Here is a 56,107-nt window from a genome sequence, read left to right on the forward strand (position 1 = left end):
TGAATAACCGTTCGGGTAAAAAAGAGCGTATTTCTCGTATTTATCAAATGCACTCTAATAAGCAAAATGCAATTGAGTACATCGAAGCAGGAGATATTGGAGCAGCAGTAGGATTTAAAGATATCAAGACTGGTGATACTATGTCTGATGAAAAGAATCCTATCGTTTTAGAATCTATGGATTTCCCTGATCCGGTAATCGGTATTGCGGTTGAGCCTAAGACTAAAGCAGATGTTGATAAATTAGGTATGTCTTTGGCTAAATTAGCAGAAGAAGATCCAACATTTACAGTTAGAACAGATGAAGCTTCAGGACAGACAATTATTTCTGGAATGGGTGAGCTTCACTTAGATATTATTGTTGACCGTTTAAGACGTGAATTCAAAGTTGAAGTAAATCAAGGTCAGCCACAAGTAGAGTACAAAGAGGCTATTACTCAGGCAGCTGACCATAGAGAGGTTTATAAGAAGCAATCTGGAGGTCGAGGTAAATTCGCAGATATTGTATTTACGATTGAGCCAGCAGACGAAGGACAAGTAGGGCTTCAGTTTGAGTCTACGATTAAAGGAGGTAATGTTCCTAAGGAATTTATCCCTTCTATTGAAAAAGGATTCAAAATGGCTATGGTAAATGGTCCATTAGCTGGATATGAGGTTGATGCTATGAAAGTAACATTGAAAGATGGTTCTTATCACGATGTGGATTCTGATCAATTATCTTTCGAATTAGCTGCTAAATTAGGTTTTAAAAATTCAGCGAAAGCTGCTAAAGCCGTAATTATGGAGCCGATTATGAAATTGGAAGTTATTACGCCAGAAGAAAATATGGGTGATATCGTAGGAGATCTTAATCGTCGTAGAGGACAAGTAAGTGATATGGGTGATCGTGCTGGTGCAAAAACTGTAAAAGCAACTGTTCCACTTTCTGAAATGTTTGGATATGTAACTACATTAAGAACATTGTCATCTGGTAGAGCAACATCAACAATGGAATTTTCTCACTATGCTGAAACTCCTTCTAATATCTCGGAAGAAGTAATTGCAGCTGCAAAAGGAGTTAACGCTTAATTATTACAGAAATGAGTCAAAAAATCAGAATAAAACTAAAATCTTACGATCATAACTTAGTAGATAAATCTGCTGAGAAAATCGTAAAGACGGTAAAGAGTACGGGAGCTGTAGTAACTGGGCCAATTCCTTTGCCAACACATAAGAAAATTTTTACGGTGCTTCGTTCTCCACACGTAAACAAAAAATCCAGAGAGCAATTTCAATTAAGTTCTTATAAAAGACTTTTGGATATTTATAGCTCTTCTTCAAAAACGATCGATGCGTTAATGAAGTTGGAATTACCAAGTGGAGTAGAGGTTGAAATCAAAGTGTGATAGAACCTTGGTTTCGTAAGTGCACCTTACGATAAAATGTCCCGAGCTGTATGCGAGGGAAAAACGGCAAAAAAATACATTCAGGGTTGAACGTGTTTTGACCCTGTTTTTTTGCAAAAGAGTAAAAGAATTGAAAGTAATTTCAATATATAATAAGTAAATCATTAATAAATAATTAAATATGTCTGGGTTAATAGGAAAAAAGATCGGCATGACCAGCATCTTCGATGAAAATGGAAAGAATATTCCATGTACAGTAATCGAAGCTGGACCATGTGTGGTTACCCAAGTCAGAACTGAAGAAGTTGACGGTTATGAAGCTGTTCAGCTAGGTTTCGATGACAAAGCAGACAAAAATGCTACTAAAGCGGCGTTAGGTCACTTTAAAAAAGCAGGAACTGTTGCTAAACGTAAAGTTGTCGAATTCAAAGGTTTTGAGGAGGAGTACAAATTAGGAGATACAGTAACTGTTGAGCACTTTGCCGAAGGAGAATTTGTTGATGTATCAGCAACTTCAAAAGGAAAAGGTTTTCAAGGGGTAGTAAAGAGACACAATTTTGGTGGTGTTGGTCAAGCAACTCATGGTCAGCATAACCGTTTAAGAGCCCCGGGTTCTATTGGTGCTGCATCATATCCTGCAAGAGTTTTCAAAGGAATGAAAATGGCAGGTAGAATGGGTGGAGAAAAAGTAAAAGTTCAAAACTTAAGAGTGTTAAAAGTAGTTCCTGAAAAGAATATACTTGTTGTTAAAGGATGTGTTCCTGGACATAAAAACGCTTATGTAACGATTCAGAAGTAATGAAAGTAGCGGTAATTGATATAAACGGAAAAGAAACAGGAAGAAAGGCAGACCTTTCTGATGCTGTTTTTGGTATAGAACCAAATGATCATGCTGTATACTTAGATGTGAAGCAATACTTGGCTAATCAACGTCAAGGTACTCATAAAGCTAAGGAACGTGCAGAAATTGTAGGTAGTACTAGAAAGATAAAGAAGCAAAAAGGGACAGGTACCGCGAGAGCTGGTAGTATAAAGTCTCCTATATTTAAAGGTGGAGGTAGAGTTTTTGGTCCTAGACCACGTAGCTACTCTTTTAAATTAAATAAGAACTTAAAGAGATTAGCACGTAAATCTGCGTTAAGTATTAAGGCAAATGACAAAGCAATAACAGTGATCGAAGACTTTACTTTTGATACTGTAAAAACTAAGAATTTTACTGCAGTTTTAAAGTCTTTAGGACTTGAAAACAAAAAATCTTTGTTTGTGTTGGCAGAGTCGAATAAAAATGTATATTTGTCGTCACGCAATTTGAAAAGTTCAGAAGTTATAACTTCTTCAGAATTAAGTACTTACAAAATACTTAATGCGAATAATGTTGTGCTTTTGGAAAGTTCTTTGAAAGGAATTGAAACGAATTTAAGTAAATAGAAGCCATGAGTATCTTAATAAAACCTATTATTACAGAAAAGGCTACTGCAGATAGTGAAGTGTTTAACCGCTATGGTTTTGTAGTAGATAAGAAAGCGAATAAGGTAGAGATCAAGAAAGCAGTTGAAGCTGCTTATGGTGTATCTGTTACTAAAGTTCGAACAATAAATGTCCGTCCAGACCGTAATACTCGTTATACAAAAACAGGTATGGTCACTGGTAAAACAAGTGCTTATAAAAAAGCAATTGTACAGGTGGCGGAAGGTGAAGTAATTGATTTATATAGTAATCTTTAAGACTAGAAAATGTCAGTAAGAAAATTAAAGCCAATTACCCCAGGTCAGCGTTTTAGAGTAGTAAATGGATTTGACGCCATTACTACTGATAAGCCGGAAAAAAGCCTATTGGCTCCGAAAAAAAGATCTGGAGGTAGAAACAGTCAAGGAAAAATGACTATGCGCTACAAAGGTGGTGGTCATAAAAGAAGGTATCGTATCATTGATTTTAAACGTGATAAGCAAGGAATTCCTGCTACCGTTGCAACAATAGAATACGATCCAAACAGAACTGCATTTATAGCGTTGCTAAATTACCAAGATGGTGAGAAGCGCTATGTTATCGCTCAAAATGGTTTACAGGTAGGTCAGAATGTCGTTTCTGGAAGTAATGTAGCTCCAGAAATCGGTAATGCTATGCCACTTAGTGATATTCCACTAGGTACAATCATTTCTTGTATAGAATTACGTCCAGGTCAAGGTGCTGTTATGGCTCGTAGTGCTGGATCATTCGCTCAGCTTATGGCTAGAGATGGTAAATTTGCTACGGTAAAATTACCTTCTGGTGAAGTGAGAATGATATTAGTTAACTGTATGGCTACTATAGGTGCTATATCTAATAGTGATCATCAATTGATCGTAGGAGGTAAAGCCGGTAGAACAAGATGGTTAGGTCGTCGTCCTCGTACAAGACCAGTAGCGATGAACCCTGTTGATCACCCAATGGGTGGTGGAGAAGGACGCTCTTCTGGAGGTCATCCACGTTCTAGAAAAGGTCTTCCTGCAAAAGGATTTAGAACCCGTTCTAAGACGAAAGCGAGTAATAAGTATATTGTAGAACGTAGAAAGAAATAATAAGATATGGCACGTTCATTAAAAAAAGGACCTTACGTTCACTATAAGTTAGAGAAAAAAGTAGCTGCAAATGTAGAAGCTAATAAAAAGTCTGTTATTAAGACTTGGTCTAGAGCATCTATGATTACTCCTGACTTTGTAGGGCAAACAATTGCAGTTCATAATGGTCGCCAGTTTGTACCGGTATATATTACCGAGAATATGGTAGGTCATAAATTAGGAGAATTTTCGCCAACACGTTCCTTTAGAGGACACGCTGGTGCTAAAAATAAAGGTAAAAAATAATTTAAGTCATGGGAGTTCGTAAAAGAGAAATGGCAGAAAGAATTAAGGAAGAGAAAAAGCAAATCGCTTTTGCTAAACTTAATAACTGCCCTACGTCACCTCGTAAGATGCGTTTAGTAGCGGATTTAGTTCGTGGTGTAAAAGTTGAAAAGGCGCTTCATATTCTTAGATTTAACCCTAAAGAAGCATCACGTCGTTTAGAAAAGTTATTGCTTTCGGCAATAGCAAACTGGCAGGCGAAAAATGAAGACGCTAGCATCGAAGATGCAGATCTTTTTGTAAAAGAGATTCGTGTAGATGGAGGAAGTATGTTAAAAAGACTTCGTCCTGCTCCACAGGGTCGTGCACACAGAATAAGAAAACGCTCTAACCACGTAACAATAGTGGTTGCAGCAAACAATAATACACAAAGCTAATATAAACTATGGGACAGAAGACAAATCCAATCGGAAATCGCCTTGGTATTATCAGAGGATGGGAATCTAACTGGTACGGAGGTAATGACTACGGTGATAAACTTGCCGAAGACGATAAGATTAGAAAGTATGTACACGCACGTTTATCAAAAGCTAGTGTATCTAGAGTAATTATTGAGCGTACGCTTAAACTTGTAACCGTTACTATCACTACTGCTAGACCTGGTATTATTATCGGAAAAGGTGGTCAAGAGGTAGACAAGTTAAAAGAAGAGCTTAAGAAAATTACTGAAAAGGAAGTTCAGATCAATATTTTTGAAATCAAAAGACCAGAACTTGATGCATTTTTGGTAGGATCGAGTGTTGCAAGACAAATCGAAAGCCGTATCTCATATCGTCGTGCTATTAAAATGGCTATCGCGGCAGCAATGAGAATGAATGCAGAAGGTATCAAAATCCAGATTTCAGGACGTTTGAACGGTGCAGAAATGGCACGTACAGAGTCTTATAAAGAAGGTCGTATTCCTTTATCAACATTTAGAGCTGACATAGATTATGCTTTGGTAGAATCACACACTACTTATGGTAGATTGGGTGTTAAAGTATGGATTATGAAAGGCGAAGTATATGGTAAAAGAGAGCTTTCTCCTTTGGTTGGTTTATCCAAAAAACAAGGAAAAGGTGACAGAGGTGGACGAAGTGGAGGTAATAACAAATCACGTCGTAGAAAGTAATTTTTTAAAGTAAATTAACAATGTTACAGCCTAAAAGAACAAAATTCCGTAAGCAACAAAAAGGACGTATGAAAGGTCTTTCTCAAAGAGGACACACACTTTCTAATGGTACTTTCGGAATCAAATCATTAGATTCAAGTTTTGTTACTGCTAGACAAATAGAAGCAGCTCGTATTTCTGCTACTCGTTATATGAAGAGAGAAGGTTCTCTGTGGATTAAAATTTTCCCAGACAAGCCTATAACTAAGAAACCTCTTGAAGTACGTATGGGTAAAGGAAAAGGTGCTGTTGAGTATTGGGCAGCAGTAGTAAAACCAGGAAGAATATTATTTGAAATAAGCGGAGTGCCTTATGACGTAGCTAAAGAAGCTTTACGTCTGGCAGCTCAGAAGCTTCCTGTAAAAACTAAGTTTATAGTAGCTAGAGATTATCAAGCTTAATATTTGAGGATTATGAAACAATCAGAAGTAAAAGAATTATCTACAGCTGAATTACAAGAGGAACTTGGTAAATCTCAAAAAGCGTATTCAGATTTAAGAATGGCTCACGCTATGTCTCCATTAGAAAACCCTTTACAATTACGTAAAGTAAGAAGATCTATTGCGAGAATGGCTACAGAGCTAACAAAAAGAGAATTAAACGGTTAATTCTGCTGAAAGATGGAAAAAAGAAATTTAAGAAAAGAGCGTATAGGAGTTGTTACTAGTAACAAAATGCAGAAATCCATTGTGGTTGCTGAAGTTAAAAAAGTAAAACATCCTATGTACGGAAAATTCGTGTTAAAAACGAAAAAATACGTTGCACACGACGAGAAAAACGACTGCAATATTGGTGACACTGTAAAGATCATGGAAACAAGACCTTTGAGTAAAACCAAATGCTGGAGATTAGTAGAAGTAATTGAAAGAGCGAAGTAATTATGGTACAACAAGAGTCTAGATTAAAAGTAGCCGATAACACAGGTGGAAAAGAAGTTTTAGTCATTCGTGTTTTAGGTGGTACAAAAAGAAGATACGCCTCTGTAGGAGACAAAATAGTTGTCAGTGTAAAAGAAGCAACTCCAAATGGAAACATTAAAAAAGGAGCAGTTTCTACTGCAGTTGTAGTTCGTACCAAAAAAGAAGTGCGTAGACCAGACGGTTCTTATATCCGTTTTGATGATAACGCGTGTGTTCTATTAACTCCTACGGGAGAAATGAGAGGAACACGTGTATTTGGTCCAGTAGCAAGAGAACTTCGTGATAAGCAATTCATGAAGATTGTTTCACTAGCGCCAGAAGTGCTTTAAAACATTTGTGAAGATGACAAAGCTAAAAATAAAGTCAGGAGATACAGTGCGAGTTATCGCTGGAGACAACAAAGGTCAAGAGGGAACTGTGCAAAAAGTATTGAAAGATAAGAACAAGGCAATTGTAGAAGGTGTAAACTTAGTGTCAAAACACCAAAAGCCTAGTGCTACAAACCCACAAGGTGGTATTGTAAAACAAGAAGCACCTATTCATATTTCTAACTTATCATTGTTAACCGCTAAAGGTGAAACAACAAGAATAGGATATAGAATAGAAGGAGATAAGAAAGTGAGATTTTCTAAAAAATCTAATGAAGTAATATAGTTATGGCTTATATCCCAAGATTAAAACAAGAGTATAAAGACAGAGTAGTGTCTGCTCTTACAGAAGAATTCAGCTATGATAATGTAATGCAAGTACCAAAGCTTAAAAAAATAGTTTTAAGTAGAGGTGTTGGAGCAGCAGTAGCTGATAAAAAGTTAATCGACTATGCAGTAGACGAATTAACAAATATAACAGGTCAGAAAGCTATAGCAACAATTTCTAAAAAGGATGTTGCTTCTTTCAAATTACGTAAAGGAATGCCAATTGGAGCAAAAGTTACGTTAAGAGGAGAAAGAATGTACGAATTTTTAGATCGTCTTATTACTTCAGCTTTACCACGTGTTAGAGATTTTAACGGAATTAAAGCTACAGGTTTTGATGGTAGAGGTAATTACTCATTAGGTGTTCTTGAGCAGATTATTTTTCCCGAGATTGATATCGATAAAGTAAATAAGATTTCAGGAATGAACATTACTTTCGAAACTTCGGCAAAAACCGATAAAGAAGCAAAATCATTGTTAACCGAACTAGGATTACCTTTTAAAAAGAATTAATTATGGCTAAAGAATCAATGAAAGCCCGTGAGGTGAAGAGAGCAAAAACTGTAGCAAAGTATGCTGAAAAACGTAAAGCTTTAAAAGAAGCTGGAGATTATGAAGCATTACAGAAGTTGCCTAAAAATGCTTCGCCAATTCGTAAGCATAATCGTTGTAAGTTAACAGGAAGACCAAAAGGATATATGCGTCAGTTTGGGATTTCTCGTGTAACATTCAGAGAGATGGCGAACAAAGGATTAATTCCGGGAGTAACAAAAGCTAGTTGGTAATAATAAAGTAAATTAATTGGTTTAAGGTTCAATTAAAAATATTGAAAACCAAAACCATAAATTATAAACAATGAATACAGATCCTATAGCAGATTATTTAACCAGAATTCGTAATGCAAATAGTGCTCAACACAGAGTAGTTGAGATTCCTGCATCGAAGGTTAAAAAAGAGATCACTAAAATATTATTCGATCAAGGATATATTTTAAGTTATAAATTTGAAGATAATACAACACAAGGTACTATCAAAATAGCACTTAAATACGATAAAATAACTAAAGAACCAGTTATTAAAGAATTGCAAAGAATCAGTAAGCCAGGTTTACGTAAGTATGCAGGGTCTAATGATATCCCAAGAATTCTTAATGGATTAGGTGTTGCAATAGTCTCTACTTCTCATGGTGTAATGACCGGTAAACGTGCAAAGCAAGAGAATGTAGGTGGTGAAGTACTTTGCTACGTATATTAACAGTATAAAAGACAAAAGAAATGTCAAGAATAGGAAAAAATCCAGTAACTATTCCGTCTGGTGTCACTGTTGAAGTGACAGGTAATGTTGTTACTGTTAAAGGAAAATTAGGAGAGCTTTCTCAGGAAATCGATAGTATCGGTGTGAAAGTCGAAGAGGGCCAGGTAGTTCTAGAAAGACCTAGCGAAGCCAAAGATCATAAAGCAAAGCATGGTTTATATCGTTCTTTGATTAATAATATGGTGGTAGGTGTTTCTGAAGGGTTTACTAAAGAGTTAGAATTAGTAGGAGTTGGTTATAGAGCTTCTAATCAGGGTCAGAAATTAGATTTGGCTTTGGGATTCTCTCATAATATAGTTTTAGACGTAGCGCCAGAAGTTAAGGTCGAAACTATTTCAGAAAAAGGTAAAAACCCTATCGTAAAATTAACTTCTCATGATAAGCAATTGGTGGGTCAGATAGCAGCTAAAATTAGAGGCTTCCGTAAACCAGAACCTTATAAAGGGAAGGGAATCAAATTCGTAGGAGAACAATTAAGAAGAAAAGCAGGTAAATCTGCATAATAACTAACGTTATGGCATTCTCAAAAGATTTAAGAAGATTAAAGATAAGAAAGCGTATCCGCGGTAATGTAAGCGGTACAGAACAACGTCCTAGATTATCTGTTTTTAGAAGTAATAAAGAAATCTATGCTCAAGTCATAGATGATGTAACTGGTAAAACCATCAGTGCTGCTTCTTCAAGAGATAAAGACATTGCTTCAGCAAAAGGAAGTAAGATAGAAAAAGCAAACTTAGTAGGAAAAGCGCTTGCTGAAAAAGCTAAGAAAGCTGGTGTAGAAACAGTATCCTTTGATAGAGGAGGATATTTGTATCACGGTAGAGTAAAATCATTAGCAGACGGTGCTAGAGAAGCAGGACTTAAATTCTAAGAAAATATGTATCAAAAATATAAAAACGCAGAATTAGTAAAACCAAGCGGACTTGAGCTTAAAGATCGTTTAGTTGGTGTACAACGTGTAACTAAGGTAACTAAAGGTGGTAGAGCATTTGGTTTCTCGGCTATAGTTGTTGTAGGTGACGAAAACGGTGTTGTAGGTCACGGTTTAGGTAAGTCTAAAGAGGTAGCAGAAGCTATCGCTAAGGCAGTAGAAGATGCAAAAAAGAATTTGGTTCGTATTCCATTACATAAAGGTACATTACCTCATGAACAAAAAGGTAAGTACGGTGGTGCAAGAGTTTTACTCTTACCTGCTGCTACAGGTACCGGGGTAATTGCTGGTGGAGCAATCCGTGCAGTATTAGAATCTGTAGGGGTGCATGATGTACTTTCTAAAAACCAAGGATCGTCTAACCCACACAATGTGGTGAAAGCAACGTTTGATGCTTTGTTACAATTGCGTAGTGCGCAACAAGTAGCAACTCAACGTGGAGTTTCACTAGAGAAAGTGTTTAAAGGATAAATTCAGGAACGATGGCAAAGATTAAAATTACTAAAGTAAAAAGTGCGATTAACCGTACTCAGAGACAGAAGAGAACCCTAGAGGCTCTAGGTCTTAAAAAGATCGGCCAGGTTGTGGAGCATGAAGATACTCCTAATATCCTTGGGATGGTAAATAAAGTTAAACATTTAGTTTCGATAGAAACAAAATAATAAAAGCACATGGATTTAAGTAACTTAAAACCTGCTGCAGGTTCGGTAAAAAATAATAGCAAACGAGTAGGTCGTGGACAAGGTTCTGGAAAGGGAGGAACTGCTACTCGTGGACATAAAGGAGCAAAATCACGTTCTGGATATTCTAAAAAGATAGGTTTTGAAGGTGGGCAAATGCCACTTCAAAGACGTGTGCCAAAATTTGGTTTTAAAAACATCAACAGAAAAGAGTATCAAGGGATTAATTTAGACACACTACAAAAATTAGTAGATGATGGTAAAATTAAAGATACTGTTGATCTGGATGTGATTTTAACTACACGTTTGGCGGGGAAAAATGATTTGGTTAAAATATTGGGAAGAGGTGAACTGAAAGCAAAATTAAAAGTTTCAGCTCACAAATTTACAGCCACTGCAAAAGCTGCTATAGAAGCAGCAGGTGGTGAAGCAGTAACCTTATAATAGACAATTCATGAAATTTATTGACACAATAAAAAACATTTGGAAAATCGAAGAACTAAAGAATAGAATCTTAGTTACACTAGGATTACTTTTAGTATATCGATTTGGGGCGCAAATAGTACTTCCAGGAATAGATGCTTCAGAATTAGCAAACCTGGGAACACAAACTCAAGATGGTTTGTTGGGATTACTTAACGCGTTTACAGGAGGAGCTTTCGCTAACGCTTCAGTATTTGCATTAGGTATTATGCCATATATATCAGCCTCAATTGTAGTGCAGTTAATGGGAATAGCTATTCCTTATTTACAAAAATTACAAAAAGAAGGAGAAAGTGGTAGAAAAAAGATTAACCAAATTACACGTTGGTTAACAATTGCTATTACTTTGGTTCAAGGACCAGGATATATCTATAATCTGTTTGCAACACTTCCGGCAGAAGCTTTTGTGATTCCTAATCAAACAGTTTTTGTTGTGTCTTCTGTAATCATTATATCCACAGGTTGTATTTTTGCCATGTGGTTAGGTGAAAAAATTACAGATAAAGGTATAGGTAATGGTATCTCTCTCTTAATTATGGTGGGTATTATTGCTACCCTACCACAATCATTTGTGCAAAACTTTGCATCAAGAACTTCAGGAGATGGAGGAGGAATGATTATGGTATTGATAGAACTGGTTATCTGGTTTGTAATTATATTAGCATCAGTATTGTTGGTAATGGCGGTACGTCAAATACCTGTTCAATATGCTAGAAGAACAGCTGGAGGAGGATACGAGAAGAATGTTTTTGGATCTCGTCAGTATATACCTTTAAAATTAAATGCTTCAGGGGTAATGCCTATCATTTTTGCTCAGGCAATTATGTTCGTGCCTGCCGCTGTAGCTGGTTTGTCAGATTCAGAAACCTCTCAAGGTATTGCTGCAGCATTTAGCGATATTTTTGGGTTTTGGTATAATGTTTTGTTTGCAGTATTGATTATCATCTTTACATATTTTTATACAGCTATCACGGTGCCAACGAATAAAATGGCAGACGATTTGAAACGTAGTGGTGGTTTTATTCCTGGTATTCGCCCAGGAAGTGAAACATCAGAATATTTAGATAAGATCATGTCTCAGATCACATTGCCAGGGTCAATATTCTTGGCGCTAATTGCAGTGTTTCCTGCGATAGCAGTTAAATTGTTGAATGTACAACAAGGTTGGGCATTGTTTTTCGGAGGAACTTCTCTACTTATTATGGTAGGTGTAGCTATCGATACAATGCAACAGGTTAATTCATACTTGTTAAATAGACATTATGATGGATTAATGAAAACTGGTAAAAACCGTAAAGCAGTAGCATAATGGCAAAACAACCGGCAATAGAACAAGACGGAAGTATCATCGAAGCATTATCAAATGCAATGTTTCGTGTAGAACTAGAAAATGGTCACGTAGTGACAGCTCATATATCTGGTAAGATGCGTATGCATTACATTAAATTATTACCAGGAGATAAGGTGAAGTTAGAAATGAGTCCTTATGATTTAACTAAGGCTCGTATAACATATAGATACTAAATAATTAAAGAATATTGTAAATTAAGATTTTTTGTGTAATTTTGCAGGCCGAAAAATCTTGTTACTGATATCTTCCAAAAGATATAATTTGTATGTTTTGGAAACTAAAAACAAAGAGATGAAAGTTAGAGCATCAATAAAAAAGAGAAGTGCCGAGTGCAAGATTGTGCGTAGAAAAGGCCGACTTTACGTAATTAATAAAAAGAATCCTAGATTTAAACAAAGACAAGGGTAATTATGGCAAGAATTGCAGGGGTAGATATACCTAAACAAAAGCGAGGAGTTATAGCATTAACCTATATCTTCGGAATTGGTAGAAGTAGAGCTAAAGAAATTTTAGAAACTGCCAAAGTAGATGAAAGTGTAAAAGTTTCAGATTGGGATGATGACCAAATAGGTCGTATCCGTGAAGCTGTTGGAGCCTATACCATTGAAGGAGAATTACGTTCTGAGGTACAGTTAAACATCAAGCGTCTTATGGATATTGGATGTTATAGAGGTATCCGTCATAGAGCTGGTTTACCACTTAGAGGGCAACGCACTAAGAACAATTCTAGAACACGTAAAGGAAGAAGAAAAACAGTTGCTAATAAGAAAAAAGCAACTAAATAATAAGTAGTATGGCAAAGTCAACTTCAAAAAAACGTAAAGTAATTGTTGAATCTGTAGGAGAAGCACACGTAACAGCTTCTTTTAACAACATAATTATTTCGTTAACAAATAAAAAGGGAGACGTTATTTCTTGGTCTTCTGCTGGTAAAATGGGTTTTAGAGGTTCTAAGAAGAATACTCCTTATGCTGCCCAGTTAGCTGCAGAAGATGCTTCTAAAGTAGCTATCGAAGCTGGACTTAAGAAGGTGAAAGTATATGTTAAAGGTCCTGGTAATGGTAGAGAATCAGCAATACGTTCTCTTCATAATTCAGGTATTGAAGTTTCAGAAATTATCGATGTTACTCCAATGCCGCACAATGGATGCCGTCCTCCTAAAAGACGTAGAGTATAAATTTTATCCCGAATTTTAACTTCGGGATCTTTTTATATAAATAACAATAAGTAAATCTAAATTAGGAATATTGATTATCGAAGGAAAGAGACCTTAATTCATAATCATCCTAAGTAACTAAATTATTAATAATGGCAAGATATACTGGTCCAAAAACTAAAATCGCTCGTAAATTTGGTGAAGCGATCTTCGGAGACGATAAGTCATTCGAAAAAAGAAATTACCCACCGGGACAACACGGAAATAACAGACGTAGAGGAAAGAAAAGTGAGTATGCTATTCAGTTAATGGAAAAGCAAAAAGCGAAGTATACGTATGGAGTATTAGAGCGTCAGTTCCGTAACATGTTCGAAAAAGCAACACGTGCTCAAGGAATTACGGGTGAGGTATTACTTCAACTTTGTGAATCTCGTTTGGATAATGTAGTATTCAGAATGGGATTAGCAAATTCTCGTAGAGGAGCAAGACAATTAGTTTCTCACAGACACATAACTGTTAACGGACAACAAGTTAACATCCCTTCGTACCAATTAAAAGCAGGAGATGTTGTTGGGGTAAGAGAAAAATCAAAATCATTAGAAGTAATTCAAAACTCACTAGCTAATAATAGCAAAGTGTATGAGTGGATTACGTTCAATAATGATACTAAAGAAGGTACTTTTGTATCTGTTCCGGCAAGAATTCAGATTCCGGAAAATATCAATGAACAATTCATCGTCGAATTATACTCTAAGTAATAACTCAAAGAAGAAACAATAACATGGCAATATTAAATTTTCAGAAGCCCGATAAAGTTATCATGATCGACTCCACAGAGTTCGATGGTAAATTTGAATTTAGACCATTAGAACCTGGGTACGGATTAACAGTTGGTAACGCTTTGCGAAGAGTTTTGCTATCTTCTTTAGAGGGATTCGCTATAACTTCTCTTAGAATAGAAGGTGTAGATCATGAGTTCTCTACGATCTCTGGAGTAGTAGAAGATGTTACCGAGATTATCTTAAATCTTAAGCAAGTACGTTTTAAGCGTCAAATAGAAGATATAGATAATGAATCTGTTACAATCTCTATTTCGGGTCAAGAGCAATTAACTGCTGGTGATTTTCAGAAATTTATTTCTGGATTCCAGGTGTTAAATCCTGATCTTGTAATCTGTAACATGGATAAAAAAGTAGCACTTAACCTAGAAATTACTATCGAAAAAGGTAGAGGTTATGTTCCTGCTGAAGAAAATAAGAAAGCTAACGCTCCTATTGGAACCATTTTTACAGATTCTATTTACACTCCAATCAAAAATGTTAAGTATAGCATTGAGAACTATCGTGTAGAGCAAAAAACAGATTACGAAAAATTAGTTTTCGAAATTGTAACAGACGGATCTATTCATCCTAAAGATGCATTAACCGAAGCTGCTAAAATATTAATCCATCACTTCATGCTATTCTCTGATGAGCGTATTACATTAGAAGCTGATGAAATTGCACAAACAGAAACTTATGATGAAGAATCACTTCACATGAGACAGTTGTTAAAAACTAAATTGATCGATATGGATCTTTCTGTACGTGCACTTAATTGTTTAAAAGCTGCAGAAGTAGATACTTTGGGAGATCTGGTATCTTACAATAAAAATGACTTAATGAAGTTCCGTAACTTTGGTAAGAAATCTTTAACAGAACTTGAAGAATTAGTGAATGTTAAAGGACTTAACTTCGGTATGGATCTTTCAAAATACAAATTAGATAAAGACTAACTCATCATAATTTGCTCTCTGCACGAGGCGGATTGAGCAAGATGATGATTAAAATAAAATGTCATGAGACACGGAAAGAAAGTAAATCATTTAGGAAGAAAAACAGCGCATCGTAAAGCAATGCTTGCAAATATGGCTTGTTCCCTAATTGAACATAAAAGAATCAATACTACAGTTGCAAAAGCAAAAGCGCTTAAGCAGTTTGTAGAGCCATTAGTGACAAAATCTAAAGAAGATACTACACATAATCGTCGTATCGTATTCAGTAGATTGCGTAATAAATACGCGGTTACAGAATTATTTAGAGATGTTGCTGCTAAAGTAGGAGATAGACCAGGAGGATATACAAGAATCATAAAACTTGGTAATCGTCTTGGGGATAATGCAGATATGGCAATGATCGAATTGGTAGATTACAATGAGCTGTATAATGCTGGTAAGCCTGCTAAGAAGAAAGCTAGAAGAAGAGGTGGTAAAGGGAAAAAGGCTGAAGCCGCTCCTGTAGCACCGGCAACAGAAACTACTAGCTCTGAAGAAGAATAAATGAAAAATGCGAATTGCACATAATAATAAAAGGATAAACGTTCGTCGTTTATCCTTTTTTTTTGAATAATTCTAAAAAAGTTGATTTCTGTTAAAACAGAAATTGTACAGTCAAATAAAGTTGAAAATGATGAAATTAACATAGTAACTAATCAGAATGAATACTGTGTGAATTTTGTCAGACCATTAAAAATAATAGATATAACAAATGAAATATCAATCTCGAAAAAAAGCAATTCTTTTATTAGCAGATGGTACAATTTTTCATGGCAAAGCTGTGGGAAGAGAAGGTAGCGCTTTTGGTGAAGTGTGTTTTAATACTGGTATGACAGGGTATCAGGAAATTTTTACAGATCCATCGTATTATGGGCAGTTAATGGTGGCTACCAATGCACATATAGGTAATTATGGAACTAATGAAAACGAAATAGAATCAGACTCTATTAAAATTGCAGGTTTGATTGTTAAGAACTTTAGTTACGAATATTCTCGGGATAGGGCCGATAGTTCTTTACAAGAATTTTTAGAAAAACATAATCTCTTAGCAATTTCTGATGTAGATACGAGAGCATTAGTGAGTTATATTAGAGATAATGGAGCAATGAATGCTGTAATCTCTACAGAAGTTGATGATGTAGATAAACTAAAAAAAGAACTTGCAGCGGTTCCTGATATGAATGGTTTAGAACTAGCTTCAAAAGTTTCTACCACAGCACCTTATTTTGTAGGTGATCCTAATGCTACTTATAAGATTTCAGCTTTAGATATAGGAATAAAGAAAAATATACTACGTAACCTTACAAGCAGAGATGTATATGTAAAAGTATTCCCGTATAATGCTACATTCGAAGAAATGAGTGGATGGGAACCAGACGGATACTTTCTTTCTAATGGTCCTGGTGATCCAGAACCGTTAACTCAGGCAATTGCAACAGCAAAAGAGATTCTTGAAAAAGACTTACCACTATTTGGTATCTGTTTAGGGCATCAGGTGATAGCATTAGCTAATGGAATAAGTACTTATAAAATGCATAATGGGCATAGAGGAATAAATCATCCGGTTAAAAATCTGATTACAGGTAAAGGAGAAATCACTTCACAGAATCATGGTTTCGCAATACGTAGAGAAGAAACAGAAGCACATCCTGATGTAGAAATAACTCATGTGCATCTTAATGATGATACCGTTGCAGGAATCAAAATGAAAAATAAGAACTGTTTTTCTGTACAATACCACCCAGAGGCTAGTCCGGGACCTAATGATTCAATCTACTTGTTTGATCAATTTATCGAGAATATTAAAAAAACAAAAATCACAGCATAATATAACGGTAGCTTAGTAACTTTTGATTCTTTTTGATAAAACTTTAATCTATAACGTTATAGTTGATAACTTGATCGTTATATCACGGATTCTGTGGTAAATTATGGTTTTTTTGAAGGGTCTAAAGTATACTGGTTTTGTATATTGCGAAGAATTAAAATTATCCAACAAAATAAATTAAAAACATGAGTGTAATTATTAATATTCACGCTAGACAAATCTTAGATTCACGTGGTAACCCAACTGTAGAAGTAGACGTGATTACCGAAAACGGTATTTTAGGAAGAGCTGCTGTTCCTTCTGGGGCCTCTACTGGAGAACACGAAGCTGTAGAACTACGCGATGGCGGTGCAGCATATATGGGTAAAGGAGTTCTTAAGGCTGTCGAAAATGTAAATACAATAATTGCTGAAGAGTTATTAGGATATTCTGTATTTGATCAAAATTTATTAGATCAGACTATGATCCAGTTAGATGGCACTTCTAACAAATCAAAACTTGGTGCTAATGCAATATTAGGAGTTTCGTTAGCAGCAGCAAAAGCAGCAGCAAACGAATTGGGAATGCCACTATATCGTTATGTTGGAGGAGTAAGTGCTAATACGCTACCAGTGCCAATGATGAATATTATCAATGGAGGTTCGCATAGTGATGCTCCAATAGCATTTCAGGAATTTATGGTTATGCCAGTAAAAGCCAAAAACTTTACACATGCCATGCAAATGGGAACCGAGATCTTTCATAATCTTAAAAAAGTATTACATGACCGAGGTCTGAGTACTGCTGTAGGTGATGAAGGAGGATTTGCTCCAGCATTAGATGGAACAGAAGATGCTTTAGATTCAATTGCCCTTGCAGTAGAGAAAGCTGGATACAAATTTGGAGATGAAATTATGGTTGCACTAGATTGTGCGGCAGCAGAATTTTTTGTTGATGGTAAATATGACTATACAAAATTTGAAGGCGATAAAGGAGTAATACGCACAAGTGAAGAACAAGCTGATTATCTTGCAGAGCTAGCTTCAAAATACCCAATTATTTCTATAGAAGATGGTATGGATGAGAACGATTGGGAAGGATGGAAATATCTTACAGATAAAGTAGGGGATAAAGTTCAATTGGTTGGTGACGATTTGTTTGTTACTAATGTAGAACGACTTTCAAAAGGAATTGAAAATGGTATTGCCAATTCAATACTAATTAAAGTTAATCAAATAGGAACTCTTACCGAAACTATTGCGGCTGTAAACATGGCGCATAATGCAGGGTATACTTCTGTTATGTCACACCGTTCTGGTGAAACAGAAGATAATACTATTGCTGATCTGGCTGTTGCTTTAAATACAGGGCAAATCAAAACAGGGTCAGCCTCTCGTAGTGATAGAATGGCAAAATATAATCAATTACTTCGTATTGAAGAAGAGTTGGGAACCATTGCTTATTTTCCAAAAGAAAATGCGTTTAAGGTAAAGTAATAGAAATTATCAATAGAGTATAAAGCGACTATCTAATTAGGTAGTCGCTTTGTTTTTTATATAATTTTGAAAATGAGTTGTAAGGGTAAAAATGATCTTACGATTAATACTATGTTAACACTATATTTCGTAATTTAGCGATCCTACAATAACAGCAAAATTCTAAAATAATCAAATGTCAAAAATAGCTACGTTAGAAATCGACGGTAATAAATATGAGTTTCCGATAATAGAAGGAACAGAGAACGAATTAGGAATTGATATTAAAACACTAAGAGGGGTAACCGGAGGGATTACAACCATCGATCCTGGGTATAAAAATACCGGAAGTTGTGAGAGTGGTATTACATTTCTTGATGGAGAAAAAGGAATTTTAAGATACCGAGGATATTCTATAGAAGAATTGGCAGAAAAGGCAGATTTTTTAGAAGTGGCTTATTTATTAATTTTTGGAGAATTACCAACAAAAGTAGAGCTAGAAAAATTTGATAGAGATATAAAAGAAGAATCTCATGTAGATGAAGATATGAAGAAGATCCTTGATGGATTTCCTAAAAGTGCACACCCAATGGGAGTGCTGTCTTCTTTAACCAATGCATTAATTGCTTTTAATCCAGGATCGGTAGATGTCGACTCGGAAGAAGAAATGTATAATGCTATTGTGAAAATACTGGCAAAATTCCCAGTACTCGCAGCTTGGACAATGAGAAAAAGAAAAAGTCTTCCACTAGATTATGGAGATAATTCTTTGGGATATGTAGAGAATTTACATAAGATGATGTTTGGAAGGCCTAATAAAGCTTATGAACCTAATAAACTTGTGTATGATGCATTGGATAAGTTATTGATACTTCATGCAGATCATGAGCAAAACTGTTCTACTTCTACAGTTAGAATTGTTGGATCTTCTCATGCAGGATTGTTTGCATCATTATCAGCAGGGATATCTGCATTATGGGGACCACTTCATGGAGGAGCAAACCAGGCAGTTATAGAAATGCTAGAGGCAATTAAAGCAGATGGGGGAGATACCGCTAAGTATATTGCTAAAGCCAAAGATAAAAGTGACCCTTTCCGTTTAATGGGATTTGGTCATAGAGTATATAAGAACTTTGATCCAAGAGCTAAGATTATCAAAAAATCAGCAGAAGAAGTATTAGGCGATTTAGGAATTGAAGATCCAGTTCTTGATATTGCTAAAGGACTAGCTAAAGTAGCCCTCGAAGATGAGTACTTTGTAGAAAGAAAACTATATCCTAATGTAGATTTTTACTCAGGTATTATTTATAGAGCTTTAGGTATACCAACAGAAATGTTTACTGTGATGTTTGCTTTAGGGAGATTACCAGGATGGATAGCTCAATGGAAAGAGATGAGACTTCGTAAAGAACCGATTGGAAGACCAAGACAAATATATGTTGGTGAAAACTCCAGACCTTTTGTGGAAGTAGAAAATAGATAAAAGTTTGATATTTTAAAATACAAAGGCCTTACATTATAATTAATAGTAGTAAGGCTTTTTTATTTTATCTTTATACCCCTCTAAAGAGAGATAGATTATTAAAATTAGTTACGAATTCATGACGAATTCAATAAATATATTGAATAAAGATGTTTTAATTGTAGCATATTTCTAAAAGCAATTAAAAACAGTAGCATAAGTAATGAAAGAAATTAAATTAGTTAAAAATAGATCGGATATTGGCGCAGGAACAAGAGGTTCTGATCTGGGAGTTGATGCAATAGAAATTGCAGCTATTAATAAAGATGATGATTATTTTAATCTGTATCCCTATGAAAATGTAGAAACAGAAAATGAAACGATATACAATAAAGTAAACAATTCATTTGCTAAGCGAATAGGGAGTGTGCTTAATGTATGTACTCGATTAAGTAATAGCGTATCAAGAAACCTAAAAGAAGATATATATCCAATTGTATTATCAGGAGATCATTCATCAGCCTTAGGTACAATTAGTGGGATAAAGGCAGCTTTTCCAACCAAAACATTGGGAGTGGTATGGATAGATGCTCATGCCGATGTGCATTCGCCATATACATCACCTTCTGGAAATATTCATGGAATGCCTTTGGCAGCAGCACTTTCTAATGATAATTTGAGTTTTAAGATCAATGAAGTGTCAGAAGAGACAGTTGATTTGTGGAACAAGATGAAAAACATTGGTATCGAAGGGCAAAAGATAGAACACCAAAATATCGTGTATTTTGGCGTGAGAGATACAGAAGAACCAGAAGAAGGAGTAATCGCAGAAAATGGGATTAAAAATTATATGGTAGAAGAAATGCGCTACCGCGGTTTTGAACAATGTTTAGAAGAAGCAATTCAAAGATTAGAATCCTGTGATATGATATATGTCTCTTTTGATGTTGATAGCATGGATTGTGATTTGATTTCTAAAGGAACAGGAACACCTGTTTCTAGAGGATTTGATATTGATGAAGCGATTCGTATTATTCAAGCATTCGTAAAAACAAAGAAAACTGTTTGTTTTGAGGTAGTAGAGGTTAATCCTACACTAGATAATAAAGGAAATAAGATGGCAGAAGCTGCTTTTGATGTGTTAAAAGCAACAACAGCAACTATTACAGAAAAAATGATAAATTAAATTTATTTGAAAAAACAAATAACCAATACGATAGTAATGATTCGTCCTGTTCAATTTAGGATGAATGAACAAACGGCTGTAAATAATTACTATCAGGAAACTACAGGTATAGATACAGAAACTGCTAATATTAAAGCTCAACAAGAGTTTAATCAATTTGTAAAAGTATTAAGAGAGGCTGGGGTACACGTAATTGTAATTGATGATGATCCCCAAAATGATACTCCTGATTCTATTTTTCCTAATAATTGGGTGTCTTTTCATGAAAATGGAGATGTAGGGTTATATCCGATGTTTGCTGTAAATAGAAGAAAAGAACGCAGGCCCGAAGTTTTAGACCAATTAGAAGTGTCTGGTTTTGAGATAAGTAATATTATAGATTATACCGGCGCTGAAGATGAAGGGGTGTTTCTTGAAGGTACAGGTAGCCTGGTATTAGACAGAGTAAATAGGAAAGCATATTGTGCATTATCTCCTCGAGCAGATGAGGATTTGTTTATAGAGTTTTGCGAAGATTTTGAATATACACCCGTTATCTTTACAGCGTATCAAACGGTTAATAAAAAACGATTGCCAATATATCATACCAATGTAATGATGGGAGTAGGAGAAACATTTGCAGTTGTATGTCTGGAATCTATAGATGATAAAAAAGAACGCAAAAACCTTGTTAATCATCTAAAAAATGATGGTAAAGAGATTGTTGCAATTACTGAAAATCAAGTGAATAACTTTGCGGGTAATATGCTCCAAGTTGTTGGTTTGGGAGATAAGCGTTATATTGTCATGTCATCTGCGGCGTTTAAGAGTCTAACTAAAGATCAAATTACCAGGATAGAAAAGCATTGTGCAATTCTTCATAGCGATCTCAATACAATCGAAACGTTAGGCGGAGGGAGTGCACGTTGTATGATGGCAGAAGTTTTTCTTCCGAAAAGTTTGTAGTTCTATAAGCTGTAGTTAAAACTTCAAACTTAACCAGTAACTATAAATTACAGAAATCAATTAAAGTATGCTTTCGAAAAAAACTAAATATGGCTTAAAGGCACTTACTTATATTGCGAAAAAGAGATGTGATGATCCCGTGTTAATCTCAGAGATTGCATCTAATGAGAATATTTCTCAAAAGTTTTTAGAGAGCATTCTATTAACACTAAGAAAAACAGGTTTTTTAGGATCTAAAAAAGGAAAAGGAGGAGGGTATTATTTGATTAAAGAGCCAAAAAATATCACAATGGCGTCTGTAATTAGAGTTTTAGAAGGACCAATTGCTATGGTGCCTTGTGTGAGTCTTAATTTTTATGAAAAATGTGACGATTGCCCCGACGAAGATAAATGTGCTGTGCATAGTGTTATGATTGAAGTGAGAGATAGTACATTAAAAGTTCTGGAAAATAAAACATTAGCAGATTTTGTTAAGTAATTATAAAATGATCTTTACTTACCAATTCTTTTGTATTTATAAGGTCCTTTGATTTTGCCCCATACTTGTTTTCCGCTGTTGTTATATCCTTTGGTCCATATGGATATCTTATCTTTACTAACTACATAGGTACTCATAATGTAGTCGATATAATCAATATTATTGTTGCAAGAACCCTTACCTGTTTTACCAGAATATATTGTCGAAGTTTTTTTCTTAAAATATACTTGACATCCGGTTTTTATTTCCAGACTATCCAAAGTTAATCTATCAAAGAGTTTGGTTGAAGGTCTGCCAGAGAATTCAGCATTAATTAAATCAGCACTATGGTTCTTTACACTAATGATTTTATAACTTGTGCTTTTGATAGTCGAAGAATCTAATCGTTCGTAGTTTAATATCGTCTGATTGTATACATGATGATCTCCTTTAGCGTCTGATACTTCAGAATACACCCAATATCCAGGCTTGTCTTTCCAGATTCTAATATTAATTAAGTTAAGATGGGCAAAACTAGAATCATTTTCTGCTTGTTCTTCATTAGAAAATTCACCAATTAATAATGCTACCAAATTGTGTAATTCGAGATCTTTTACAGGATTAGAATTGCAGGATGAAAATAATGTTGATAGAAAAATAATTAGTAAAAATTGCCTCATATAGTTGTTTTAATAAATATAAAAAAAATACGAAAAAAAATGCAATTAATCGATAAAACTTAGCGTTTTATCCTAGTAAAATTGATTTAGCTTTGCAATTTTGCAGATCGAAACCCTAAATACAAAATAATGAATAGTTAGTATTGATGTCATAAATAATCAATCTATTTATGTTGGTACAACAAGGAAGAACGATTTTGCAATTTGCTTTCTAATTTAACTCAGGGGATTTTTTGTGCGAGTTATTGACTAGTGTTTTTTTATGTACAATATAATGAAATGATGTGAAAACACGTAGTGTCGCTGTGTAATTTCTATTATCTTTGCATCTTAATTTTTTAAGAAGATGAGTTTACAACAAACCATTTCAGAAAAAGTAAAAGAAGCAATACAACAATTGTATAGTGCTGATCTGGAATCTGTAGAATTACAAGCCACCCGAAAAGAATTTGAGGGAGATATTACTGTAGTAGTATTTCCGATGCTTCGAGTAGTTAAAGGAAACCCTGTTCAGATAGGAGAATCCATAGGGAAGTATTTGGTAGAGCATATAAAAGAAATTGATGCCTATAATGTAGTTAAAGGGTTTCTAAATCTAGTAATTTCGGATTCATATTATCTTAATTTTTTTGCAGAAATCAAAAATATTGAAGGTTATGGTTTTGTAACACCTTCAGCAGAAGATAAGGCAATTATGGTAGAGTATTCTTCGCCTAATACAAATAAGCCTCTGCATTTAGGACATGTTAGAAATAATCTTTTAGGATATGCTGTAGCAGAAATTATCAAAGCTAGCGGTAAAAAAGTATATAAAACCCAAATTATTAATGATAGAGGTATACATATTTGTAAATCTATGTTAGCCTGGCAAAAATATGGAGATGGAAAAACACCAGAATCTACGGGGTTAAAAGGAGATAAATTGGTTGGAAATTATTATGTGAAATTTGATAAAGTCTATAAAGATCAAATTGCTGAGTTAATTTCTGCAGGTAAAACAGAAGAGGACGCAAAAAAGGAAGCTCCGATCTTGGTAGAAGCCCAAGAAATGCTTCGTAAATGGGAAGCAGGAGACGAAGAAGTGGTGAAACTTTGGGAAATGATGAATGGTTGGGTGTATGATGGTTTTGATCAGACCTATAAGACTTTAGGAGTAGATTTTGATAGCTACTACTATGAAAGTAATACATATCTTCTTGGGAAGGATAATATCGAAGATGGATTGGCTACAGGTGTATTTTTCAAAAAAGAAGACGGGTCAGTATGGTGTGATCTAACCGATGAAGGTCTTGACGAAAAAATAGTATTGCGTAGCGATGGTACTGCAGTATATATGACTCAGGATATAGGAACAGCAATACAGCGTGTTAAGGATAACCCTGATATAGGAGGGATGATATATACTGTAGGGAATGAGCAAGATTATCATTTTAAGGTGTTGTTTTTAATTTTGAAAAAATTAGGATATGACTGGGCACAATATTTACATCATCTAAGTTATGGTATGGTTGATTTGCCTAGTGGTAAAATGAAAAGTAGAGAAGGAACGGTAGTAGATGCTGATGATTTAATTACTCAAATGGCAACGACTGCTGGTGAAATTTCTAAAGATCTGGGTAAGTTAGATGGCTATACAGAAGATGAAAAAGCAGAAATTTACCGTACTATAGGTCTTGGGGCATTAAAATATTTTATTTTGAAAGTAGATCCCAAAAAACGTATTCTTTTTAATCCCGAAGAATCGGTAGATTTTCAAGGAAATACAGGGCCATTTATACAATATACCTATGCGCGTATTCAAGCAATTCTACGAAAAGCAGATTTTGATTATGACATCCCTATAGTTGATATAACGTTACATGAAAAGGAGAAGGAACTTATTAAACAATTAGAGCTTTATCCAGAAATTATTCAGAATGCTGCGAATGAACTTAGCCCAGCCATAGTTAGTAATTATACTTATGACTTGGTAAAGAGTTATAATTCGTTTTTTCAAAATGTATCTATATTCGGAGCAGATACAGATCAGGAAAAAATATTTAGAGTTCAAATTTCTAGTCTGGTGGGTAAAACTATTAAGTCTGGATTTAAACTTTTAGGGATTAACGTTCCCGAAAGGATGTAGTTTTAGATATAGGTGTAAAACTTTAGGATCGATATTTTTTACTTTAAAAAGAGAAGGATATCGATTTTTTATTCCTTTTGTCTAAAGTATAAAATAAAAATCAATAGTAAATACTATATTAAATCATCTGTTTTTTTATTTTAGTAAGATGAAGTGCCAAATATCAAGAGCAACAGATCAGGATTTACCGTTGATGCAACATTTGTTTTATCAAACGGTTATTACGTATGGTTCTATGGTATTTACAAAATCAGAAATTAAAATTTACTCTCGATTGGCCATAAACAAAGCATATTGGCAAAATAAATTTAGTAAAGACTTTATTTATAATGCCAAGTTAAATGGTGAAATTGTTGGTTCTTTTTCTATGGACCCAAAAGGAAATATTGAGTATATATTTGTTCATATGAATTATCATGGGCGAGGTATTGCTAGTGAATTGTATCGTACTATCGAAGAAATAGCAAAAGAAACAAATATAAAAACATTAACTACGCAAGTTAATATGTTAACCCGTTCGTTTTTCCAGAAAAATGGCTTCGAAATTATAAAAAATGCTTCAAAAGTCGTTGGAGGAGAGGAAGTAATAAGTTATAGCGGCGTAAAACATCTCTAAAAACTAATATCTAAAACCAAATCATAGTATGTAAATGATTTTTAGTTTTTTAAGGTAAAATAATGTGTGAAATCGTATATTAATCTTGTCTTTGGCAACACAAAATTACATGTGATACTGTATTGTTTGATTGTGATTCTGTAATTCTATAATTCCATCCTTTATTTATACACTTCAAATCCTTAAATTTGCACCGATCTATCGATAAAGGTAGTGTTTTCAAAATACAAGAAAATATATGTTTGATAATTTAAGTGATAAGCTAGATAAAGCTTTACATATTCTAAAAGGTCATGGGCAGATAACAGAAGTAAATGTTGCAGAGACACTTAAGGAAGTGCGAAGAGCATTAGTTGATGCCGATGTAAATTATAAAATTGCTAAAGAATTTACTTCAACAGTAAAAGAAAAAGCATTAGGTCAAAATGTTTTAAAAAGCCTTAAGCCAGGGCAATTGATGGTGAAACTTGTCAAGGATGAATTAACAGAATTGATGGGTGGTGATGTTGTAGAGGTTGATTTATCGGGTAAACCATCTGTTATTTTGATGTCGGGATTACAAGGTTCTGGTAAGACTACTTTTTCGGGAAAACTTGCTAATTTTCTTGCAACTAAAAAAACTAAAAAACCACTTCTTGTTGCTTGTGATGTATATAGACCTGCGGCGATAGATCAATTGCACGTAGTTGGAGAGCAGATTAATGTAGAGGTTTTTAGTGATAGAGGCAATAATGATCCGGTTGCTATTGCCAAAGCTGGTGTAGCACATGCAAAAGCAAATGGATTTAATGTGGTTATTATTGATACCGCAGGGCGTTTGGCTGTAGACGAAGTGATGATGACCGAGATAGCAAATATCCATAAAGCTGTTACTCCTAATGAAACCTTATTTGTTGTTGATTCTATGACAGGGCAGGATGCAGTTAATACTGCAAAAGCTTTTAATGATGTCCTTAACTTTGATGGAGTAATTCTAACTAAGCTTGATGGTGATACCCGAGGTGGAGCAGCAATATCTATAAAATCGGTTGTTGATAAACCTATTAAATTTATTGGTACCGGGGAGAAAATGGAAGCCATCGATGTGTTCTATCCTTCTCGTATGGCAGATCGTATTTTGGGGATGGGAGATGTAGTATCTCTGGTAGAGCGTGCTCAGGAGCAGTTTGACGAAGAAGAGGCAAGAAAATTACAAAAGAAAATTGCCAAAAATCAGTTCGGATTTGATGATTTCTTAAAACAAATTCAGCAGATTAAGAAAATGGGTAATATGAAGGATCTGATCGGAATGATCCCTGGAGCGGGGAAAATGATGAAAAATATGGATATCGATGATGATGCGTTTAGGCATATTGAGGCGATTATACATTCTATGACACCAGAAGAACGATCAAAACCACAAATTATAAATTCTAGTAGAAAGAAACGTATTGGTAAAGGTTCGGGAACATCGATACAACAAGTAAATCAGTTGTTAAAGCAATTTGATCAAATGAGTAAGATGATGAAGATGATGCAAGGTGGCGGTGGAAAACGAATGATGCAGATGATGGGTAAAATGAAATAATTATAATTTTTTGGGAATAACAGGTAATTTAGGCAAATGGAAATATTAGATGGAAAAAAAGTAAGCAACGATATTAAAGATGAAATAGCTGTTGAGGTTCAGAAAATGAAAGAACGTGGTGAAAAAGTACCACATCTTGCAGCAGTTTTGGTAGGTAATGACGGTGCTAGTTTAACTTATGTAGGTAGTAAAGTTAGGGCTTGTGAACGAATAGGTTTTGAATCTACTTTGGTAAAGATGCCAGATACTACCAGTGAAATAGAACTGTTAGCTAAGATTAAAGAGCTTAATGAAGATGATGATATCGATGGTTTTATAGTGCAATTGCCATTACCTCCTCAGATTGATGAACAAAAGATACTTTTAGCGGTACACCCTGATAAGGATGTAGATGGTTTTCATCCCATGAATTTTGGAAGAATGGCGCTAGAGATGCCAGCCTTTATTTCTGCTACTCCGTTTGGTATTTTAGAGTTATTAGAACGCTACAATGTAGAGACCAAAGGAAAACATACTGTGGTAATTGGTAGAAGTCATATTGTTGGTAGGCCTATTAGTATCTTAATGGGAAGAAAAGGTTCTCCTGGTAATTCTACAGTAACATTAACCCATAGTCATACTAAAAATATTGAGCAAATTATTGCTCAGGCAGATATTGTTATTTCTGCCTTGGGAGTTCCTAATTTTTTGAAAGCTGAGATGGTGAAAGAAAATGCGGTTGTTATTGATGTTGGAATTACAAGAGTTTCTGATGAATCCAGTCCAAAAGGATATAGGATTGTTGGGGATGTAGATTTTGAAAATGTAAGTAAAAAAGCATCTTTTATTACTCCGGTGCCAGGAGGAGTAGGGCCAATGACAATAGCGATGTTGCTTAAAAACACATTATTAGCAAGAGAAAGACATCAAAATAATAAATAATTTTGATTTGTTTTTTGAACTAAAAAATAGATATCCGGCACGATAATTATAAAGAGTGTTAAGAAGAACTAGGTGCTGTGTTAAAAAAGATTGATATCGATGTGATTTTTCTTATACTATGTTAGAAATCATCGATTTAGATGTTTCTAATCACTTAAATACTTTGATCTAATAGTATTTACAATTAATACCTAAAAAGCCAGTACATACGATCGTATGTACTGGCTTTTTAGGTATGTAAGAATTTCCTTCTGAAAAAAATCCTTATCGTATTTATAATATAAACGCCAGAACTCATAAAGTCCTGGCGTTTATTATATATGTTACATTTATATTTTGGTGATTATAAAATGTATGTAATCGTATTCTTAGTTTTCGTTAAATTTATCTGCAGAAATGTTATCATCACTACCAGTACTATATCCACCTCCACTAGGAAGAAGATCTAATGCTAAATTATACGAAGGAACGTTGATACCTTTAGAAGTTTTAACGGTGTTAAAGTCTAAGATTTGCTCACTCTTTTCGTATAATGCATTCTTAGTAAAAGTTCCATATTTTTTACCATTCTCAGTGGTTTCTTTCCATTCCTTACCGTATGCAATTTTAAGGAAGTATTCTCCCTCTGGAATGTTTCTGATAAACTGAGTAGTATTAGAGTTGATATAGGTTACACGTACTAACTGGTCATCAGCTTTGGTTTTACCCATTTTGTACATCTTAATAACAACTTCTGTGTTTTTTCCTACTTTAATTTTTAGGTAGTTATCTAACTTATAATCAAACTTACCTTTAAAGTTAAATGATTTTGGAGTTGCACCAGACTTATATGTCTTTTTCTCCCAGCTAGAGTATTTATCTTCTCTAGATACTTCTATAGAAGCAGCTTTAGGAGAGCTCGTATTCGAGCTAGAACCATAAGATGGTGTTGTAGATTCGATAGGATTAGAGGCTACATTCGAACCTCTTGCAGCTCTTCTGTTAGCTTCTTCTACCGCTTTTCTTGTTTCTTCTGTGTCTGCAAGAGCTCGTTGTGCAGCAACATCTTTTGATCGTTTTGCTGCTTCTGCATCTGCAATAGCTTTTGCTGCAGCTGCTTCTGCTTCTCTTTTTAGACGTTCTGCGTCAGCAATTGCTTTTCTTGCTGCTTCTTCTGCAGCTTTTTTGGCAGCTTCTGCCTGTGCAATTGCTCGTGCTGCTGCTTGTTTTGCAGCTTCTCTTTTTGCTGCTGCTTCTTGAGCAGCTCTTTCTGCATCTGCAATTCGGCTATCCTCGGTTAATAGCTTACTAAGTACAAATCCGTTCATTTTCTTGAACTGTATTGCACTCCATTCTCCGTAATTAGAGCTCATTACATACACCTGAGTTCCTTGAGGAACCTCGGCGATGGTATTAAATTGTAGGCCTGGACCACTTCGAACTTCTAATTTATTAGAAGACATTAAGTATTGCCCATCCTGAGCATGAGCAGACGAGAAAGTAATCACCAAAAGCAGAATAAATGTAAAAATAGACTTCATATCGCTTGTTTTAAGTAGATTGGGTTATAATTCAAATTTAATATTACTATTTCTTTAATTAAAAATTTATAAAAAAACATAATTTACCGTCAAAAATCGATCTTCAAAAAAGGTGCCAAAAATATTTTAGCTCTAATTTCTTCTTTTAATACAATCTAATAAACATTAAAAGAATTACAATTTTTTAAAGAACAATTTGATCTGTAATGATTTGTTTTTCAATAAGTTAATGTGTTTTTGCTCTAGCAAAACTTCAATACTTTCGATTAAAATACTGAAAAGAAAACCATTAAATCAGACTCAAAAGTAATGTTTTAATATGAAAAACACAACTTGTTTTCATTTTATTTCAATAAAAATAACAATTTATTTCTATCATTTTGTGTTTTTCAACGATTTTTTTTGACAATACAACCGATTTAGTTGTGATTTTTAGATAGCATTGTCGGTTTTGTAAGTCATGTGTTATAGATATATGTAAATATGAAAAATATTTAATTTGATAAGCACAAGGCTCTATTCTGTTTTAACATAGGTTTAACAAGGGGTTTGCGCGCTTTAATTAGAATATCAAACCCTATACTTAAATTCATATGTGAATAAACTTTAATGTTTTTCTTTAATAAGATTAGGGAATTTTGCTTGAAATCTTTTTAACCTGGGAACAGATATATTACGTATGTAGGGGTTGCCTGGATTTCTTTTTTCATAATCCTGATGATAAGCTTCTCCTTCCCAGAATTTTTGAAATGGCAACACTTCTGCTGCGATTCTTCGGTTTAGTTTTTTACCTAATGCTTCTTTCTTGTTTTCGATTATTTTTTTCTGCTCTTCATTTTGATAAAAGATAATCGATCTGTATTGTGAGCCATGATCTGGGCCTTGTCCATTAACTTGAGTTGGATTTTGTGATCCAAAATATACATCTACCAAAGTTGAGAAAGAAACAATTTTTGGGTCATAAATGATTTCTACAGCTTCGGCATGTCCTGTTCGCCCAGTATTACTTGATTGGTATGTTGGGTTTTTGGTATGGCCTCCTGAGTAACCAGAGATAGATTCTTTAACACCTTTTACGCTTTCGTAAATAGCTTCGACACACCAAAAACATCCACTGGCAAAATAAGCTCTTTCCATACCGTCGACAGGTTTAACTCTCACGGGTGTGATGTTTTCGTTTTTTGTGACTTCTTTTTTGTTATTAACTGATTGACTATTACTTTGGCAGCTCGAGAATAATAAAACAGCACTCCATATTATATATAGTATATTTTTCATGATATATTAAGTTTTAACACTTGGTCAATTTCTTCTTAGAAAACTTTCAGTTTATTTATTAAAAGTGATAAAATAATATGATAATGCAAAGGCGGCTATCAATTAATATTGATAGCCGCCTTCGATATTTATTATAAATGTATTGTTATCCGTTCATAGAAATAAGGAACTCGTCATTATTTCTTGTTTGCTTAAAACGTTCATTAATAAATTCCATTGCTTCTACTGGGTTCATATCTGCAAGATATTTTCGCATTACCCACATTCTTTGAATAGTAGTTTCGTCTAATAGAATGTCATCTCGACGAGTACTAGAAGATGTAAGGTCAATAGCAGGGAAAATTCTACGATTAGAGATTTTACGATCTAATTGTAGTTCCATGTTACCAGTTCCTTTGAATTCTTCAAAGATTACTTCATCCATTTTAGAACCTGTTTCTGTTAATGCTGTTGCGATAATAGTTAATGAACCTCCATTTTCTATGTTACGTGCAGCACCAAAGAAACGTTTTGGTTTGTGTAAAGCATTAGCATCTACACCACCACTTAATATTTTTCCACTAGCAGGTTGTACTGTGTTGTATGCTCTGGCTAGTCTTGTGATTGAATCTAATAGAATGACTACATCGTGACCACATTCGACTAATCTTTTTGCTTTTTCCAATACGATGTTAGCTACTTTTACATGCTCGTTAGCTTCTTTGTCAAAGGTAGAAGCAATTACTTCTCCTTTTACATTACGCTGCATATCTGTAACTTCTTCAGGTCTTTCATCTATAAGAAGGATCATTTGGTATACTTCGGGATGATTTGCTGCAATAGCATTAGCAACATCCTTAAGTAGCATGGTCTTACCTGTTTTAGGTTGTGATACTATCATACCACGTTGTCCTTTTCCGATAGGAGCAAACAAATCCATTATCCTGGTAGAGATTGTACTTTGTCTTTCTGCAATATTAAATTTTTCTTGCGGAAATAGGGGAGTCAAATGCTCAAAAGAAACTCTATCGCGAACTACTTGTGGATCAAGACCGTTGATTTTATTTACCTTAATAAGAGGGAAGTATTTTTCACCTTCTTTAGGAGGTCTTACTTGTCCTAATACAGTATCACCTGTTTTAAGTCCGAAAAGTCTGATTTGCGATTGTGATACATAGATATCATCTGGAGAAGAAAGATAGTTGTAGTCACTAGATCTTAAAAAGCCATATCCATCTTGCATAATGTCTAATACGCCTTCACTTTCGATTATGGCATCAAACTCAAAATCTGGTTCTTTATATCGATTTCTATTGTCTCGATTTCCGTTCTCCTTTTTATTAGCGTTATTAGGATTGTTGCTTCGAGATTTATTTTGTTGAGACTTATCATTACCTCTGTTTCGATTGTCCTTTTTATCGTCTCTATTTTGGTGAGGTTTGTTTTTTTTATCGGTGTTTTCTTTCTCTTTAGAAACAGTTTCCTCTGAAGGAAGCGGTTTGGTCACTTCGCTTTTTTGTTCTTTAGGAGCTTTGTTGTCTTTTTTGGCAGGATTTGTAGGTCCGTCTGGTTTGCGAGCACGGGGCCTTCTTTGGCGAGCATTGGGTTTGGGTTTTTCAGAATCTGTTTTTTCTGAAATATCCTCAGCTACGACTTGCTTTACCTTATTAGGATTTGTGGCTTGATAATCTAGTATTTGATATACTAAATCTAATTTTTTTAAGGTACGAAACTTAGGTACATTAAGGTTTTTTGCAATTTCTTGCAATTCAGGAAGCTTTTTTGCTTTTAATTCGGAAATCTCTAACATTTATATTTGTTATATAATTTTACGTTTTAGGTATAAATTTTCTAAAGAAGAAATCTAGGAAAATTTTATTTTCGAAGGTAAGTAACCTTAGTTGAGAAGGTTACAGGTTTTGTGCTGCAAGTATACGACTTTATTTTTAATTTTTTACACATATTTATAAAAAGAAACTCTTATTTTTGCTTTTCTCTAAGGAAAAAAAATAATGTTACAACGAATTCAAACCATATACCTTTTATTAGCTGCTGCAGTTTCTGGAGGGCTTTGTATGTATTTACCTTACGGGATAGATGCTAATGATGTAGCACTTTATGCTAAAGGAGAATTATTTCTTTTAGGAATGTTTTTGGGATCAGCGATTTTATCTCTGATTTCGATTTTTTTATTTAAAAATAGAAAGCTTCAATTTGTATTGGGGCGTATCAATATCTTATTAAACTTTATTTTACTAGGAGTATTTGTTTATTGGTCACTAACGGTATCTGGAGAAACTCAGGTTTCAGAGAAAGGTATTGGGATGATCATTCCTGTTATTTCTATCGTTTTATTAGTAATGGCCAATAAGGCTATTAAGAAGGATGAGAATCTTGTAAAATCTGTAGACCGATTACGATAAACCTAAAATCTTAGTAGTATTAGTGCGTTAAAACCCGGAGTATGCCAACTCCGGGTTTTATTTTTTTCCTAATTCGATTACTTCCAGGTTTTCGATATTACCAGAATCTAGTGTAAACCTAAGCATTGTTCTTACTTTGTGAAACCCATGTTTGCCTGCTGCGCCGGGATTCATATGTAATACCCCGTTTTTTTTATCAGGTATTACTTTTAGAATATGCGAATGACCGCAGATAAATAATTGAGGAGGGTTTGATTTAATCTCATCTCGAGTGTTTATATTGTATTTTGGGGGGTACCCTCCTATGTGAGTGATCCATACAGAGACTCCTTCGCAATTAAATCTTTGGTGTAAGGGATAGGTAGCCCGGGCTTTATCATCATCGATATTTCCGTATACGGCCCTAAGAGGTTTTAAAGCTTCGATGGCATCGGTTACTTTAAGATCACCGATATCTCCGGCATGCCAAATTTCGTCGGCTTCATCAACATAATGCAATATGCGAGAATCGATATAACTATGGGTGTCGCTAAGTAGAAGTATTTTTTTCAAAATCGAATAATAAAATTGAGTTATTGCACAATAGAAAAACAGGAACTAAACCATAAGCCCTATCTCTGTTTTATAAAGTATATTTGCGCTTAGTTTTTATACAAAAATATAATATTGTTGAAATAAGCTACAGAATCTAAGTAAAGAAATTGTATTGAAAATAATAGATGCGAGTAAAATGAAATATTTTTTAGAACTTTCATATAACGGAACTCCATATCATGGATGGCAACGACAACCTAATGCAATTTCTGTGCAGGAAGTTCTTGAGAATTCGTTATCTACTATTTTACGTGATAAAATTGATGTGGTTGGAGCAGGAAGAACAGATACTGGTGTTCATGCAAAACAAATTATGGCTCATTTTGATTATGGAGATATATTAGATACAGATCAATTTAAATATAAACTTAATGCAATTTTACCGGCAGAAATTGCAATCCAGAATGTATGTCGTGTGCACCAAAATGCTCATGCCAGGTTTGATGCAGTAAGTAGGTCGTATGAGTATCATGTTTCATTAATAAAAGATCCTTTTGGTATTCATAAATCTTATTATTTGAAAAAACCATTGGATGTGGATTTAATGAATGAAGCTGCTAAATTACTGTTAAACTATACTAATTTTAAATGCTTTAGTAAGTCCAAAACCGATGTAAAAACGTATAATTGTACAATCACAAATGCGACCTGGGAAAATCATGGTAATCAATTAGTTTTTAAGATTTCGGCCAATCGTTTTCTTAGAAATATGGTTAGAGCAATTGTGGGGACACTTATCGAGATTGGAGAACATAAATTAAATAATGAGGATTTAATAGCTATTATTAAAAGTGAAGATCGGAGTCAGGCCGGATATTCGGTTCCTGCTCATGGGCTTTACTTAACAGCTGTAGAATACCCTAATAATATATATACAATATAGATGGCAGAAAAGAGTGGTAAAGCTTTTGATTTTAAACTTTTCAGACGGTTGATTACATATACTAATCCTTACCGACTGACTTTTTATTTTGTAGGTTTTTCGGCTATTTTATTGGCTATCTTGTCTATTATTAATCCTTATTTACTTAGAGAGACAATAGACAGAACTATTATTCCTAAAGATGGTGAGCTATTGGTTTATTTTATTTGCCTAATGCTTGGAGTTTTGTTTCTGGATGTGATCACTCAATTCTTGTTTATCTACTTTGCTAACTGGTTAGGGCAAGAAGTAATTAGGGATATTAGAGTGAAATTGTTTGAGCATATGCTTGGTTTTAAAAAACAATATTATGATCAGTCTGCTGTAGGTAGATTGGTGACTCGGGCTGTAAGTGATATCGAAACTATAGCCAGTATTTTTAGCCAGGGGTTGTTTATGATTATAAGTGATTTGTTAAAAATGCTAGCAATCTTATGTTATATGCTCTACCAGAGTTGGCAACTTGCATTACTGGTATTTGTTGTATTGCCTTTGGTTGTGTATGCTACGCGAATTTTTCAGCAAAAGATGAAAGTAGCTTTTGAGGAAGTAAGAACCCAGGTTTCTAATCTTAATTCATTTGTACAGGAACGAATTACCGGAATGAAGATCGTTCAATTGTTTACAAGAGAAGAAATTGAATATTCTAATTTTAAAGAAATTAATGAAAAACATAAAAAAGGTTGGATAAAAACTGTTTGGTATAACTCTATATTTTTTCCTATTGCAGAGATGTCCAGCTCTATAACCATAGGGTTGATTGTTTGGTTTGGAGGATTAAAAGCTGCACAAGGAGATGAAATCACTTTGGGACTGGTTATTGCATTTATCCAACTCTCTCAAATTTTATTTAGACCCTTACGGCAGATAGCTGATAAATTCAATACACTACAGATGGGAATGGTAGCTGCTAATCGTGTGTTTGCCATTTTGGATACAGATTCTAAAATTGAGAATAGTGGTGTACAGTTATTAGAAAAGATAAAAGGTAAAATTACATTTGATGATGTACGATTTAGTTATATCGAAAATGAAGAAGTATTAAAAGGAATCTCTTTTAATGTTGAAGTAGGGGAGACTGTAGCAATAGTAGGAGCAACAGGAGCGGGAAAATCTACCATTATTAATTTGCTTAGCAGATTTTATGAAATAGATGACGGAGTGATTTCTATCGATGATATCGATATTAAAACTATTGAGTTAAAATCATTGCGTAGTCATATTGCAGTAGTGCTTCAGGATGTGTTTTTATTTGCAGATACGATTCTTAATAATATTACTTTAAATAATGAAGAGATTCTCGAAGAACAAGTATATCAAGCTGCAAAAGAGATAGGAATTCATGATTTTATTATGAGTCTTCCAGATGGATACCATTATAATGTAAAAGAAAGAGGAGCTATGCTTTCTTCGGGACAAAGGCAGCTTATTTCTTTTTTAAGAGCATATGTTACTAATCCGGGTATTTTAGTGCTAGATGAAGCTACATCATCGATAGATTCACATAGTGAACAGTTGATTCAGAACGCAACAAACAAGATTACCAAAGGAAGAACTTCTATTGTTATTGCCCATCGATTAGCGACCATTAAAAAAGCAGATAAAATTATTGTAATGGATCAGGGTAAAATTGTAGAACAAGGTAATCATAATGAGTTGCTCCAAATCGAAAATGGATATTACAGAAATTTATACGAAGTACAATTTGCAGATGTAACCGAATAAGTGGTTTGTTGTTCTTATTTGGTAGGGATTTCTATGGCTCCTGATATCATCATTAGTGCAACAACTACTATTGCAACAATAAAATAAAGTACTCCTCCATAAATAAGAAATAGTAGTGTTTTGATCAGGATTTTCTTTATGCTAATTTGATAAAGCCTCTTTAAAACATAAGCCATATAAAGTATATATACCGGGAACTGTACTAAACCTACAATCATAAAACTATCTACCATAAATGTTAACGGTAGTAAAACGAGGGTCATAATCCCTACAATATGGGAGTAACCATATAGGTAGATTACAAAATGCTCTGTTAAATTATATTTTTTATAATTCAAAAAAACCAGTCGAGACAATAAAGCTAGTAAAGGAATCATTAAAAAACTTAGCATAGACTGGTATTGGGTAGTGGTGTCAAATATCGAACTTTGTATTTCAGCTTGTTGTGCAGTGAAATTATCCCCAAACTGCATAATTTCTTTTAATCTATCTTTTACTATAAAAGAATAAACTCCTGTAATCGTTATGGTAATAGCAAAATATCCAAAAGCATTTACATATCGCTTTCTAAGTCCATGGATATAGCCATCGATTACTTCCTCTGGTTTTGTGAATAAATGAATAAATGTTTTAATAAATGAATTATCCAAATTAAGAAAACGATCGACAAATTCTGAAATCAGATTTTTAAAAGTAATTCGTTTTGTAATCTTTTTTGCACCGCAATCGGGACAAAAATTATGACTTTCAATTTGTTGCCCACAATTTTTGCAATTGGTAATAGTAATTAAATTATTCATTAAACTAAATCCCTTTTTATTTTTTCTATTAACTCTTCTTCTGTTTTAAATATCACAAATTCCCCATTTTTGATATATGATAATTTGCCAGTCTCTTCACTTACCACTAGAGCTAAAGCATCAGTTTTTTCACTAATACCTACAGCAGCACGATGTCTTAGTCCAAAACGTAAAGGCATGTTATTATCATTGGTAACTGGTAAAATGACTCGGGTGGCTACTATACTATTATCTTCTATAATCATGGCTCCATCATGAAGAGGGCTGTTTTTATAAAAAATACTTTCGATTATGGGAGTATTTACAAGAACATCCATAGCATCTCCCGATGTTTTAACAAAATCCAGAGATGTATTTCTTTTAATAACAATAAGTGCTCCGGTATGAGTTTTTGCCATTTCACTACAAGCAGTTACGATAGCGGTAACATTGGTAACACTATCTTCGGGTGCATCTCTAATAAATTTTAATTGCCTGAGAAATTTACGCCTTCTTCCAAAATTAGTAGAACCAATCATTAAAAGGAATTTTCGTATTTCTTGTTGAAAAACTACAATTAGGGCAAACATTCCAACACCAATAAATTCACCCAAAACGCTACTCAACATTTCCATGGCAAGGAATTGTGTAAGTTTCCATACCAGATAAATCATAACTATTCCTATAAAAATATTGATAGCAGCAGTACCTTTAACTAACTTATAAATATAGTACAATAATAAGGCAACAAGTACAATATCAAGTATATCTAATATTCTTAGGTTTATTAAGTCCAAATGTCTGGTGTTTTTGTAAAAATAGAAAAATTAGTGAAACCTTGTTTTGAAAAGCTGTATAAAACAGCGTATTCAAAATAATGATGAGTTAGATTCATTTGTAGGTAGTTTTTAATTAGAATAAGCACTTACCAGATGAACACACTCTACAGCTTCTTTAACATCATGTACTCTTAAGATAGAGGCCCCGTTAAGCAAGGCAATAGTATTAAGAGATGTAGTGCCATTTAGTGCTTCTTGCGGAGTACTATTTAGTGTTTTGTATATCATTGATTTTCGAGAAACTCCAGCTAGTATAGGTAAATTATGTACCTCTAAGAGTTTTAAGTTTTTTAAAAGATCGAAATTTTGATAGATATCTTTAGCAAAACCAAACCCAGGATCAATAATCATATCATTCACACCATATTTTTTTGCTTCTGCAATTTTTTCTGCAAAATATATATTCATTTCATGAATTAGATTATCATATTGATTTAATGATTTCATGGTTTGAGGAGTTCCTTTCATGTGCATCATGATGTATGGAACTCCTAATATACCAACTGTTGGGATCATGTTTTTATCCAAGTTTCCGGCAGAAATATCATTAATTAATGCGGCTCCGGCTTCAATACATGCTTTTGCAATTTCACTTCTAAATGTATCAATAGATAATAAGATTTCAGGAAATTCATTAAGCAACAATGATACTATAGGTAGGATTCTTTTTTCTTCTTCTTCAATAGAAATATGATCTGCTTCTGGTCTTGAAGAATAGGCACCTAAATCAATAAAAGAAGCACCTTCGATAAGCATTTGTTCTGTTTGTTTTAATATCTCGTTTTCATTTTTATATTTCCCTCCATCATAAAAAGAATCAGGAGTTAGGTTAAGAATACCCATTATTTTTGGAGTAGATAAATCGATTAATGAGCCTTTACAATTTATTGTCATTTTTGAGATTTCATTTGTTATGATTATTGTTTTAAGGGGCAAGCCTATATTTTGGTTGGAATTTATAAAATTGTGAGGTCACATTTCGTGTTTTTTACTTTTAAACTTTAGATATGATTTTTTTAATTCCCATATTAAAGCGAAATTTACGCAAAATTCAACAGTTTTATGCAAGATACATCCACACAATATGATACCATAATTAGTAATTGTCGAGATCTATTTAATCAAAAGATGATAGATTATGGCAGTGCGTGGAGAATTCTAAGATTACCATCCTTAACCGATCAGATTTTTATTAAAGCACAACGCATTAGAAGCCTTCAGGAAAATGAAGTACGTAAGGTAAATGAAGGTGAAGTTTCAGAATTTATAGGGATTATTAATTATTGTTTAATGGCTTTGATACAACTAGAGAAAGGAGTTGCAGAACAACCCGATTTGTCTTCAGAAGAGGCAGTTACGTTGTATGATAAACATATTAGGATTACCAAAGAATTAATGATGAATAAAAATCATGATTATGGAGAAGCCTGGCGTGATTTACGAGTGAGTTCTCTTACAGATCTTATTATTCAGAAATTACTTAGAGTAAAACAGATAGAGGATAATAAAGGAAAAACGTTGGTAAGCGAAGGTATCGATGCAAATTACCAGGATATGATTAATTATGCAGTATTTGCTATGATTCATTTAGGCGAGGCAAATAAATAGATATATAAAATACTGTTAAACTAAAAGGAACAAGGATTAATCATATTATCTTGTGCAAATTATACTAAAATATTATGGTCAGCATATAAAGAACAGGTAATCAAAATAGATGTTACTTTAGTTCTATATCGGCTTTTTGAAAAAATAAAATATACGTAGATGAAAATATTGGTTTCTTTCTCAAGAATATTTGTAGCAGCACTTTTTCTGTTTTCAGGGTTTATAAAGCTTAATGACCCTGTTGGGTTTTCATATAAGCTTCAGGAGTATTTTGGTGAAGGCGTACTGAACCTAGAATTTTTAATTCCCTTTGCTTTATTAATAGCGATTTTTTTGGTGATTTTTGAAATCGTATTAGGTATTACATTGTTATTGGGGTACTTGCCAAAGTTTACAGTATGGTCATTGTTATTAATGATAGCCTTTTTTACGTTTCTTACCTTTTATTCGGCATATTTTAATAAGGTTACAGATTGCGGATGTTTTGGTGATGCATTACCGTTAACTCCCTGGGAATCCTTTACCAAAGATGTGATTTTACTGATTTTAATATTGATATTGTTCTTTGGAAGAAAGTATATAACACCAATTAAACCTCTTGCAACACATAAATGGATTGTTTTTGCAACTTTTACGGCTTGTTTGGCCTTTGCGTATTATGTTTTAATGCATTTACCAGCTTTTGATTTTAGAGCATATAAAGAAGGAGTTAATATTCAGGAAGGGATGGAAGTGCCAGAAGGAGCTCCAAAAGCAGAGTTTGCTTATCACTGGAAATTTAATGTTAACGGAGAGGAGAAAATTATTACTACAAGTGGAGATTACCCCAAAGTAGATGGTAAATTTATCGAAGTTGAAACCAAAACAGTAGATGAAGGATATGAACCTCCAATTCATGACTTTGCAATAGAAAAGAATGATGTAGATTATACAGCAGAATTTCTCGAAAGAGAAAACCTGATATTAATAGTAGCGTATAACTTATCTAAAAGTGAAGCAGAAGGCTTTTATGCAGTTAAAGAAATAACCAATAAAGCTATATCTCAAGGATATGATGTGATAGGTCTTACAGCTTCTACACCAAAAGATATAGCGCAGGTACAACAACAACATGATCTTGATTTTGATTTTTATACTACAGACGAAACAGCCTTAAAAACTATATTGCGATCTAACCCGGGGATTGTAAAACTTAAAAAAGGAACTATAGTAAAAAAGTTACACTGGAATGATGCAGAGAAACTTAACCTGGAAAAAGTAGAGCCTTCAAAACCTAAGATTAATGTACTATTAAAAGCACAGTTAGATAGTATTATGAAGCTGGATCAGGACGGAAGAAGTTCTGGAGAAATTTCCTGGGAAAAACAAAAAATAATAGATAGTACCAATACAATATTTATAGAAGAAGTTTTTAAAAAGTATGGGTATCCTGGTAAAACTTTGGTTGGCGAAGGGACAAATATAGCGGCTTGGTTAGTAATTCAGCATTCAGATAAGATAGGAGCATATTTGCCTCTTATAAAAGAAGCTGGAGAAAAAGGAGAGCTGGATATGGCATCGGTAGCAATGATGGAAGATCGACATCTAATGCAACAAGGATTAGAACAGATTTATGGTACGCAAGGCACGAGATTAAACTCTAACAGCAAAACACCAATTTCTTTGATATGGCCGATTAAAGATCCAGAATCTGTAAATGAAAGAAGAAAAGAAGTTGGTTTTACCGAAACCATAGAAGAATATAGCGAACGTCTCTTTGGTGTTCCTTACAAAATATATACACTAGAAGAGGTAAAAAAAATTAAAGAAAACTCTAATCAATAATGGGCGGTTATCTCATTAGTAAAATAGGATATGCTTTGCTTACTTTATTGGGAGTGGTGACTGTTATTTTTTTATTATTTACAATTCTTCCCGGTGATCCTGCTCAGATGATGCTCGGGCAAAATGAGACCGAAGAACAGCTAAAAAATGTGAGAAAGAAATACGGTTTTGATAAACCATTATCAAAGCAATATTTATATTATATAAATGATCTTTCGCCTATATCATTTCACAGTACAAACCCTGATGATTTTTCATATTTCGACACTAAAAAGTATAACGGAAACCAGTTATTTAAGATAGGTGATGTTGCTACAATACTTAAATTTCCATATTTAAGAGAATCTTTTCAAAAAAGTGGTAAAAAAGTAAGTGAGGTAATTAAAGAAACGTTACCTAATACAGCGGTCTTGGCAATCTCTGCTATATGTATTGCCATTATTATTGGGGTTTTATTGGGAATTATAGGTGCCTTGACCAAAGATCAGTGGCCAGATAAAATGATTCAGTTGTTAAGTACTTTAGGAATGAGTGTTCCTTCTTTTTTTAGTGCAATTATTTTTGCCTGGTTGTTTGGATATGTGTTACAAGAATTTACCAATTTAAATATGACAGGTAGTTTATATGAAGTAGATGATTTTGGTGAAGGGAGTTATATCCAATGGAAAAACCTAATTCTTCCTGCAATAGTATTGGGGATTCGACCACTTGCTGTTGTTTCTCAACTCATGCGTAATTCATTACTCGAGGTGATGGGGCAGGATTATATTCGAACGGCAAAGGCAAAAGGACTTTCGATGTTTCAGGTGATAAGAAAGCATGCATTAAAAAACTCATTAAACCCAGTTGTTACTGCAATTTCGGGATGGTTTGCATCTATGCTCGCCGGAGCAGTATTTGTAGAATATATATTTGGGTGGAACGGATTAGGTAAAGAGATTGTAGATGCTCTAAACACATTGGATCTTCCTGTAATAATGGGAGCCGTATTGGTCATTGCTACTATGTTTATACTAATCAATATATTTGTCGATATTATCTATGGATGGCTTGACCCCAGAATTAGGGTTTGAGCTATTAATAACTCCTAATATAATATATAACCACACTATTAACCAAAAACATAAATTTTAAATTAATGAGAAAAAAAATTGTAGCCGGAAACTGGAAAATGAATAAGAATCTGGCAGAAACCAAGACATTGCTATCTGAGTTAACAACCAAACTTAAAGCATCGTCTGAAGCAAAAATTATTGTAGCACCTACATTTACCAACCTGTATAGTGCAACTGAAGTTTTAAAATCCTCAGAAATTACCGTTGCCGCACAAAATATGCATGAAGCAGAAAATGGTGCATATACAGGAGAAATTTCTGCAGATATGCTTAAAAATATTGGAGTAGAGACTGTAATTTTGGGACATAGTGAGCGTAGAGCTTATTTTGGAGAAACAGATCAATTACTAGCTCATAAAGTTAATACAGCATTACAACATGAGATGACTATAATTTTCTGTTTTGGAGAAGAATTGCAAGATCGAAAAAGTGATAATCATTTCTCTGTTGTAGAACAGCAATTAAAAAATGGCCTTTTTCATATTGATAAAGCAAACTGGAAAAATGTAATCCTTGCATACGAACCAGTTTGGGCAATAGGAACAGGAGAAACTGCATCTCCAGAACAAGCTCAGGAAATGCACGCGTTTATAAGAAAAACCATAGCGAATACCTATGATCAGGAAACTGCCGATGAGGTTTCTATTTTATATGGTGGAAGTGTAAAACCTAATAATGCTCAGGAAATTTTTGCAAAAACCGATGTAGATGGAGGATTAATAGGAGGAGCTTCATTAGATGCGGAAAATTTTTCTGCAATAGTAAATGCTATTTAAGAATTAACAGAATGCATAAAAGCACCCCATGGTAAGATGGGGTGCTTTTTTTTAAGATTTACTTTTGATACCAACATTAAGGTAAAAGAGTAACTTTGCAAAATAATTAAAGATCAGTATGTCGAATACAAAATACATTGGGTATTATTTTAAGGTTTCACCGCTACAACCAGCTACAGAAATATTAATTGCAGAATTGGGATATGTTGGATTCGAAAGCTTTGTAGAAACCGAAAACGGAGTTAATGCTTTTATTCAAAGTATAGAATGGGAAGAGAGTATTTTGGAAGGTGTTTATGTCTTAAATTCTGGAGAGTTTGATATAGAATATACCATTGAAGAAATAGAGCAAATAAACTGGAACAAAGAATGGGAAAAGAACTTTAATCCAATTGTTGTAGATGGTATTTGTAGTGTAAGAGCGCCTTTTCATGAAAAACCAAATACAAAATATGATATTATTATAGAACCCAAAATGTCTTTTGGTACAGGGCATCATGAGACTACACATATGATGATCCAACATATTTTGAAAACTGACCTAAATGATAAAACAGTATTGGATATGGGATGCGGTACTGGGGTTTTGGCTATTCTTGCTAAAATGAGAGGTGCCGGACCTACAGATGCTATCGATATTGATAATTGGTGTTATTTAAATACCGTAGAAAATGTAGAGCGTAATAATTGTGAAGATATTACTGCGTATGAGGGTGATGCCTCACTTTTATCAGGAAAAAAATATGATGTTATTATTGCTAATATCAATCGCAATATATTACTAAATGACATTCAACAATATATGAAATCTTTAAACCCCAAGGGCAAATTATTTTTGAGCGGGTTTTATAAAGAAGATTTAGATATGATTACAGAAGAATGTACAAAGAATCATCTTGATTTTATAGAAAATTTCAATAGAAATAATTGGATAGCAGCGTCTTATGAGTTAAAATAATCTTTTAATTAATGCATATAATACTCTAAGTTATTATATTTGCATAAAACAATTACCCCCTTATGAGTACCCAGGAGAAAGTTTTAGAAGAAGTTTTAGAAAAATCTGTTGACCAAAGCAATAACGAGATTGTTTTGTATAATGATGATGTAAACACATTTGATCATGTTATAGAAACTCTTATTTATACTTGTGAACATACACCGGTACAAGCAGAGCAATGTGCTATGTTAGTGCACTATAAAGGAAAATGTACTGTAAAAACAGGTGTTTACGAAGAATTAGTACCGCGATGTTCCAAATTATTAGATGCAGGTCTTAGCGCAGAGATTGTGTGATCGAATATAGATTAAAATTTTTCTATTTATAACATTATAAGTCCATATTATGGACTTTTTTTATGCCCTAAATTTTGTCACTAAGAATAGATTAGATACTAAAGTTGTTTCATATGAATATGTTTTTTTAATTTTTGTTAAATATTTAAAATGTAATTTTTTAAAACTTAAACTTTATGATATGTAGGAAAAAACTTTCTACATCTTGTGCTTTTGATATTTAATTAAGTTTTCTTTAACATCCCTATTCATCTCTTGCTTTAACACCTTGTTAACATATTACGGTGATATAAGAATTGTGTATTTGATCGATTTTTTGTGTTATTTTAAAATTGCGTTTTTTGCATTTTCTTTAGAAGAATCTTACGGTTTTACCGTATTTACAACAAATAGTTTAAAAAATTAACTAATTTTTACAAAAAAATATCATATCTTCAAACCGCAAAAATTTAGAAAAGTTCAAAGCTTTCTACATAATTGTATTTAAAATAGAGCATAACTACTCTATTTTTAGTTTTTAATAACTACACAAATTCAACTTAATTAAAATGAAAAAAATCAAAGTATTAGCGCTTTGCGCTATCGTTGCAGGATTTACAACATCCTGTGAAAAAAAAGAGGTTTCTAACGAGACACAACCAGAAGCTGTTACAGAACAAGTTTCAAAAGCTCACATTCAAGCATTACATGATGCAGGAGTGAATGCTACTGGAGCAGAATATGTAACGGTAAAACATCCTGATGGGTCAGTAGAAAATGCTATACAATCTAGCGACCTTATTTTAGCAATTAATAAATTGGCAGAACAAAAACTGGCAGAAATAGAAAATGGGAACAAGCAGTACAGAACAAATAACCTTGTATCTAGTGGTAATAGAAACATTAGTATTATCGGATATACAGGATCTGGATATGCTTTAACCAGTAAAATGCGTACAGGACTTCAGTGGGCTGTTAACAATTATAATGCATTAAATAATACACTAAGTTTCAGTCTATCTTTTGCAGCATCTACCAGTGCTGATATGGTAGTATATAATAATGGTGCTTCGGGTGCAGGAGGATCTGCTGGTTTCCCTAGTGGAGGAAGACCATATAAGTGGATTCAGATTAATGCAGGTAGCAACAGTTTAAGTAATAATGCTATGGAGCATTTGATGGGTCATGAAATGGGACACTGTTTAGGATTCAGACATACTGATTATGCTCGAAGAAGATGTGATAACAGTAATGAAGGATCTGCTGGTATAGGGGCTATCCATATTCCAGGAACTCCAACTGCTAATCGTTGGGGACAAAGTGGTTTAGATACAGATTCTATTATGATCTCTTGCTTCGATGGTGGTGAAGATGGAGAATTTTCGAATTATGACAGAACTGCTTTAAACTATCTGTATTAAGAATTAGTTATAGATAAGCTTTGAACTTTTTATAAAAGCCATCCTGTTAACTAGGGATGGCTTTTTCATTTATACAGTTTTTGTTTTTTTAGAAATATTTAGAAATAGAGATTCTAAAAAAACTATCTTCTCTAAAATTAGATAAGATCAATTCATTATCATCAATTTCATTAAAAATACGGGCTTCAATTGCTGCAGTCCAGCTATTACCAAAACGTCTTGAAGCTTCGAGGCTAAAAATAGTAGTACTAGATTCTAGATCCGTAATTCCCCCGATTAGTATTGATGTATCCTGGGTATCATTAAAAGCAATACGGCTTCCGAAAAACACATCATTTTGTAATGCATTTAGCGCTAGTTCGTCTCGTTCGTCATATAAATACTCTCCTAGAACTCCGATATCAAGTCCATTTCCATCAATATTAGAAAATGTATATTCGAGGCCAGCTACCATGGCAAAGAAATCCTGAGCATCTGCATGGCGATAAATAGATTCTAGTTTCCATAAAAAAGCGTCATGGGTAATTTGCAAATCTAGACCGGTTTGATGTATTACGGGATAAAAAGCATTGATATTTCCTGTGGTATCAAATATAAAAAGAGGCTCTCTACCGGTTCCATAAAAATGAGAGATACCAATATCGAAAATATCAAAATAGTGTTTCCAGCGAATAGCAACATCCTGTCTCCATTCTTCTGCGCTACTTTCATAATTCAGGTCATCTTTATCAATTACTACCGGGAACCGTAATCTTCCTTTTTTACCAGAGAAAGTGCGTTTACGATGATAAGGGAGATAAAAGAAATCAAAAGTTCCAAATTTTTCGGTTATCCATGTAAACTGAGCCATGGGTTGGCCCAATTTTTCTTCTCCATCAAAAGATTCAACAGCATCGGTTTGATTAATGATATCTACCAAATGATTGCTTTCTGCAACACCCCAATAGACCTTTTTGAGTCCAAGATTAAATTCCCAGTTTTTTTTAGCTTTTTGATAATAAAGTTCTCGTATATCCCAATGTGTTCGCTCATCATCAACATCTAGTCTAAAAAAACCTTTAAAGTTGATGCTTTCATATCCGGCATTCCATTCGGCTTTATATTCTGGTTGTATTGCCAGAGAAGGAAAATGATCTTCCTGATCTTCAAAAAGAGCATTATCATAGAAATAACGATATTCTCCTTCTAATTCTAACTCAAAATCATGATTTACCTTTTTAGCCGTTTCATTTTGAGCATATATTGTATTACCAATGCATAATAGCAGAATTATGTAATAGATAGATTTAATCTTCATGTATTCGTTTTTTTATTTTCTGGCCTTTAACCAGACTAAGAACTGTGATCAATGTTCTAATATTGATGATAAAAAGTAAAGCAATAAAAAACGGGTTTTGATATGCGTAATACGATCTGATTAAGCAAAAGCTAAAAAAGATTCGTATTGCTATTGTTTATTTTGTATAAGGAAAAACACAAGACCTGGTTGCGATAACAATAAAGATTCAGTAAAGTAACCAAAAGAACTACTATTAGATATCACACAAAATTAGCCTTGTGTTTTTCATTTATTTAAATTTATTGCCCTGCCCGTTTTAGAGCAACTTGAGTAAAATCTTCATCAGCAAGTGCTGCTTCAAAATTATAGTCACTAAATTTTAATACGGTTTCTTTATTACTTTGGTGATTTACCATATGAAGAGTTAATGCTCTCCAGAATTTTCCTTTATACAATTTATAATCACTATAGGTAAGCGTTTTGAGTAGTGAGTTTTTACGATCATAGAATTCGACCTTTTCTATTCGATATCCTTTGTCTTTATTGTAAGTAACAATCCTTCTTGTGTAACCAGATTTTGGATCAACCGGATCCTGCTCTACGATTAATAAATTTCCTTTTTCTTCCAGAAATTTGTAGCTGTACTTTTCTACTTCTTGAGAAGAAAGATCCTCATATGCAAATTCACTACCTACAAATGGGCCTGATTTGTTATTAGAAGATATTCTTTTTACTCTTTTGATCGAAGGTAAGAAAAGCCATTGATCATCTGCTCCAATTTTATGAGTAAAAGTTAATGTCGAGGTTCCTTTCACATCTTTTGGGCTATTAAAAACAATCAAAGATTTGTCACCATCTGTTGTTTGTTCTAAAGTTCGGGTAATTAATAACCGTTCACTGGTTTGTCCATTTTTATTTTTTAGGGTCATTTTTAGGTTTACAATAGAGCTATTGAAACCCTGATCTGCCTGATCTGCTGCTTTAGCAATTTGCAAACCTCGTTCTTCTGCATTTTGTGCTGTTAAAGTTATAGTACTTAGTACTGCAAGTCCAGCTAAAATTAATGTTCTCATAGTAATAGATTCTTTATTGTTTTTATTTATTATTTATCAAGTTGCATTTGTGGTTCTAATTCTTTTACTGGTGTTTCTGTAGTAACCTTATCTTTTTTACTAATAAGAATTAGTAGAGCGGGCAGTAATATAAAGTCGATAATTAAGGCCGACAGAATAATAATAACCGTAATTCTCGCCATATAGCTATTTAAAGCGAATGATGAGGTGGATAGCACAGCAAACCCAGCCAGGAGTACCACTGTAGTAGTTACTAGTGCTTTTCCGACGGTTTCAAACGCATAGATAACCGCTTGCCTGGCATCATAGCCTAATTCTCTTCGAGCTCTTAAGAATTTACTCATAAAATGAACAGTATCATCTACTATTATTCCTAGAGTCATCCCGAAAACGATAACCATTCCTGTATTAATTTGAGCTTTGTACATTGCCCAAAATCCAAACCCGATAAAAACTGGAGTAACATTAGGAATGATACTTAGAAGACCAAGTTTAAAATTTCTTAGTGCGAACATTAATACCAGAGAGATCAGTATTAGCGCAATTATATTTCCTTTAAGCATGCTATCTGCTTGTCTAAAGCCTAATTTAGAAAACATAAGAGTAGGGCTTACTCCAATAGTATGCATAGGTTTTGGAGTATTATCCTGTAACCATTTTTCGGCTCTTTTTGAAAAAGCAATCATCTCGGCACTAGAGATATTCTGCAGTGTTATAGTGACCCGGCTTTCAGATTTATCTACATTAATTTGATTATTAAGATCTAATCCAAATGGTAAAGAAAGCTCATATAGCAATAAATACTGTGCTGCTTCTTCACGACTATTAGGAACCCTATAATAAGATTCATTATCTCCGTGCATTGATCGATTTACTCTTCGGGCAACCTCACTAAATGCGTTTACATGTATCACTTCGGGTTGTTCGTTAAGCCAATCTTCAAAATCATTTAATTTTTTAAGATACTCTGGGTTATTGATCCCTCCACTTTCTCCACTTCCAACAGAGAATTCAACATTATAAATTCCGGTTAAGTTTTCGCTTATATAATCAGTATCACTTCTAAATTGTACTGTTTCATCAAAATAGTTGATGAACTCATCATTAAATCGATTTTTGGTAGCCAGAAATGTAAAGGCACCAATTACTATTATAGAGATTATTGCAAGTTTTGTAGGTTGTTTTGCTACAAAATGCCCAAGATTAGTATACCAGCTCGATTTTTCTATAAGAATACCTTTCTTTTCTTTAACCTTTACAGGAAGAACTGCCATAAGTGCTGGTAATGCTGTAGTAGAATAGAAAAAGGCCATTGTCATTCCAAAAGCGGTAATATTTCCTAAGTCCCAAAACGGAGGTACATCCCCAAAATTCATGGTTAAGAAACCTATAACCGTAGTTAAACTTGTGATGAAAACCGGCATGAAGTTAAGACGCATAGATTCGACAAGAGCATCCTTTTTTGTATATCCATCTTTACGCATTTTTTGGAGCATAGTAATCAGGATATGAATACTATCTGCCACAGCCAAAGTTAATATCATTGTTGGGAAAACAGAAGATGGCGGAGTGAGCTTAATTCCCATAATCCCTACAAAACCAATTGCACTCATAATAGAAAATAGTACAACAATTAACGTAGCTAGGGTGCTAAAAAAGTTTCTTGTGAGAATGAGTGTAGTTAAGATTACAATAACCAACATAATCAGGGTTAACATCATATCTCTCATTGAAGATTCGAAGAAAGCAGTATTAAGAGGTACCAATCCCGATGAGTGTATCTGAAAATTCGGATATTTTTCTTGAAAATCAGAAATTGATTTTCTAACAAAAGCAGTCACTTCTGGTATCTCCTTGGCACTATCTTTTCCTGGTAGTCGTACGGTTACATTAATTGCAGTAACACTTCCTTTTTCATTAAGCAGACGATTTACCAAAAGAGGTTCTTTCAATGCTTTTTCTTTAATCGATTTAATTTCTGAATCAGTTTTAGAGGCAGATTCATAAGATAGATCGTCTACGTATAAATCGTCACCCTGGGCACTTGTATGCTGAAAATTTGTTACTGCATCTACACGAGAAGAGTAGGGGGTGTTCCAAGCTTCGGCCGTAAGTTCTTCTATAGCAATTAGGTTCTCTTTAGTAAATATATCGCCATTAGAAGGAGAAAGTACAATAACAATATTGTCATCCTTGGTGTATTTATCCTGCAAAGCGTCAAAAGCTTCGAGTTCTGGGTTAGATTCACTGAAAAATACGTGATAATCACCATCAAACTCCATATTACCTTGTGAACCAAGCCCCATCGCAATGACTAATGTGGAAATTAATACAGGCCATTTGAATTTGATTACAAATTCTGCCCATTTCTTTGCAAACGCATTGGTAGCGTTACCTGCTTTTTTTAGTGCATTCATATAATTATTAGTTGTTAGTTGACCAGTCGACTTGTAATACATTACAAGTTGATATGATACAGATTATTATAAGTTTTTATGTTTAGACGATTTGAGTATTGATATTAGGACATGGTCTTTGAAAAAAAATAAAAACATTTAGATTTTATAATTGACCAGTCGACTATTTATATTGTTTGATTTACTAAATTATGGTTTACATCATACTTTAAGATTATTTAAATGTTAACAATTGACCGGTCGTCTATATATAATTCAAAAAAAATTATTTTAAAAACAACTGCTGGGTCATATTCATTACATTATCCATCGGATAAGCACTTTGGGTCTCTTTCATAGTTGTCATTGCTCCTTTACCAGCATCTTCAATAAAATCTACCATGTTTACTACATCAATCGAAGCATCTATTTCTCCTTGTTTTTGAGCTTCTATGGCAACAGTAATAATTTCTGCTTTTATTGTATCATGTTTTTCTAAGACTGCCTCTCTTATGTTTTCATTATGTTCGGCCATTTCATTACTTAGGTTACAGGCCATACATCCATTTTTGCATTCTAATTCTTTTTTTACTACTTCAATTCTGTACTCATAAAAATTAATCAGACGTTGTTTTGCAGAAAATGATTTGTCACGTAAAATTACTAGAGCAGGAGTAACCTGTGTTGTAAAATATTTGTCCAAAGCCTTAATTGCAAAATCTTCTTTACTATCAAAATAAAAGTAAAAAGAACCTTTAGGAACATCAGCTGCCTTAACAATGTCATTTACACTAGTACCATTGTAACCTTTAGACCAAATGATTTCCATCCCTTTTTCTAAAAGGTAATCGGCTTTGATCTCATGTTTTATGGTTTTCGACATCATTTCCATTTTGGGACGACAAAAATATGACCAGTCGTCTAGTAAAGCAAATTTTTTACTGTTAAAGTTTTCTTTATTTGGTGTAATTTATTGATTATTAATGTGTTGAAATATTTTAATGTAAGGTGTATGTACAAAAATACTTTTACAGTTTATCATATAATCAATATTGCAAATTTATACTGTTTGCTATTATAATCTATGAAATTGTATCGATTTTTATCAAATTCTAGTGTATTTACCTCTGGTAAAGGAAAGAAAACAAGCGAAAATATGACCAATCACTTTAAAATTAATGATCTCTAATTGGTAACATATTAGAAGTATCGACAGGAAAACTATCGTATTTGTTATAAAGTTTTAAATATTTTTCTGGGTCAATAGTGTCACTGTTAAGCGTTTCATATAATCCTCTAAAAAAACCTTCTCTTTTTTGTGAAGGATTAAAAAGTAGGGTAAGCCGAACTTCTTCGTCGGTGTCATTTTGAAATCCGTGTGGGGTAAATCTAGGAGCATATGCTACGGTACCGGGGGCAATCAGATGTTTATCGCCTTTAGTTCCTGTAAAAAGAGTGAGTATTCCCTTATTTACTATAAAGATTTCATCCATAAATCTATGATAATGTAACTTGGCACCAATGGCTCGAGGTGCTAAAACTATTTCATATACCCCTAGTTGGTTATTCGATAATTCACTGGTTAGTTTAAAAGTAAAAGAAATGCCATTCATAGTAAATGCTTCTCCTTCATTGGGTAGGATTAGTACTTCTTTATTTTCTAGCGTATCATTAAAAAAATCTTCTTTCATTGTATATAAATTTGTCATTTACCTATATGACAAATCACAATATGAAAACGTGACACTAACGCATCTTTTTTGCAATATTTTTAAGTTTTTCTGGATCAACCACAGAGCTGATTTTATAAATTTTTTGATCTTGATTAATTGAAAACACCTGACAAGATGATAATAGATTATTGTCAAAATATGCAATTGCAGGTTGGTGATTAACTCTAATATATCTAATGTTTTGCCGCAATTGAAATTTATTAAAAACTTCAAGAATCAGCTGGATACAGTTCTGTTTTCCGCGGGTAAAATTTCTAAGAACCTTAATTTTATCACCACCATCAGCAATCATGGTAATATCATTGGCAAAAAGTTGCTCTAACTTTTTGATATCTCTTTCTCGTATTGCAGTACTGTAATTATTAAGATATTCTTCTGTTTTTTTTGTTTGTAAAGGTTAGATTCTTTTGACTGGGTTTTTTTAATTTAATCTTAGCTCGACTCAATAATTTTCTCGAATTCTCAGGAGTGCTAGAAAGAACTTCGGCAATATCATTATGAGAATAATTAAATGCTTCTTTTAGCACAAAAACAGCTCTTTCTTTTACAGTTAATTGATCTAATAAAATCAATAATGAGTACGAAACGATATCTTTTAAGTATAAATCATTATCAGCAGTATCGGTAGCAATAGGTTCTGGAAGAGAACTATTTTCTGAAACAAATTTTTTCTGTCGATTTTTTTTATTGATCGAAGTATTAATAACCGATTTGATCAAGTATGCTTTAGGGTTATCTATGTTTTTGTTTTGAAGCGAAATAAAAGTGTTTAAAGTATCCTGAATAGCATCTTTTGCATCGTCGGTAGATCCAAGAATGTTATAGGCAAATGGAAATAAAAACTCCTGATATGTGTTGAAATCAAACATTGATTTTTTAATGTATGAATAAATATGTTTCTTTAATATATAAATGTATTATTATATGATGACAACTAAAAGATCAAAAATGTGACAAAAAAGACCATAATTTTACTTTTTGGTGAAATTTACATGCTATCAAAGTTTGATAGCTTTAATGGTTTACAATTACTACAATACTATGATTATTAAAAGTGAACTTGCTGATTTATCCTTACAACACTTGATAAAAGAATATTATTACTTTTCAAAGAAAATGGATACAGCGGTTAAGTATGTGCCAGTGATCGATGATTGTTGTTATGATTTTGTTTTCTTTAAAGAATGTAATAGTGTGCTAACGTATGGAGAGAAACAATCCACTCTTCCCATCTCTTTTAAAGTATTTACTATTCATGATCTTTCCCCTCCTTATACGCTAAAATTTGAAGTATCTCTTACTTTTTTTACAATTAAAGTACAACCGTGGGCAAATGCACATTTTTTTTCATACTTAGATACTTCTGGAATTATTGACCTAAGTATTGAAAAAACGGGCATATTAGGAGTACGAGAGCAATTATTTAATGATGTGCCAATAAGTGACATGTGTACTATAGCAAGTGATTTTATAAAAGGCCAAAACCTTATACTTAGTTCTTCGGCTCTTTTTGTAAAAGAGGTTTGTGAGTATATATACAGTGTAAAAGGAATGACATCGGTAAATCTATTGAGTGAAAAATATAAAAAAACCCGTCAATATTTAAATAGAATCTTTAAACAAGAAGTACTTTATAGTTTGAAGAAGTTTATCATTACAGTACGAATTATGGATTTGGTTAAATTTAGAATTAAGAACAAACATATTTCTATGACCGAACTGTGTTATACATATGATTATTTTGATCAATCACATTTTAATCGGGATTTTAAGAAAGTATGCGGTGTAACACCTATGCAATTCTTTAATGATCTACCAGAATTTTTATTCCGTCATTAGACAAGGTTCCATTTTTACAATTTTTAATACGCCAATTGTATTTGCTTTGCAATAAAAAAGAAAATGACTCGTATTTTATTAAAACTGTTAGTATTAGCCATATTTTTAGTAGCATGTTCTAAAAATAAAGAAACAAAAATTTCAAAAGTTAATCATGAAAACAAGCCCAATGATTCGCTATTTCTAAAAAGTGATACGTATTTAACAAAGCTTACCGAGTTAAAGAAATTTAATGGAGTGGTATTACTTAAGAAGGGTGAGAAAACTGTTTTACGAAAAGCATATAATATCTCTTTGGATACGTTGTCTAAATTATATGTAAATGTAGAAAGCCAATTTGATCTTCGTTCTGTTTCTAAATTATTTGCCAAAGTAAGTATACTTCAGCTAGAAAGCGAAGGTAAAATTAATCGTAACGATACCATTGGTAAATATTTGCCCGGTTTTCCTAATGCAGGGCGTATAACTATTCAACATCTTATGGATAATAGTTCGGGTTTACCCAGAGAATTTGATAGTTCAATATCTAATACATTAGAACTTTCTCCAGATGAAATAGTAACTCTGGCTTCAAAGGAAAAATTAGAGTTTGAGCCGGGTTCTGAGATGCGATATTCTAATGTAGGTTTTCAGTTGTTATACTATATTATAGGCAAAACCAATAAAAGTTCGTATTCTTTATTTTTGAAAGAAAATTTTTTCAAACCGTTAAGAATGAAGAGCTCAGGTGGTAATTTTGATGCAGATCTTAGGCATTTAAAAAGTTATGCCTATGGACATTATGTTGATGATGAAAAAAACATTAAAAGTGTCGATTCTTTTTTACAGGATGAAGTAAGAATGGGTAATTTACATTCGTCTGTTGATGATTTGACTCAATTTCTTACTGCCTTAAACAAAGAAGATCATGCCTCGTTGATTCATGATCATAGTATTTCGCATGCAGGAGGTACAAAAGGTAAACGAGCTTATATTCATAGAAATTTTTCGCAAGATTATAGTATTGTTTTCTTAACAAACTATGATGAAATTCCTTTTGAGCAATTGGTAAGTGATTTAGAAAAGATACTTGAGGGCAAGAAGGTAAAAATGCCAAAAGCAGTACTTCGTAAATCGATCAACCTTTCTCCTCTTGTGCTTAAAAAGTATGAAGGAACTTATGATTTTGTTGATGCCGGACATCTTTTAATTACCCTTAAAGTAGAAAGAGATAGTTTGTTTTTGTATCAGAAAGGACAAAATAATGGAGTACTCTATCCAGAAAGCGAAACTATGTTTTTTGGCGATAAGACTTCTGAGGAATCAATAAAATTTGTGGAAAACGAATCAGGAAATTATTACATTTTGATGGATTTTCAGGGAGTACAGTGGGAAGGTGTAAAGGTCAATAAATAAACTTTTAACATCCATCCTGATTTACTACTACAAATACTTCAAAACCAATAGTGTTTGATATGATATCATCCTTCAGGTTAACAAGAAAATTTTTGGATTTATAGTTGATTTTCCATAATGTTCTATCGATTACAAATTTAGATTTCATCAGCACTTGGTTATTAATGTTTTCAATAGTAGATTGATACTGTATTATGTGCCTTATACCATTGATGGTTAGATATGCAATTATATCCAAATTTGTAGCATTTATATACCGGGTATTAATAATTTCTAATTTAGCAATTGAATGTTTTTTAACATTAAAAAAATCT

At 33.6% G+C, this 56,107-nt stretch carries 68 protein-coding genes (2 of these 68 only partly in view); 52 read left to right on the plus strand and 16 right to left on the minus strand.

The window, feature by feature from the left end; translation table 11 throughout:
• The 36 genes from fusA to Z053_RS0118510 form a co-directional block, all read left to right on the plus strand.
• Window positions 1–1,067, plus strand: partial view of an elongation factor G gene (fusA, locus tag Z053_RS0118340; protein ID WP_025666446.1) — the 3' portion only. 1,060 nt of this gene lie to the left of the window's left edge; the window shows 1,067 of its 2,127 coding nt (coding positions 1,061–2,127); the start codon falls outside the window, past its left edge; the stop codon is at window positions 1,065–1,067.
• A gap of 11 nt (window positions 1,068–1,078) precedes the next feature.
• The gene (gene rpsJ, locus Z053_RS0118345) at window positions 1,079–1,384 is read left to right on the plus strand and encodes a 30S ribosomal protein S10 (RefSeq protein WP_010181931.1); all 306 of its coding nucleotides are present in this window, start codon (window positions 1,079–1,081) and stop codon (window positions 1,382–1,384) included.
• Window positions 1,385–1,565: 181 nt separating this feature from the next.
• Entirely contained in the window at window positions 1,566–2,183 is a 618-nt protein-coding gene (rplC, locus tag Z053_RS0118350) for a 50S ribosomal protein L3 (protein WP_025666447.1), read from the plus strand.
• Window positions 2,183–2,812, plus strand: a complete 630-nt coding sequence (gene rplD / locus Z053_RS0118355) for a 50S ribosomal protein L4 (RefSeq protein WP_025666448.1) — start codon at window positions 2,183–2,185, stop codon at window positions 2,810–2,812. The genes rplC and rplD overlap by 1 nt, the downstream gene beginning before the upstream one ends.
• 5 nt (window positions 2,813–2,817) lie before the next feature.
• A complete protein-coding gene (gene rplW / locus Z053_RS0118360; RefSeq protein WP_024770878.1) occupies window positions 2,818–3,108 on the plus strand; it encodes a 50S ribosomal protein L23 in 291 nt (96 codons plus the stop codon).
• A gap of 9 nt (window positions 3,109–3,117) precedes the next feature.
• Window positions 3,118–3,942, plus strand: coding sequence for a 50S ribosomal protein L2 (rplB, locus tag Z053_RS0118365; protein WP_025666449.1), 825 nt, complete (start codon window positions 3,118–3,120; stop codon window positions 3,940–3,942).
• A gap of 6 nt (window positions 3,943–3,948) precedes the next feature.
• Entirely contained in the window at window positions 3,949–4,227 is a 279-nt protein-coding gene (gene rpsS, locus Z053_RS0118370) for a 30S ribosomal protein S19 (protein WP_024770876.1), read from the plus strand.
• A gap of 8 nt (window positions 4,228–4,235) precedes the next feature.
• A complete protein-coding gene (gene rplV, locus Z053_RS0118375; RefSeq protein ID WP_024770875.1) occupies window positions 4,236–4,643 on the plus strand; it encodes a 50S ribosomal protein L22 in 408 nt (135 codons plus the stop codon).
• 8 nt (window positions 4,644–4,651) lie between these two features.
• Window positions 4,652–5,377: a 30S ribosomal protein S3 gene (gene rpsC / locus Z053_RS0118380; RefSeq protein WP_025666450.1), complete on the plus strand. Its 726-nt coding sequence runs from the start codon at window positions 4,652–4,654 to the stop codon at window positions 5,375–5,377.
• Window positions 5,378–5,397: 20 nt separating this feature from the next.
• Window positions 5,398–5,817 carry a 50S ribosomal protein L16 gene (gene rplP / locus Z053_RS0118385; RefSeq protein ID WP_025666451.1) on the plus strand — a complete coding sequence of 140 codons (420 nt, stop codon included), beginning with the start codon at window positions 5,398–5,400 and terminating at the stop codon, window positions 5,815–5,817.
• 12 nt (window positions 5,818–5,829) lie between these two features.
• A complete protein-coding gene (rpmC, locus tag Z053_RS0118390; protein WP_025666452.1) occupies window positions 5,830–6,024 on the plus strand; it encodes a 50S ribosomal protein L29 in 195 nt (64 codons plus the stop codon).
• 12 nt (window positions 6,025–6,036) lie between these two features.
• A complete protein-coding gene (gene rpsQ / locus Z053_RS0118395; RefSeq protein WP_025666453.1) occupies window positions 6,037–6,294 on the plus strand; it encodes a 30S ribosomal protein S17 in 258 nt (85 codons plus the stop codon).
• A 2-nt stretch (window positions 6,295–6,296) separates the two neighbouring features.
• Entirely contained in the window at window positions 6,297–6,665 is a 369-nt protein-coding gene (gene rplN, locus Z053_RS0118400) for a 50S ribosomal protein L14 (protein ID WP_024770870.1), read from the plus strand.
• Window positions 6,666–6,678: 13 nt separating this feature from the next.
• Window positions 6,679–6,990 (plus strand): 50S ribosomal protein L24, encoded by a 312-nt coding sequence (rplX, locus tag Z053_RS0118405; protein WP_025666454.1) that lies wholly within the window; start codon window positions 6,679–6,681, stop codon window positions 6,988–6,990.
• A gap of 2 nt (window positions 6,991–6,992) precedes the next feature.
• Complete coding sequence (rplE, locus tag Z053_RS0118410) at window positions 6,993–7,544, plus strand: 50S ribosomal protein L5 (protein WP_025666455.1); 552 nt, start codon at window positions 6,993–6,995, stop codon at window positions 7,542–7,544.
• Window positions 7,545–7,546: 2 nt separating this feature from the next.
• Window positions 7,547–7,816, plus strand: coding sequence for a 30S ribosomal protein S14 (gene rpsN / locus Z053_RS0118415; protein WP_025666456.1), 270 nt, complete (start codon window positions 7,547–7,549; stop codon window positions 7,814–7,816).
• Between the two features lie 70 nt (window positions 7,817–7,886).
• Entirely contained in the window at window positions 7,887–8,285 is a 399-nt protein-coding gene (gene rpsH / locus Z053_RS0118420) for a 30S ribosomal protein S8 (RefSeq protein WP_025666457.1), read from the plus strand.
• A gap of 20 nt (window positions 8,286–8,305) precedes the next feature.
• Entirely contained in the window at window positions 8,306–8,848 is a 543-nt protein-coding gene (gene rplF, locus Z053_RS0118425) for a 50S ribosomal protein L6 (protein ID WP_025666458.1), read from the plus strand.
• Between the two features lie 11 nt (window positions 8,849–8,859).
• Entirely contained in the window at window positions 8,860–9,216 is a 357-nt protein-coding gene (gene rplR, locus Z053_RS0118430) for a 50S ribosomal protein L18 (RefSeq protein WP_025666459.1), read from the plus strand.
• A 6-nt stretch (window positions 9,217–9,222) separates the two neighbouring features.
• Window positions 9,223–9,747 carry a 30S ribosomal protein S5 gene (gene rpsE / locus Z053_RS0118435; protein ID WP_025666460.1) on the plus strand — a complete coding sequence of 175 codons (525 nt, stop codon included), beginning with the start codon at window positions 9,223–9,225 and terminating at the stop codon, window positions 9,745–9,747.
• 11 nt (window positions 9,748–9,758) lie between these two features.
• Window positions 9,759–9,938 (plus strand): 50S ribosomal protein L30, encoded by a 180-nt coding sequence (gene rpmD, locus Z053_RS0118440; RefSeq protein WP_024770862.1) that lies wholly within the window; start codon window positions 9,759–9,761, stop codon window positions 9,936–9,938.
• 9 nt (window positions 9,939–9,947) lie between these two features.
• Window positions 9,948–10,400, plus strand: coding sequence for a 50S ribosomal protein L15 (rplO, locus tag Z053_RS0118445; protein WP_025666461.1), 453 nt, complete (start codon window positions 9,948–9,950; stop codon window positions 10,398–10,400).
• A 10-nt stretch (window positions 10,401–10,410) separates the two neighbouring features.
• Window positions 10,411–11,748, plus strand: a complete 1,338-nt coding sequence (gene secY, locus Z053_RS0118450; RefSeq protein ID WP_025666462.1) for a preprotein translocase subunit SecY — start codon at window positions 10,411–10,413, stop codon at window positions 11,746–11,748.
• Window positions 11,748–11,963 (plus strand): translation initiation factor IF-1, encoded by a 216-nt coding sequence (gene infA, locus Z053_RS0118455; protein WP_008613577.1) that lies wholly within the window; start codon window positions 11,748–11,750, stop codon window positions 11,961–11,963. Before secY ends, infA begins: the two co-directional genes overlap by 1 nt.
• Window positions 11,964–12,081: 118 nt before the next feature.
• The gene (gene ykgO / locus Z053_RS28890; RefSeq protein ID WP_013621733.1) at window positions 12,082–12,198 is read left to right on the plus strand and encodes a type B 50S ribosomal protein L36; all 117 of its coding nucleotides are present in this window, start codon (window positions 12,082–12,084) and stop codon (window positions 12,196–12,198) included.
• 2 nt (window positions 12,199–12,200) lie between these two features.
• Entirely contained in the window at window positions 12,201–12,575 is a 375-nt protein-coding gene (gene rpsM / locus Z053_RS0118460) for a 30S ribosomal protein S13 (RefSeq protein WP_025666463.1), read from the plus strand.
• Between the two features lie 8 nt (window positions 12,576–12,583).
• Window positions 12,584–12,967 (plus strand): 30S ribosomal protein S11, encoded by a 384-nt coding sequence (gene rpsK, locus Z053_RS0118465; protein ID WP_025666464.1) that lies wholly within the window; start codon window positions 12,584–12,586, stop codon window positions 12,965–12,967.
• Between the two features lie 131 nt (window positions 12,968–13,098).
• On the plus strand, window positions 13,099–13,704 hold the full coding sequence (gene rpsD / locus Z053_RS0118470) for a 30S ribosomal protein S4 (protein ID WP_025666465.1): 606 nt from the start codon (window positions 13,099–13,101) through the stop codon (window positions 13,702–13,704).
• A 23-nt stretch (window positions 13,705–13,727) separates the two neighbouring features.
• Window positions 13,728–14,720, plus strand: coding sequence for a DNA-directed RNA polymerase subunit alpha (locus Z053_RS0118475; protein ID WP_024770856.1), 993 nt, complete (start codon window positions 13,728–13,730; stop codon window positions 14,718–14,720).
• A 63-nt stretch (window positions 14,721–14,783) separates the two neighbouring features.
• Window positions 14,784–15,263 (plus strand): 50S ribosomal protein L17, encoded by a 480-nt coding sequence (rplQ, locus tag Z053_RS0118480; protein ID WP_025666466.1) that lies wholly within the window; start codon window positions 14,784–14,786, stop codon window positions 15,261–15,263.
• Between the two features lie 208 nt (window positions 15,264–15,471).
• Window positions 15,472–16,587 carry a glutamine-hydrolyzing carbamoyl-phosphate synthase small subunit gene (gene carA, locus Z053_RS0118485; protein ID WP_025666467.1) on the plus strand — a complete coding sequence of 372 codons (1,116 nt, stop codon included), beginning with the start codon at window positions 15,472–15,474 and terminating at the stop codon, window positions 16,585–16,587.
• 185 nt (window positions 16,588–16,772) lie between these two features.
• Entirely contained in the window at window positions 16,773–18,062 is a 1,290-nt protein-coding gene (gene eno, locus Z053_RS0118490) for a phosphopyruvate hydratase (protein WP_025666468.1), read from the plus strand.
• Between the two features lie 175 nt (window positions 18,063–18,237).
• On the plus strand, window positions 18,238–19,524 hold the full coding sequence (locus Z053_RS0118495) for a citrate synthase (RefSeq protein ID WP_025666469.1): 1,287 nt from the start codon (window positions 18,238–18,240) through the stop codon (window positions 19,522–19,524).
• A gap of 202 nt (window positions 19,525–19,726) precedes the next feature.
• Window positions 19,727–20,689 carry an arginase gene (locus Z053_RS0118500; protein ID WP_025666470.1) on the plus strand — a complete coding sequence of 321 codons (963 nt, stop codon included), beginning with the start codon at window positions 19,727–19,729 and terminating at the stop codon, window positions 20,687–20,689.
• 36 nt (window positions 20,690–20,725) lie between these two features.
• Window positions 20,726–21,634 carry a citrulline utilization hydrolase CtlX gene (gene ctlX / locus Z053_RS0118505; protein WP_035096406.1) on the plus strand — a complete coding sequence of 303 codons (909 nt, stop codon included), beginning with the start codon at window positions 20,726–20,728 and terminating at the stop codon, window positions 21,632–21,634.
• A 67-nt stretch (window positions 21,635–21,701) separates the two neighbouring features.
• Window positions 21,702–22,112: an RrF2 family transcriptional regulator gene (locus tag Z053_RS0118510; RefSeq protein ID WP_025666472.1), complete on the plus strand. Its 411-nt coding sequence runs from the start codon at window positions 21,702–21,704 to the stop codon at window positions 22,110–22,112.
• Window positions 22,113–22,126: 14 nt separating this feature from the next.
• Here the strand turns inward: Z053_RS0118510 and Z053_RS0118515 are convergent, their stop codons facing one another.
• A complete protein-coding gene (locus Z053_RS0118515; RefSeq protein ID WP_025666473.1) occupies window positions 22,127–22,771 on the minus strand; it encodes a chromophore lyase CpcT/CpeT in 645 nt (214 codons plus the stop codon).
• A gap of 346 nt (window positions 22,772–23,117) precedes the next feature.
• On the opposite strand from Z053_RS0118515, the gene argS reads away from it, so the two are divergent.
• From argS to Z053_RS0118535, 4 genes are all read left to right on the plus strand, one after another.
• On the plus strand, window positions 23,118–24,896 hold the full coding sequence (gene argS / locus Z053_RS0118520; RefSeq protein ID WP_025666474.1) for an arginine--tRNA ligase: 1,779 nt from the start codon (window positions 23,118–23,120) through the stop codon (window positions 24,894–24,896).
• A gap of 148 nt (window positions 24,897–25,044) precedes the next feature.
• A complete protein-coding gene (locus tag Z053_RS0118525) occupies window positions 25,045–25,512 on the plus strand; it encodes a GNAT family N-acetyltransferase (RefSeq protein WP_025666475.1) in 468 nt (155 codons plus the stop codon).
• 238 nt (window positions 25,513–25,750) lie between these two features.
• Window positions 25,751–27,079 carry a signal recognition particle protein gene (gene ffh, locus Z053_RS0118530; RefSeq protein WP_025666476.1) on the plus strand — a complete coding sequence of 443 codons (1,329 nt, stop codon included), beginning with the start codon at window positions 25,751–25,753 and terminating at the stop codon, window positions 27,077–27,079.
• 36 nt (window positions 27,080–27,115) lie between these two features.
• The gene (locus tag Z053_RS0118535) at window positions 27,116–28,000 is read left to right on the plus strand and encodes a bifunctional 5,10-methylenetetrahydrofolate dehydrogenase/5,10-methenyltetrahydrofolate cyclohydrolase (RefSeq protein ID WP_025666477.1); all 885 of its coding nucleotides are present in this window, start codon (window positions 27,116–27,118) and stop codon (window positions 27,998–28,000) included.
• Window positions 28,001–28,368: 368 nt separating this feature from the next.
• Here Z053_RS0118535 and Z053_RS30355 read toward each other — a convergent pair whose 3' ends face one another.
• The 3 genes from Z053_RS30355 to rho form a co-directional block, all read right to left on the minus strand.
• Window positions 28,369–29,520, minus strand: a complete 1,152-nt coding sequence (locus Z053_RS30355) for an SH3 domain-containing protein (RefSeq protein ID WP_025666478.1) — start codon at window positions 29,518–29,520, stop codon at window positions 28,369–28,371.
• Window positions 29,521–30,126: 606 nt separating this feature from the next.
• Entirely contained in the window at window positions 30,127–30,798 is a 672-nt protein-coding gene (msrA, locus tag Z053_RS0118545; RefSeq protein ID WP_025666479.1) for a peptide-methionine (S)-S-oxide reductase MsrA, read from the minus strand.
• A gap of 145 nt (window positions 30,799–30,943) precedes the next feature.
• Window positions 30,944–32,587 carry a transcription termination factor Rho gene (rho, locus tag Z053_RS0118550; RefSeq protein WP_025666480.1) on the minus strand — a complete coding sequence of 548 codons (1,644 nt, stop codon included), beginning with the start codon at window positions 32,585–32,587 and terminating at the stop codon, window positions 30,944–30,946.
• Between the two features lie 202 nt (window positions 32,588–32,789).
• Here rho and Z053_RS0118555 point away from each other — a divergent pair, with 202 nt between their 5' ends.
• Window positions 32,790–33,200, plus strand: coding sequence for a DUF4293 domain-containing protein (locus tag Z053_RS0118555; protein WP_025666481.1), 411 nt, complete (start codon window positions 32,790–32,792; stop codon window positions 33,198–33,200).
• Window positions 33,201–33,257: 57 nt separating this feature from the next.
• Here the strand turns inward: Z053_RS0118555 and Z053_RS0118560 are convergent, their stop codons facing one another.
• On the minus strand, window positions 33,258–33,752 hold the full coding sequence (locus Z053_RS0118560) for a metallophosphoesterase family protein (RefSeq protein WP_025666482.1): 495 nt from the start codon (window positions 33,750–33,752) through the stop codon (window positions 33,258–33,260).
• Window positions 33,753–33,930: 178 nt separating this feature from the next.
• Here Z053_RS0118560 and truA point away from each other — a divergent pair, with 178 nt between their 5' ends.
• Window positions 33,931–34,677: a tRNA pseudouridine(38-40) synthase TruA gene (truA, locus tag Z053_RS0118565; RefSeq protein WP_025666483.1), complete on the plus strand. Its 747-nt coding sequence runs from the start codon at window positions 33,931–33,933 to the stop codon at window positions 34,675–34,677.
• Window positions 34,678–36,441, plus strand: coding sequence for an ABC transporter ATP-binding protein (locus Z053_RS0118570; RefSeq protein WP_025666484.1), 1,764 nt, complete (start codon window positions 34,678–34,680; stop codon window positions 36,439–36,441). It begins immediately after the preceding gene.
• Between the two features lie 14 nt (window positions 36,442–36,455).
• Here Z053_RS0118570 and Z053_RS0118575 read toward each other — a convergent pair whose 3' ends face one another.
• The 3 genes from Z053_RS0118575 to folP form a co-directional block, all read right to left on the minus strand.
• Window positions 36,456–37,241, minus strand: coding sequence for a DUF3667 domain-containing protein (locus Z053_RS0118575; protein WP_025666485.1), 786 nt, complete (start codon window positions 37,239–37,241; stop codon window positions 36,456–36,458).
• Window positions 37,241–38,017 (minus strand): diadenylate cyclase, encoded by a 777-nt coding sequence (locus Z053_RS0118580; protein ID WP_025666486.1) that lies wholly within the window; start codon window positions 38,015–38,017, stop codon window positions 37,241–37,243. Before Z053_RS0118580 ends, Z053_RS0118575 begins: the two co-directional genes overlap by 1 nt.
• Window positions 38,018–38,128: 111 nt before the next feature.
• Window positions 38,129–38,953 carry a dihydropteroate synthase gene (folP, locus tag Z053_RS0118585; RefSeq protein ID WP_025666487.1) on the minus strand — a complete coding sequence of 275 codons (825 nt, stop codon included), beginning with the start codon at window positions 38,951–38,953 and terminating at the stop codon, window positions 38,129–38,131.
• Between the two features lie 168 nt (window positions 38,954–39,121).
• Between folP and Z053_RS0118590 the strand changes: the two genes are divergently transcribed.
• From Z053_RS0118590 to Z053_RS0118625, 7 genes are all read left to right on the plus strand, one after another.
• Window positions 39,122–39,667: a DUF1599 domain-containing protein gene (locus Z053_RS0118590; protein ID WP_025666488.1), complete on the plus strand. Its 546-nt coding sequence runs from the start codon at window positions 39,122–39,124 to the stop codon at window positions 39,665–39,667.
• A gap of 159 nt (window positions 39,668–39,826) precedes the next feature.
• The gene (locus tag Z053_RS0118595; RefSeq protein WP_025666489.1) at window positions 39,827–41,491 is read left to right on the plus strand and encodes a BT_3928 family protein; all 1,665 of its coding nucleotides are present in this window, start codon (window positions 39,827–39,829) and stop codon (window positions 41,489–41,491) included.
• Window positions 41,491–42,564: an ABC transporter permease gene (locus Z053_RS0118600; protein WP_025666490.1), complete on the plus strand. Its 1,074-nt coding sequence runs from the start codon at window positions 41,491–41,493 to the stop codon at window positions 42,562–42,564. The genes Z053_RS0118595 and Z053_RS0118600 overlap by 1 nt, the downstream gene beginning before the upstream one ends.
• Before the next feature lie 65 nt (window positions 42,565–42,629).
• Window positions 42,630–43,382, plus strand: a complete 753-nt coding sequence (tpiA, locus tag Z053_RS0118605) for a triose-phosphate isomerase (protein ID WP_025666491.1) — start codon at window positions 42,630–42,632, stop codon at window positions 43,380–43,382.
• 118 nt (window positions 43,383–43,500) lie between these two features.
• On the plus strand, window positions 43,501–44,340 hold the full coding sequence (prmA, locus tag Z053_RS0118615; RefSeq protein ID WP_025666492.1) for a 50S ribosomal protein L11 methyltransferase: 840 nt from the start codon (window positions 43,501–43,503) through the stop codon (window positions 44,338–44,340).
• A gap of 62 nt (window positions 44,341–44,402) precedes the next feature.
• The gene (locus tag Z053_RS0118620) at window positions 44,403–44,678 is read left to right on the plus strand and encodes an ATP-dependent Clp protease adaptor ClpS (protein ID WP_025666493.1); all 276 of its coding nucleotides are present in this window, start codon (window positions 44,403–44,405) and stop codon (window positions 44,676–44,678) included.
• Window positions 44,679–45,226: 548 nt separating this feature from the next.
• Complete coding sequence (locus Z053_RS0118625) at window positions 45,227–46,078, plus strand: M57 family metalloprotease (protein WP_025666494.1); 852 nt, start codon at window positions 45,227–45,229, stop codon at window positions 46,076–46,078.
• Between the two features lie 88 nt (window positions 46,079–46,166).
• Here the strand turns inward: Z053_RS0118625 and Z053_RS0118630 are convergent, their stop codons facing one another.
• The 7 genes from Z053_RS0118630 to Z053_RS28900 form a co-directional block, all read right to left on the minus strand.
• Complete coding sequence (locus tag Z053_RS0118630; RefSeq protein WP_025666495.1) at window positions 46,167–47,375, minus strand: hypothetical protein; 1,209 nt, start codon at window positions 47,373–47,375, stop codon at window positions 46,167–46,169.
• A gap of 281 nt (window positions 47,376–47,656) precedes the next feature.
• The gene (locus Z053_RS0118635) at window positions 47,657–48,430 is read right to left on the minus strand and encodes an outer membrane lipoprotein-sorting protein (protein ID WP_025666496.1); all 774 of its coding nucleotides are present in this window, start codon (window positions 48,428–48,430) and stop codon (window positions 47,657–47,659) included.
• Window positions 48,431–48,459: 29 nt separating this feature from the next.
• Window positions 48,460–50,847, minus strand: coding sequence for an efflux RND transporter permease subunit (locus Z053_RS0118640; RefSeq protein ID WP_025666497.1), 2,388 nt, complete (start codon window positions 50,845–50,847; stop codon window positions 48,460–48,462).
• Between the two features lie 265 nt (window positions 50,848–51,112).
• Window positions 51,113–51,709 (minus strand): TetR/AcrR family transcriptional regulator, encoded by a 597-nt coding sequence (locus Z053_RS0118645; RefSeq protein WP_035096408.1) that lies wholly within the window; start codon window positions 51,707–51,709, stop codon window positions 51,113–51,115.
• 292 nt (window positions 51,710–52,001) lie between these two features.
• Window positions 52,002–52,517 (minus strand): cupin domain-containing protein, encoded by a 516-nt coding sequence (locus tag Z053_RS0118650; protein ID WP_035096409.1) that lies wholly within the window; start codon window positions 52,515–52,517, stop codon window positions 52,002–52,004.
• A 55-nt stretch (window positions 52,518–52,572) separates the two neighbouring features.
• Window positions 52,573–52,851: a hypothetical protein gene (locus tag Z053_RS0118655; RefSeq protein ID WP_025666500.1), complete on the minus strand. Its 279-nt coding sequence runs from the start codon at window positions 52,849–52,851 to the stop codon at window positions 52,573–52,575.
• A gap of 70 nt (window positions 52,852–52,921) precedes the next feature.
• A complete protein-coding gene (locus Z053_RS28900; protein WP_025666501.1) occupies window positions 52,922–53,428 on the minus strand; it encodes an RNA polymerase sigma factor in 507 nt (168 codons plus the stop codon).
• A 172-nt stretch (window positions 53,429–53,600) separates the two neighbouring features.
• On the opposite strand from Z053_RS28900, the gene Z053_RS0118665 reads away from it, so the two are divergent.
• Both Z053_RS0118665 and Z053_RS0118670 read left to right on the plus strand, forming a co-directional pair.
• The gene (locus Z053_RS0118665; protein WP_025666502.1) at window positions 53,601–54,398 is read left to right on the plus strand and encodes a helix-turn-helix domain-containing protein; all 798 of its coding nucleotides are present in this window, start codon (window positions 53,601–53,603) and stop codon (window positions 54,396–54,398) included.
• Window positions 54,399–54,461: 63 nt separating this feature from the next.
• Window positions 54,462–55,793, plus strand: a complete 1,332-nt coding sequence (locus Z053_RS0118670; protein WP_025666503.1) for a serine hydrolase domain-containing protein — start codon at window positions 54,462–54,464, stop codon at window positions 55,791–55,793.
• Between the two features lie 4 nt (window positions 55,794–55,797).
• On the opposite strand, the gene Z053_RS0118675 is transcribed toward Z053_RS0118670, so the two are convergent.
• On the minus strand, window positions 55,798–56,107 hold the 3' portion of the coding sequence (locus Z053_RS0118675; RefSeq protein WP_025666504.1) for a YceI family protein. The gene runs 275 nt beyond the window's last position; the window shows 310 of its 585 coding nt (coding positions 276–585); the start codon falls outside the window, past its right edge; its stop codon occupies window positions 55,798–55,800.

The organism is Aquimarina megaterium XH134 (assembly GCF_000520975.1).
In the GTDB taxonomy this organism is placed as follows: Bacteria; Bacteroidota; Bacteroidia; order Flavobacteriales; family Flavobacteriaceae; genus Aquimarina; species Aquimarina megaterium.

Excerpts from the sequence above, each read along its gene's own strand:
- rpsJ (WP_010181931.1), top strand. The coding sequence starts at position 1,079 with ATGAGTCAAAAAATCAGAATAAAACTAAAATCTTACGATCATAACTTA.
- rplC (WP_025666447.1), top strand. The coding sequence starts at position 1,566 with ATGTCTGGGTTAATAGGAAAAAAGATCGGCATGACCAGCATCTTCGAT.
- rplD (WP_025666448.1), top strand. The coding sequence starts at position 2,183 with ATGAAAGTAGCGGTAATTGATATAAACGGAAAAGAAACAGGAAGAAAG.
- rplW (WP_024770878.1), top strand. The coding sequence starts at position 2,818 with ATGAGTATCTTAATAAAACCTATTATTACAGAAAAGGCTACTGCAGAT.
- rplB (WP_025666449.1), top strand. The coding sequence starts at position 3,118 with ATGTCAGTAAGAAAATTAAAGCCAATTACCCCAGGTCAGCGTTTTAGA.
- rpsS (WP_024770876.1), top strand. The coding sequence starts at position 3,949 with ATGGCACGTTCATTAAAAAAAGGACCTTACGTTCACTATAAGTTAGAG.
- rplV (WP_024770875.1), top strand. The coding sequence starts at position 4,236 with ATGGGAGTTCGTAAAAGAGAAATGGCAGAAAGAATTAAGGAAGAGAAA.
- rpsC (WP_025666450.1), top strand. The coding sequence starts at position 4,652 with ATGGGACAGAAGACAAATCCAATCGGAAATCGCCTTGGTATTATCAGA.
- rplP (WP_025666451.1), top strand. The coding sequence starts at position 5,398 with ATGTTACAGCCTAAAAGAACAAAATTCCGTAAGCAACAAAAAGGACGT.
- rpmC (WP_025666452.1), top strand. The coding sequence starts at position 5,830 with ATGAAACAATCAGAAGTAAAAGAATTATCTACAGCTGAATTACAAGAG.
- rpsQ (WP_025666453.1), top strand. The coding sequence starts at position 6,037 with ATGGAAAAAAGAAATTTAAGAAAAGAGCGTATAGGAGTTGTTACTAGT.
- rplN (WP_024770870.1), top strand. The coding sequence starts at position 6,297 with ATGGTACAACAAGAGTCTAGATTAAAAGTAGCCGATAACACAGGTGGA.
- rplX (WP_025666454.1), top strand. The coding sequence starts at position 6,679 with ATGACAAAGCTAAAAATAAAGTCAGGAGATACAGTGCGAGTTATCGCT.
- rplE (WP_025666455.1), top strand. The coding sequence starts at position 6,993 with ATGGCTTATATCCCAAGATTAAAACAAGAGTATAAAGACAGAGTAGTG.
- rpsN (WP_025666456.1), top strand. The coding sequence starts at position 7,547 with ATGGCTAAAGAATCAATGAAAGCCCGTGAGGTGAAGAGAGCAAAAACT.
- rpsH (WP_025666457.1), top strand. The coding sequence starts at position 7,887 with ATGAATACAGATCCTATAGCAGATTATTTAACCAGAATTCGTAATGCA.
- rplF (WP_025666458.1), top strand. The coding sequence starts at position 8,306 with ATGTCAAGAATAGGAAAAAATCCAGTAACTATTCCGTCTGGTGTCACT.
- rplR (WP_025666459.1), top strand. The coding sequence starts at position 8,860 with ATGGCATTCTCAAAAGATTTAAGAAGATTAAAGATAAGAAAGCGTATC.
- rpsE (WP_025666460.1), top strand. The coding sequence starts at position 9,223 with ATGTATCAAAAATATAAAAACGCAGAATTAGTAAAACCAAGCGGACTT.
- rpmD (WP_024770862.1), top strand. The coding sequence starts at position 9,759 with ATGGCAAAGATTAAAATTACTAAAGTAAAAAGTGCGATTAACCGTACT.
- rplO (WP_025666461.1), top strand. The coding sequence starts at position 9,948 with ATGGATTTAAGTAACTTAAAACCTGCTGCAGGTTCGGTAAAAAATAAT.
- secY (WP_025666462.1), top strand. The coding sequence starts at position 10,411 with ATGAAATTTATTGACACAATAAAAAACATTTGGAAAATCGAAGAACTA.
- infA (WP_008613577.1), top strand. The coding sequence starts at position 11,748 with ATGGCAAAACAACCGGCAATAGAACAAGACGGAAGTATCATCGAAGCA.
- ykgO (WP_013621733.1), top strand. The coding sequence starts at position 12,082 with ATGAAAGTTAGAGCATCAATAAAAAAGAGAAGTGCCGAGTGCAAGATT.
- rpsM (WP_025666463.1), top strand. The coding sequence starts at position 12,201 with ATGGCAAGAATTGCAGGGGTAGATATACCTAAACAAAAGCGAGGAGTT.
- rpsK (WP_025666464.1), top strand. The coding sequence starts at position 12,584 with ATGGCAAAGTCAACTTCAAAAAAACGTAAAGTAATTGTTGAATCTGTA.
- rpsD (WP_025666465.1), top strand. The coding sequence starts at position 13,099 with ATGGCAAGATATACTGGTCCAAAAACTAAAATCGCTCGTAAATTTGGT.
- Z053_RS0118475 (WP_024770856.1), top strand. The coding sequence starts at position 13,728 with ATGGCAATATTAAATTTTCAGAAGCCCGATAAAGTTATCATGATCGAC.
- rplQ (WP_025666466.1), top strand. The coding sequence starts at position 14,784 with ATGAGACACGGAAAGAAAGTAAATCATTTAGGAAGAAAAACAGCGCAT.
- carA (WP_025666467.1), top strand. The coding sequence starts at position 15,472 with ATGAAATATCAATCTCGAAAAAAAGCAATTCTTTTATTAGCAGATGGT.
- eno (WP_025666468.1), top strand. The coding sequence starts at position 16,773 with ATGAGTGTAATTATTAATATTCACGCTAGACAAATCTTAGATTCACGT.
- Z053_RS0118495 (WP_025666469.1), top strand. The coding sequence starts at position 18,238 with ATGTCAAAAATAGCTACGTTAGAAATCGACGGTAATAAATATGAGTTT.
- Z053_RS0118500 (WP_025666470.1), top strand. The coding sequence starts at position 19,727 with ATGAAAGAAATTAAATTAGTTAAAAATAGATCGGATATTGGCGCAGGA.
- ctlX (WP_035096406.1), top strand. The coding sequence starts at position 20,726 with ATGATTCGTCCTGTTCAATTTAGGATGAATGAACAAACGGCTGTAAAT.
- Z053_RS0118510 (WP_025666472.1), top strand. The coding sequence starts at position 21,702 with ATGCTTTCGAAAAAAACTAAATATGGCTTAAAGGCACTTACTTATATT.
- Z053_RS0118515 (WP_025666473.1), bottom strand. The coding sequence starts at position 22,771 with ATGAGGCAATTTTTACTAATTATTTTTCTATCAACATTATTTTCATCC.
- argS (WP_025666474.1), top strand. The coding sequence starts at position 23,118 with ATGAGTTTACAACAAACCATTTCAGAAAAAGTAAAAGAAGCAATACAA.
- Z053_RS0118525 (WP_025666475.1), top strand. The coding sequence starts at position 25,045 with ATGAAGTGCCAAATATCAAGAGCAACAGATCAGGATTTACCGTTGATG.
- ffh (WP_025666476.1), top strand. The coding sequence starts at position 25,751 with ATGTTTGATAATTTAAGTGATAAGCTAGATAAAGCTTTACATATTCTA.
- Z053_RS0118535 (WP_025666477.1), top strand. The coding sequence starts at position 27,116 with ATGGAAATATTAGATGGAAAAAAAGTAAGCAACGATATTAAAGATGAA.
- Z053_RS30355 (WP_025666478.1), bottom strand. The coding sequence starts at position 29,520 with ATGAAGTCTATTTTTACATTTATTCTGCTTTTGGTGATTACTTTCTCG.
- msrA (WP_025666479.1), bottom strand. The coding sequence starts at position 30,798 with ATGAAAAATATACTATATATAATATGGAGTGCTGTTTTATTATTCTCG.
- rho (WP_025666480.1), bottom strand. The coding sequence starts at position 32,587 with ATGTTAGAGATTTCCGAATTAAAAGCAAAAAAGCTTCCTGAATTGCAA.
- Z053_RS0118555 (WP_025666481.1), top strand. The coding sequence starts at position 32,790 with ATGTTACAACGAATTCAAACCATATACCTTTTATTAGCTGCTGCAGTT.
- truA (WP_025666483.1), top strand. The coding sequence starts at position 33,931 with ATGAAATATTTTTTAGAACTTTCATATAACGGAACTCCATATCATGGA.
- Z053_RS0118570 (WP_025666484.1), top strand. The coding sequence starts at position 34,678 with ATGGCAGAAAAGAGTGGTAAAGCTTTTGATTTTAAACTTTTCAGACGG.
- Z053_RS0118575 (WP_025666485.1), bottom strand. The coding sequence starts at position 37,241 with ATGAATAATTTAATTACTATTACCAATTGCAAAAATTGTGGGCAACAA.
- folP (WP_025666487.1), bottom strand. The coding sequence starts at position 38,953 with ATGACAATAAATTGTAAAGGCTCATTAATCGATTTATCTACTCCAAAA.
- Z053_RS0118590 (WP_025666488.1), top strand. The coding sequence starts at position 39,122 with ATGCAAGATACATCCACACAATATGATACCATAATTAGTAATTGTCGA.
- Z053_RS0118595 (WP_025666489.1), top strand. The coding sequence starts at position 39,827 with ATGAAAATATTGGTTTCTTTCTCAAGAATATTTGTAGCAGCACTTTTT.
- Z053_RS0118600 (WP_025666490.1), top strand. The coding sequence starts at position 41,491 with ATGGGCGGTTATCTCATTAGTAAAATAGGATATGCTTTGCTTACTTTA.
- tpiA (WP_025666491.1), top strand. The coding sequence starts at position 42,630 with ATGAGAAAAAAAATTGTAGCCGGAAACTGGAAAATGAATAAGAATCTG.
- prmA (WP_025666492.1), top strand. The coding sequence starts at position 43,501 with ATGTCGAATACAAAATACATTGGGTATTATTTTAAGGTTTCACCGCTA.
- Z053_RS0118620 (WP_025666493.1), top strand. The coding sequence starts at position 44,403 with ATGAGTACCCAGGAGAAAGTTTTAGAAGAAGTTTTAGAAAAATCTGTT.
- Z053_RS0118625 (WP_025666494.1), top strand. The coding sequence starts at position 45,227 with ATGAAAAAAATCAAAGTATTAGCGCTTTGCGCTATCGTTGCAGGATTT.
- Z053_RS0118630 (WP_025666495.1), bottom strand. The coding sequence starts at position 47,375 with ATGAAGATTAAATCTATCTATTACATAATTCTGCTATTATGCATTGGT.
- Z053_RS0118635 (WP_025666496.1), bottom strand. The coding sequence starts at position 48,430 with ATGAGAACATTAATTTTAGCTGGACTTGCAGTACTAAGTACTATAACT.
- Z053_RS0118640 (WP_025666497.1), bottom strand. The coding sequence starts at position 50,847 with ATGAATGCACTAAAAAAAGCAGGTAACGCTACCAATGCGTTTGCAAAG.
- Z053_RS0118645 (WP_035096408.1), bottom strand. The coding sequence starts at position 51,709 with ATGTCGAAAACCATAAAACATGAGATCAAAGCCGATTACCTTTTAGAA.
- Z053_RS0118650 (WP_035096409.1), bottom strand. The coding sequence starts at position 52,517 with ATGAAAGAAGATTTTTTTAATGATACGCTAGAAAATAAAGAAGTACTA.
- Z053_RS0118655 (WP_025666500.1), bottom strand. The coding sequence starts at position 52,851 with ATGATTGCTGATGGTGGTGATAAAATTAAGGTTCTTAGAAATTTTACC.
- Z053_RS28900 (WP_025666501.1), bottom strand. The coding sequence starts at position 53,428 with ATGTTTGATTTCAACACATATCAGGAGTTTTTATTTCCATTTGCCTAT.
- Z053_RS0118665 (WP_025666502.1), top strand. The coding sequence starts at position 53,601 with ATGATTATTAAAAGTGAACTTGCTGATTTATCCTTACAACACTTGATA.
- Z053_RS0118670 (WP_025666503.1), top strand. The coding sequence starts at position 54,462 with ATGACTCGTATTTTATTAAAACTGTTAGTATTAGCCATATTTTTAGTA.